Raw genomic sequence first — 55,278 nt, 5'->3', positions numbered from 1 at the left:
CGTGCTTAGCAGGCGGAAGGTTCACCTCGAACATGCCGAAACTCGTCATTCCAAGTGGCTTGGCCAAACGTTCATGAAGCAACTGCTCGAATGACTTGCCGGTCACACGCGCTAGCACCTCGGCGAGGACAATGCTGTCGCAATTGTTGTACTCGAACTTCTGCGGCGGCGAGCCGCGCGCGAGGCCAGCGCAGAAGCCGCTTGCCGAGACCTTCGGGCTCTTAGCGGCCGAGCGGTAGAAGGCCGGGATACCGTCCTTGTCCTCGGGGCTCGCGTCCGGCTGCGGCAAGCCGCTATTGTGGAGGAGCAGGTCGCGGATGCGGAGCCACTTGCCGAACGGCGCCTTCCAGTCGGTCCAATAGCGGACGACAGGTGCGTCGAGATCGAGCTTGCCGCTCGCGACCTCCTGCATGGCGATAACGGCAGTAAGCTGCTTGGTGATCGATGCCCAGCGCCAGACGGCATCGGGCGGCGGCGCCTTCGGACCGAGCGAGGATGCTTCGCTCGTGCCGTCACGTTCGCCGATCAGGATTGTGCCGTCAAATTTCGCCTGGGTCGCTCGGGCGCGGACCTTGTCGAGGACGGGAGCCGGAACGCGCGCCGACGCCGCAGTGCTGAGGAGCATCAGCGCGGTGCCGATGACGAGCGCGGCGCTGGCCTTTCTCATCAGGCGGCGCGGCTGCCCGGCTTGATGGCGGGGATTGCCGCGAGCTCGGCCGGCACCGCGTCCGCAGCATAGGTCGGGACGTCAATGCGGATGAGCGGGGTGTAAGGTACGCCAAGGTCGGCAGCGCCGCCGGAGCGGTCTACGAGAGAGGCTGCCGCGATCACCTTGCCGCCAGCCGCTTCGATGGCCGCAATCGCTTCGCGCGACGAAAGGCCGGTGGTCACGACGTCCTCTACCAGAAGCACGCGCTGGCCGGGTTCGAGGCGAAAGCCGCGGCGAAGCTCGAACACGCCCTGAGGGCGCTCGACGAACATTGCCGGTTTCCCAAGCGAGCGGCCCATTTCGTGGCCGATGATTACCCCGCCCATAGCCGGCGAGACGACCGCATCGATGTCATCGCGAATCCCAGCGGGTAGCTTGGCGGCAAGGGCGGTCGCGAGCCGCTCGGCACGGGCCGGGTCCATCAACACTCGCGCGCATTGCAGGTAGCGCGGGCTCCTCAGACCAGAGGACAGGATGAAATGCCCCTCGAGCAAGGCATCGGCGGCGCGGAACTCGTCGAGGATTTCGTCGTCGGTCATCATTGGTGAACGCAGCCATTAGGCGGGTTCATGACATGGGCCAAGTGCCGCTTGAGGCTGTAGAAAGCCGCGCCTATAGAGCGCTCCAAACTCGAAGGGCGCGTCCCCGCGTCCTTGGTCCCAACGCATGCCAACCGGGGTGAAGATGAGATTGATTGGATGGGCGATCGCCCTGGCCGCGGCCGGGCTTACACCTGCAGCGGCGCAGACGCCCACAAGTACGCCCGCCCCGGCCCAAGCCAGCGCAACGACCCCTGCTGCCGCGGCGCCCGCAGGGGGCACGGCACAGAATTCTGGCACGCCAGACGCGGCCCAGCCGGCTATCGTACCGGGAAGCGTTGGTCACATGATCCCGACGCCAGGCGTCGGCGAGCCTGACGGCCGCAAGGGCATTCAGATGCAGGTCACGCCGATCGGCGAAGAGGCATCCGCCTTCCATAACAACTGGCTGCTTCCACTCTGCGCGGTCATTAGCGTCTTCGTCCTGGCTCTGCTCGTCTGGACGATCATTCGCTATCGCCGCGGCGCCAATCCGACGCCGTCGCGCAACTCGCACAACACCGCGATCGAGGTGATCTGGACATTGCTGCCGGTGCTGATCCTGGTCGCCATCGCGATCCCGTCGATCCGCCTGCTACGCCACCAATATTCGCCGCCGCCGGCCGATGTGACGGTCAAGGTCACCGGTCACCAATGGTATTGGTCGTACGAGCTTCCGGATTACGGCGTCACCTTCGACAGCTATATGCTGAAGGAGAAGAACGATCCGACCCGCCAGGCCAATCAGCGCGCCCGCACCGACAATGACGGCCCGCCACTCCTCGCGGTCGATAACCGCCTGGTGATCCCGGCCGGCAAAGTCGTGAAGTTCATCATCACCGCCGACGACGTAATCCACAGCTTCGCGATCCCCGCTTTCTGGATCAAGCAGGACGCCAATCCCGGTCAGCTGCATGAGACCTGGGTGAAGGTCGATCGTCCGGGCGTCTATTTCGGCCAGTGCTCGGAGCTTTGCGGCGCCCGCCACGGCTTCATGCCGATCGCGGTCGAAGTCGTTCCCCAGGCGCAGTTCGCGCAGTGGGTCGGATCGCAGGGCGGCCACATGCCCGGCGCAACGCCAGCGGCCGCGCCGGCCGGTGCGGCAGCTGCTGCGCTGACGCCCGCCGCCGCTGCCGCCACTACCCCTGCTGCCCAGCAGGCAGCTCAGCAGCCCGCGACCAATCAGGCCGCGACCGCACAGAATTAAGCGAAGAGAGTTCCGTAGATGAGCACGACCGCCGACTCACTCCACCTCCGGACGCACGAAGCGCATGACGCGCACCACGATGCGGACCACAAGCCGGGCTTCTTCGTCCGTTGGTTCATGTCGACGAACCACAAGGACATCGGCACGCTCTATCTGCTCTTCGCGATCGTCGCGGGCATCATTGGCGGTGGCATTTCCGGCATCATGCGCTGGGAGTTGATGGAACCGGGCATCCAGGTCCTCAATCGCGCCTGGCCGATCGGCGCCGGCACCGCGAACTTCGACGAGTGGACGCACCACTGGAACGTGCTGATTACCGCGCACGGCCTGATCATGGTCTTCTTCATGGTCATGCCGGCGATGATCGGCGGCTTTGGCAATTGGTTCGTGCCGCTGATGATCGGCGCGCCGGACATGGCATTCCCGCGCATGAACAATATCAGCTTCTGGCTGCTGATTCCTGCCTTCCTGCTGCTGCTCGGATCGACCTTCGTCAGTGGAGGCACCGGCCTAGGTGCCGGCACCGGCTGGACCGTTTATGCGCCGCTCTCGACCTCAGGCTCGGCAGGGCCGGCGGTCGACATGGCGATCTTCTCGCTCCACCTTGCCGGTGCGAGCTCGATCCTCGGCGCGATCAACTTCATCACCACCATCTTCAACATGCGCGCGCCGGGCATGACCCTGCACAAAATGCCGCTGTTCGTATGGTCGGTGCTGGTCACGGCCTTCCTGCTGTTGCTGTCGCTTCCGGTGCTTGCCGGCGCGATCACCATGCTGCTGACGGACCGCAACTTCGGCACGACCTTCTTCGACGCGTCGGGCGGCGGCAACGTCGTTCTCTACCAGCACCTGTTCTGGTTCTTTGGCCATCCAGAGGTGTACATCATGATCCTGCCGGGCTTCGGCATGATCAGCCAGATCGTCGCGACCTTCAGCCGCAAACCGGTGTTCGGCTATCTCGGCATGGCCTACGCCATGGTCGCCATCGGCGTAATCGGTTTCGTCGTGTGGGCGCACCACATGTTCACGACCGGCATGAGCGTCGACGAGAAGATGTACTTCACCGCCGCGACGATGATCATCGCGGTTCCGACGGGCGTGAAGATTTTCAGCTGGATCGCCACCATGTGGGGCGGCTCGATCACCTTCGAGACGCCGATGCTGTGGGCGATCGGCTTCATCTTCCTGTTCACGGTCGGCGGCGTCACCGGCGTCGTCCTCGCGAACGGCGGCGTCGATAATTACATGCACGACACCTATTACGTGGTGGCCCACTTCCACTACGTGCTCAGCCTCGGCGCGGTGTTCGCGATCTTCGGCGGCTTCTACTACTGGTTCCCAAAGATGAGCGGGCGCATGTACAACGAGCTTCTCGGCAAGCTTCACTTCTTCGTGATGTTCATCGGCGTGAACGTGATCTTCTTCCCGATGCACTTCCTTGGCCTCGACGGCATGCCGCGCCGCATTCCGGACTACACGCCCGCCTTCCGTGAATGGAACCAGGTCGCGACCTACGGCTACATGATCACCGTCGCCGGCGTTGCGATCTTCTTCGTCAACATTATCTGGTCGCTGATCGCGGGCAAGAAGGCGCCCGATAATCCATGGGGCGAAGGCGCGACGACGCTGGAGTGGACGCTGTCCAGTCCGCCGCCGTTCCACCAATTCTCGACCCTTCCGCGCATCGACTAGGACGCGCTGAACGAACAACAAAAGGCCCCGGGAAACCGGGGCCTTTTTCGTTGAGTTGCCGCCCTTCTGTCGACGTGCGGACATTTGGTCCCGCAGGTGGTATGGCTCGCCGCCTGAATTGGCGCAGCGATGGGAGGTATCATGCCCCAGTTTGTCATTGAGAGGGAAATGCCCGGGGCCGGGTCATTGAGCGCCGACGACCTAAAGATGGCTTCGCAGACGTCCTGCTCGGTGCTTCGCGACCTTGGCCCGCAGATTCAATGGGTGCAGAGCTTCGTTACCGACAACAAGCTTTACTGCATCTATCGCGCGCCGAATGAAGAGATGATCCGCGAGCATGCGCAACGCGGCGGTTTTCCGGTCAACAAGGTATCGCAGGTCCGGAACGTGATCGACCCGACGACGGCGGAATGATAGTTTCTCGCGAGAGAGCCTAGCGCGGCATGTCGCACGTCTTCATCTCTTACTCACGAACGGACGAACCCAGCGCGGGCATGATCGCGCAGGAGCTTCGTAATGCGGGTTTCGAGGTGTGGCGCGACGACGAGCTGCCGGCGCATCGCCCTTATGCCCAAGTCATCGAAGAACGGATCACGGGTGCGGCAGCCGTCGTCGCCTTATGGTCGGCCGAAGCCGCGAAATCGCAGTGGGTGCGAGCCGAGGCGGATACCGCGAGGTCGTCAGACAAATTGGTGCAGGCGACGCTCGACGGCACGATCCCGCCCATGCCCTTCAATCAGATCCAGTGCGCCGACCTCCAGGGCTGGGATGGCAAGGCTGGCGTCGCCGGGTGGCGCAAGCTGCTTTCGAGCGTCGAGTCGCTCGCCGGCAAGCCGTCCGGGACGACCGAACCGAAGGCGCGCGCGTCCTCACGCGACATTTCGATTTGCGTTTTGCCGTTTCAGAACATGAGCGGTGACATCGAGCAGGAATATTTCAGCGACGGCATCAGCGAAGACATCACCACCGACCTGTCCAAGGTTTCGGCACTGGAGGTGATCGCGCGCAACACCGCCTTCACCTTCAAGGGTCAGTCGGTGAACGTCAGCGATGTTGCCAAGAAACTCGGCGTCACCCACGTGCTCGAAGGAAGCGTTCGCAAGGCGGGCGACCGGGTGCGAATCACCGCCCAGCTGATCGAGGGGCGCGGCGGCGGCCATGTCTGGGCGGATCGGTTCGACCGCGACCTCACCGACATCTTCACGATCCAGGACGAGATCTCGAAGGCGATCGTCGCCGCGTTGAAACTCAAGCTGCTGCCCGAGGAAAAGAAGGCGATCGAACAGCGCGGAACGCAGAGCGCCGAGGCTTACAACCTGTACCTCCTTGCACGGCAATACTGGGTGTCCGGAAACCATGGCGACATGCGCCGCGAAGAGCGGGTGATGCGGATTTGCAGCCGTGCGCTCGAGATCGATCACCGTTACGCCGACGCCTGGGCATTGCTGGCGATCGCTCAGTCCAACCTTCACTACGGCTTCGGTTGCGAGGTGGATGACGGCTATGCCGCCGCGCACACGGCACTCTCCATCGACCCAACCATCCCACAGGCGCGGCTGCCGCTTGCGAAGCGGCTCCAGCAGCGAGGCAAGTTCGAAGCAGCGGCTGCCGAAATGGAGAAAGCCATTCGTCTTGGCGCCGATTCCTGGGAGGTAAACAAGGAGGCAGGGCGGTTTTTCCTCACCAAACGAGATGTGCCGGCCGCGACGCGCCACTACGAACGGGCCGTCGAATTGATGGAAGGCGACTTCCACGCGTGGGCCATGCTGGCCACTTGCTATCAGGCGACTGGCGACGGGGAAAAGCTGAAGAAGGCGGCCGCGAAAATGGTGTCGGAGTCGCAGAGCGCGGTCCAACAAGACCCGAGCAATGGCGCTGCGCTGGGCATCCTCGCCGGCGGCCACGCGCTGCTAGGTGACACGGAGAAGACTAGGGAGTGGATCAACCGCGCGCTGCTCGTCGATCCCGACAATCTAAACATGCGCTATAATTTCGCATGCATCCTCGCCAGCCATCTCCACGACACAGAGGGTGCGCTGAACATGCTGCAGTCATCGCTTGCGTCAGCTGGCGCCTATCAGCTCGAACTGACTGAGACCGACCCAGACTTCGATCCAATTCGCGACGAACCGCGTTTCAAGGAAATGATCGCACAGGCCAGACAGCGCTTGGGCATCAAGGCGACTACTTCAGTCGCGACGCCTTGATGATCTTGATCGGCGGTTCAAGGAACTGACCCTTCATCACGCCCTCGCCCTTGTTGGGGTCGGTGGGGCTGTCGAAGATCTTCTTCACCACGTCCATGCCCTCGACGACCTGGCCGAACACCGCGAAGCCGTCGGCGTCGCCGCCCGGCGCCCCGGCATCGAGGCCGGTCATATCGCTTACCATGATGAAGAAGTCCGAAGTCGCGCTGCCCGGGTCAAGCCGCGCCATCGACACCGCGCCGGTCACATTGCTGAGGCCCGTCTTGCGCGTCGATTCATGCGTGATGGGCGGATATACCTTGCGGGAGTCGCTGCGCACGCCGGCCTGGATGAGGCCGCCGCCGCCCGTGTGCATCGACCGATAGAAGGTCTCGCCATCGAAGCGGTGATTGTCGACGTAGCGGAGGAAGTTGGTCGTGGTGATCGGCGCGTGGAGGCGGTCGAGCGCGATCACGATCCGTCCCATGCTCGTGTCGATGGCAACCGGAACACGATCCGCGGTGGCGACCGGGGTGCCCGTGATTTGGCCGGGTGTCAGCGGCGGAGGAGCCTGCGCGACCGCGATGGCCGGGATGGCGGCGAACAGGATGACGGCGAGAAATCGGTGCTTCATGGGAACCCCATAGCAAAGCAAAGATGAATGCTTCCAGCCGCGGGCTTTTCCTCTCTTAAGCAAGCCCTTATAGGCCCGGGCCATGCCCACCATGGAGATGACGAATCCAGCGGCGCTGCCGGCTGATTGGCGCGACTTCCTCGCGCTGACCAAGCCGCGCGTGATGAGCCTAGTCGTCTTCACCGGCCTGTGCGGGATGTTGGCTGCGCCGACCCTTCCGCCGCTGGTGCTGGGTTTCACTGCAATCCTGTGCATCGCACTTGGCGCGGGGGCCTGCGGCGCGCTCAACCAATGGTATGAGGCGGATATCGACGGCAAAATGCGCCGCACCGCCAAGCGGCCGCTTCCCGACGGACGGATGGAGCGGCAGTCGGCGCTTCACTTCGGTGTCGGCGTCGGCGCCTTTTCGGTGTTGCTGATGGGACTGGCGACCAACTGGCTTGCCGCGATCATGCTTGCGGCGTCGATCCTCTTCTATGTCCTCATCTACACCGTCTGGCTGAAGTCACGGACGCCGCAGAACATCGTCATCGGCGGTGCTGCCGGGGCCTTCCCCCCGCTGATCGGCTGGGTCGCGGCTACTGGAAATTTCGCTCCGCTACCGCTGCTGCTGTTCGCGATCATCTTCTTGTGGACGCCGCCGCATTTCTGGGCGTTGTCGCTGTTCGTGCGCTCCGATTATGCCGCAGCTGGCATCCCGATGCTGCCGGTCGTCGCGGGCTTCGAGAACACGCGGAAGCAGATCTTCATTTACAGCCTTCCGATGGCGATTGCAGCGGTCGCGCCCTGGCCGTTGGGACTGACCGGCCCGATATATGGCGGCTGCGCGGCAATCCTCAGCTTCGTATTCATGGTGCTTGCGGCCCGCGTGCTCGCCAGCCGCGCGACCGAGCCCACCGACATGGCGGCTGAGAAGCATCTGTTCGGCTATTCGGTCTTTTATCTCTTCGCGCTGTTCACGGTGCTCGTCGCAGATCGCTGGCTCGGATGGTGAACCCCGAAGATGAGGTCATCCGCAAGCGCCAGCGCAGCCGTGCGCGGGTGATGGCGGTACTGCTCGTTGCCTTCGTCGTGCTCCTTTACTTCATCACCATTGCGAAGACGGGATTGAACTGGTGAGCGCGGCGACCGTCGAACGGAGGAATGCGCGCACAGCGGCCGTCATGGCGCTCATCGTCGCGGCGATGATCGGCCTCGCCTTCGCGTCGCCCCCGCTATACCGCGCCTTCTGCTCTGCCACCGGCTTTGGCGGGACGCCGCTACGCGCCGACAAGGCGCCGGGCGCGATCGTCGGCCAGGTCGGAGTCCGCTTCGACGCCAATACGCATCCTGGCCTGCCTTGGCGGTTCGAGCCGGAGCAGACGACGGTGCACGTCGCGCCGGGCGCGCAAACAAAGATTTTCTACCGCGCGCAGAACCTGTCGGCGCGCACGATCACAGCCCAGGCGGCCTTCAACGTGAGTCCCGACCAGGTCGGCAAATACTTTAAGAAAATCCAGTGCTTCTGCTTTTCCGAGCAGACGCTGAAGCCCGGCGAAAGCGTCGACATGCCGGTGCTGTTCTTCGTCGATCCGGCAATCAAGAAAGACCCGGACACGAAGGATATCGACGAGATTACCCTGAGCTATACATTTTACCCGGTGGAAACCGTCAACGCGGCCCGCTAGAGCCGCGGCAAAGAACGAGGGAAGCTGCAACAAATGGCTGCGACGAAGAACCACGATTACCATCTGGTAGAGCCGGATCCCTGGCCGCTGATCGGTGCCCTTTCCGGCGGCACCCTTTTCAGCGGTGCAGTCATGTGGTTCCACGCCAATCGCTATGGCGTGCCGGTCATGTTGCTCGGCCTCGCGGGCGTGCTGATCACGATGTACAGCTGGTGGTCGAACACCATCAAGGAAGCGCACGCCGGTGATCATACGCCGATCGTGCAGCTCCACCTGCGCTACGGCATGATCCTGTTCATCGCCTCCGAGGTGATGTTCTTCCTTGCCTGGTTCTGGGCTTTCTTCGACAGCTCGTTGTTCCCATCCGCTGTCGACGCCGTCGGTGGCCATTGGCCGCCCAAGGGCATTGAAGTGCTGAACCCGTGGGGCTTCCCGCTTCTCAACACGCTCATCCTGCTCTGCTCCGGCACGACGGTGACGTTCGCGCACCACTCGCTGATCCATGGCGACCGTAGCGGTCTCAAGCTCGGCCTGTGGCTGACGATCCTGCTCGGCCTGACGTTCAGCTTCGTTCAGGGCTGGGAATATGCCCACGCACCGTTCGCGTTCAAAGGCAGCATCTACGGATCGACCTTTTTCATGGCGACCGGTTTCCACGGCTTCCACGTCATCGTCGGCACGATCTTCCTGACCGTCTGCCTGATCCGCTCCTACAAGGGCGACTTCACGCCGCGTCAGCATTTCGGGTTCGAAGCGGCCGCCTGGTACTGGCACTTCGTCGACGTCGTGTGGCTGTTCCTGTTCACGACCATCTACGTCTGGGGCGGCTGGGGCGCGCCGCACGCGGGGTGACCTTGTGAAAGCACCGGTGAGTGAGCCGTCGTCACTGAAGGCGGCGCTTGCCGGCGATTGCCCGCGTTGCGGGTCGCGGACCTTGTTCGCCGGCTGGGTGACCTTCGCGAAGACGTGCCGGAACTGCGGCCTCGACCTCGACAGTTTCAACGTCGGTGACGGACCCGCGGCCTTCCTGATCTTCATCGTCGGCGCCATCACGGTGGTCGGTGCCTTGGTGGTCGACGGCGCTTTCTCCCCGCCTTGGTGGGTGCACCTCGTTTGGATTCCGGTGGCCACAGCATTGACCGTAGGCGGCCTGCGCTTCTCGAAGGCGTGGCTACTGGCGCAGGAATATCGCCACCGCGCCCGCGAAGGGCGGATCGCCGAATGACCCGCCGCCTTCCCATCATTGCGACGCTGGTCGTGCTCGCGGCCGCAGCCGTCATGGTCGGCCTCGGCATCTGGCAGCTACAACGCGCCAAGTGGAAAGAGGGCATTATCGCCCGCTACGCACAGGCAGAGAAACTTCCGCCGATCATCTTCCCAATGACGCCGCTTAAGGACGAACAACTCCCGCTTTTCCGCCACGCGACGGGAGTCTGCCTGCGGCCGATAGGGCAACGCGCAGCCGCAGGCGAGAACGCGGCCGGCGAGCCGGGCTATGTGCACATCGTCGACTGCTCCACTGGGGCAGAAGGGCCAGGCATGAGCGTCGAGGTGGGTTGGTCGAAAGACCCCAATGCCAAGGTGAATTGGGCGGGCGGTGCCGCAAGCGGGATCATCGGCCCGGACCGGAAGACGCGGATGCGCCTCGTGGCTGCAAGCGCGCCGCCGGGACTAGAGCCGAGCGCACCGCCTTCCATCGATTCCATTCCGAACAACCACCGGTCCTATGCGCTGCAGTGGTTCGCCTTCGCGCTCATCGCACTGATCATTTATGGACTGGCCGTACGCAAACGACTGAAGGAACCGGCAGCTTGAGCGGGTTGATGCATGTCCTGCCGAACGGCCTGACCGTCGCCGTCGACCCGATCGCGGGGGCCGAATCCGTCGCCATCGGCCTTTACGCCAGCGTTGGCTCGCGCTCGGAACCAGACCGCGTCAGCGGCCTCGCCCATCTGGTCGAGCATATGGTGTTCAAGGGCGCCGGCGGCCGCGACACGCGCGCGCTCGCGGAAGTGATCGAGGACGTCGGAGGCAACCTCAATGCCTGGACCGCGCGTGACCAGACGGTGTTCCACGGCCGCGCGCTCGGCCGCGATTTCGCGTTGGTCACCGAGCTAATCGCCGACCTCGTGCGGGCGCCGCATTTCGAAGAGGAACACTTTCCGCGCGAGAAACAGGTGATCCTGTCCGAGCTTGGAGAGGTCACCGACGCGCCTGACGATTTGGTCCACGATCATTTGTTTGAAGCGGCCTTCGAGGGCCAAGCGATCGGCCGCTCGATCCTCGGCCGCGAGGAAACTGTGGAAGCGATCACGCGGCAATATTGCATGGACTGGATCGCCGAGCAGTTTGTGCCATCGCGACTCGTGCTCGCTGCGAGCGGCAAGGTCGATGCCGATGACTTCCTGAAGCTCGCCGAGCGGCGCTTCGGAGACATGGAGGCACGCCCGGCGCCAGCCGTCGAACCAGCACAGTTCACCGGCGGTGCGCGCGACGACCCCCGGCGGTTTGAGCAGGCACATTGGTGCCTCGCCTTTCCCGGCGCACCGGCGGGCGACGCGCGCGCCCCTGCCTTGACATTGTTCGTACAGGCGCTCGGCGGCGGCACGTCATCGCGCCTGTTCCAGGAACTGCGGGAGGAGCGCGGCCTGGCTTATTCGATCTATGCCTGGACCCAGCCGTTCACCGAGGTCGGCCTCGTCGGCATCGGCTGCGCCGCGGAGCGGGCGCGGGCAGCGGAGTCGGTACAGCTCGCGCGCCAGTTGCTCGCCGAGACGGCGGAAGGCCTCACGCAGCAGGAACTCGACCGGGCGCGTGCTCAAGTTGAGGCAAACCTGCTGATGGGGCTCGAAACGGCGCAGGGCCGCGCCGACCATATGGCTCGTTCGATCGAGGTATTCGGCCGCATCCTCGGGACTGATGAGCTCGTCGCGCAAATCCGTGGCGTATCGCTCGATCAGGCACGCGAGGCAGGCCGGGCAGTGCTTGACGGCCCGACCGCGGTCGCCTCAGTCGGTGCTTCGCTCGCGCTCGCCGCCTAAACTCACGTGAGCGACCTTTTGACCATCGTTGCGGAGCCATGGAACGACTGGGGCCTGATCGATTGCGGCGATGGGCAAAAGCTTGAGCGTTACGGGCCATACAAGGTCGTTCGTCCGGAGCCGCAGGCGATGTGGCGGCGCGCACAGAACGATTGGGACCCCGACGCGACCTTCGTGCCTGGCTCCGACGAGGAGGGGGGCGGTCGCTGGATCCAGCACCGACCGGTGCGACGGCAGTGGGAGCTCGCGCGCGGCGACGTTCGATTCAACGCGTCGCTGACGCCTTTCCGCCACTTGGGCTTCTTCCCCGACATGGCGCCGCAATGGGACTGGATGCGCGAGCGTGCAGGCGATGCCGATGTGCTCAACCTGTTCGGCTACACAGGCGTCGGCACTTTACTGCTGAGCAACGCCGGCGCGCGGCTTGTACATGTGGACGCATCGAAGAAGTCGGTTGAGCAGGGCCGCGAGAATGCGCGCCTTTCGGGGCTCGATGCCAACCCCATCCGCTGGATCGTCGACGACGCCGGCAAGTTCACGGCGCGCGAGGTCAGGCGGAGCCGTCGTTACGACGGCATCCTGCTCGATCCGCCCAAGTTTGGCCGGGGGCCGGAGGGTGAATTCTGGCGGCTGGAGGAAAACCTTGCGCCGTTACTCGCGGATTGCCGGCGCCTGCTCGATGAGAATAGCCGCTTCCTCGTCCTCACGGTTTACGCCGTGCGCATGTCCGCGCTTGCGATCGGGGAGTTGGTCCGGCAGACGCTCGGCGATCTCGGTGGCAAGGTGGAAGTCGGCGAGATGGCCGTGCGCGAGGAGACGCGCGGGCTGCTTCTTCCGACAGCGATCTTCGCTCGCTGGACTAAGTCCTAGACGCCCGAATTGCGGCGCCCGCGACGAAGGGCGCACCCGCGATCAGCAGCAACGATACTGCGGCCTCCAGGAGTAACGCCCCTGAACCGGCTGCGCTCGCCGAGGCGCCGAATATCAGCAGCGGCACGGCCAGCGGCAGAAGCAAAATGCCTGCCAAAGAGCCTGCTCGCGGCAACCCTGCGGTGACCGCAGCCACGGCTACCGCGAGTGCGGCAAGTCCTGGCGTGCCGATCGCAAGCGCAATCTCGCTGCGTTGAAGACTGGCGGCATCGAGCGCCAACAACGCCGAGGCCGGAATGGCGGCAATCATCAGTAGCGGCCCGAAGGTCAGCCAATGGGCGACGATCTTGGCCGCGGAAACGCTCTCTTCAGCCACACCATGCAGCGCGAGCTGGTCGAGCACGCCGTCCGCGCGGTCCGGCTCGATCAGCCGTTCGATGGGCAGAAGCGCGGCCGTGAGGGCGGCGATCCACAGGATGCCGGGGCCGATTCTTGCAAGAAGCCGAGCGTCCGGCCCGACTGCAAAGGGCACCAACGCCGCGACCAGAACGAAGAACGCGACAGGAAGCCACGCGGCGCCCATGAAGGCGCGACGGACGTCACGGACGATGAGCGCGCCGATCATCGACCCAGCTCCAGCGTGCTCCAATTGCCGCCTAGCGGTTGATGCGATGCGGCGAGAACGGCACCGCCGGCTGCCCGATGCTGCTCGACAAGCCGGGCCAGACGATCCGCCCCGTCGGCATCGAGCGCATTGAGCGGCTCGTCCAGAAGCCAAAGCGGCGCCCGCGACGCTCCGACCCGCGCGAGTGTCGCGCGCTTCGCCTGTCCCGACGACAAAAGCCGCACCGGCACCGTGGCAAGATGCCCGATGCCGAGTGCTTCCATCGGTCCGGTGGGATGGCCGCCCCAGAAGGCGAGCGCTCGCTCCAACGGCAGCTCGCGGTCCAACGCCAGCGCGTCGTCGGCCAGCGCTAGCTCACTGCGCTCGATGTGTCCCCGCTCCTGTCGGAGCAGACCGGCCGCCAGGCGAATCAGGCTCGACTTGCCGCTGCCGTTTGGACCGACGACTTGCAGTGCCCCGCCGGGCTCGAGCGCGAGATTGAGACCTCCGAACAGCAACCGCCCGCCGCGCCGGAGCGCCACGCCCTCGAAGCGCAGCAGGGCCCTCAAGCGACGCCTTCCTCCAGCGCATGCATGTCTTCGTCGCTAAGCCCGAAATGGTGGCCGATCTCGTGGATCAGCACATGCGCGACGAGATGCTCGAGCGAGTCGGCGCCGCCGGCCCATTCATCGAGGATCGAGCGCCGGAACAGGCGAACCCTCTCGGGCAGGCTGCCGGATTGGTCGATGCTTCGCTGGGTCAGCGGAACGCCTTCGTAAAGCCCGCTCAATTCGAAGGGATCTTCGATACCGACCGAATCGAGCGTTTCATCGTCGGCGAAATCATCTACCTGCAGCACGATGTCGCCGAGACTTTCGCGGAACGGGCTCGGCAGCGCATCAAGCGCGCGACGAGCTAACGCTTCCAACTCTTCGGCCGATGGTGATGGTCCGAAATCGCGCATGGCGTCCGCATAGGGGCTTGGGCGTGCGCGCGGCAACCTTGCCCCCTCGCGCGGCTCCCCCTAAGTGGCCGCTTTCCAGCGATATGCGGAGCGGTGGCCGAGTGGTCGAAGGCGCTCGCCTGGAAAGTGAGTATACGGCAAAACCGTATCGAGGGTTCGAATCCCTCCCGCTCCGCCACTTCCCTGAAGCGCGAACTCGTAGCCTTAGGCGACGATGCGTAGCGTTCCGCGTTTGCCTGGCGCTGCGTAGCAGACCACGCCGAGTTCCTGCTGGAGCCGTTCGAGCTCCCGCTCCTTGGCTTCCTTTTGCGCTTCGGCGTAGCGCCGCTCGATATCGGCTTCCTCCGCGGTCTGGTCGCGCAGATAGGAAATGCTGATGCGGCGTCCGAACACTTCGTCGCCGCGCAGCCTCAGCTCCGCTTCCGAACCTTCCGGCAATGCCTCGCGAACTTCGACGAGCTTTCCGATGAGGTCATCCAGCGAGGCGTGCTCGCTGATCTCGACGAACTCCTTTACGCGTCTGCTCATTGGTAACCCTCCCCGGCCCCGAAGCGTTAAATACTTCGCCCGCGAATCCGTGTGCAACGAATATTCGGGGATTATCCCCAACAGAGTTTCCCAGCTCTGGACTGAATGGCCGCCAGAAGGACGCAGGAATGAGTGCGCAAAGCATCGTCACCATCTCGGCCGGCAAGTTGAGGCTGGAGCTAAACCCCTCAATCGGCGGTAGTATTTCCGCATTCGATTGGATCGACGGTGAGTCGGCGCGGCCGATATTGCGCAAATGCCACAGCGCCGATGAAAACGTGCTGGAGGCGAGCAGCTTTCCACTCGTTCCTTACGTCAACCGCATCCGCGGCGGCGCTTTCACCTTCCGCGGGCGCGAGGTTCGCTTGCTGTCGAACATGACCGGCGACCCCAGCCCGCTGCATGGTCAGGGGTGGCTCGGCACCTGGTCGGTTGATGAGATCGGTGCGGCGAGCGCGGCGCTATCCTTTCACCATTCCGCCGGCGAGTGGCCCTGGGAATATGAAGCCCGCCAGCAGTTCGACATCGACCCGTCGGGCTTCTCCGTGCGCATCAGTTGCCGCAACCTTTCGGCCGACCCGATGCCCTGCGGCCTGGGCCAGCATCCTTATTTCCCGTGCGGCGGGCAAACTATGATCGACACGCAGGTCACCGATGTGTGGACGATCGACGCGCACGTACTGCCAGTTAAAAAGGTGCCCGCTGTCGGGCGATTCGATCTGAAAGACAGGCATGTCTGCGGCCAAGACTTGGACCACGGCTTCGGCGGCTGGAGCGGGCGGACACGCCTGACCGACCCCGACTGGCCTTATTCAGTCGAGCTATCGTCTCCGGACGCGCATTTCTTCCAGCTCTATTCGCCGGCTAGCGGCGGAATTTTCGTCGCCGAACCGGTCAGCCACGCCAACGCCGCGCTCAACGCGCCAGAAGATGAGTGGCCTGAACTCGGCATGCGGGTTCTCGAGCCCGGAGCCGAGATGAAGCTCCACATGCGCGTCGAGGTCATCGCGAAATAGCAGCGCTTGCGGTTGAAGCCTGCGGAACCCGCCTATATAGGCCGCTTTCCCCGATCGGGGGCCGCTTCCGGAGACGTGGGTGAGTGGCTGAAACCAGCGGTTTGCTAAACCGCCGTACGGGGATTTCCCGTACCGAGGGTTCGAATCCCTCCGTCTCCGCCAATCACCCCTGAAAATGCAGGATAATCATCCCAGAAACGGCATTGTTCCCAAATACGCTCCCCAAATCCGTGAGACGCTTGCGTCGTCCGGGGAGTTAGGGTTCAGTTAAGAGGGTCGAGGTAACAGTCTTCCAATACAGCCTTTCGTACGGCACTACTTTGTCGCTCGGCAGTAACTCGGGGGTTCTTGTATGCGTATCCTGGCCGGGGCCGCCTTGCTCTTAGCGCCCGTCACTTTATCCACGCTTGCGTCCGCTCATCCGGGTGGCCTGAATGCGCAGGGCTGTCACACTAATCACAAAACTGGCGACTATCACTGCCATCGCGGCCCCAACCCGTCTGAAGTGTCAGCCAGTCGGCGCACATACGGTGCGCTTTCGAGTGTCGGGGGCGCGTTTCGGAACTGTGCAGCTGCACGAGCTGCCGGTGCGGCTCCGGTTAGGCGCGGCGACCCCGGCTATGGGTCGCACTTGGATCGCGACGGTGACGGGATCGGCTGCGAATGATTTGGGCCGCGGGACTCTTAGCGCTCGCCGGCACGGCGGGTGGTCTGCCCTACGGTGATGCGATCCCCAAAGCGTTCTGGGGAGCATACGCTCGATCGGCGCGGGGTTGCGCTGACAAGAACGACTTGGCCCGCCTCGAGGTAACGGCGGATCGACTCTCTTATTATGAAGCCGACGAATATTTGATCCTGGGCGTCGCCTTCGAGGGATCGAGCGACACACTCAAAGACGTTGTGCCAATGATCAACGGTCGCTTCACGGCGCGCCAAGAGACCAACATCCTCGGCGAATTGAACCTTCGGCTCGCGATGGAGAAGCCGAACGTCCTCGTGCGCTTCATCATGAAAGATAATGGGGAACCGGACGAAACTCAGCCTGATCGCTGGGTCAGGTGCCCAAATGGGAAATTGTAACAAAGCAAAGGGGGACTCACAGAGTGTCGGGGGAAATGTCTGTAAGCGTGGATCGCGACTTCGCGCGGTTCGGGAGTAAGAGCTTCGCTATCAACAAGATCAACACCGTCGAAGTGAAGGCGCGGCATCCTCATAGCCAAAACGCTTATTTCGGTTGGGGATTGATCGGCATCATCTGCCTGTTGCTGTTCATGGGCGGCGAGAAAGGTTCAGGCGTGAGCAGCGGCACAGTGTTCGCGCTGTTGCTGTGCGCCTTCTTTGCATTCCTCGCCTATCGTGCATGGAAGCGTAGCAAGATCATCGAGTATCAGCTGTTCCTCGTGACCTCTTCGCAAGCCGTTCAGGCGATCAAGAGCGAAGATGGTTCAATGATCGAGGGTCTCCGCGACAGGATCGAGCGGGCAATGGCAGGGCGGCTCAACTGAAACGCGCAGTGATTGTTCAGAAAAGGGGAACGGTATGCTGCAAATCATCGGTTGGCTCGGGTGCCTCTATCTGTTCGTGAAGGGACTTGAGATCCTCGGGGACCAAGGCAACCGCGTGAATCGCTTTGAAAGCGACGAGACTCGGTTTGCCGTCCCGTCATTGATAGCGGCGATACTCGCGATTAGCGGGGCGCTGATCTTCCCATTGGTAATCGGCGCTCAAGCAAACCAAATCTCCCTCGCGAGGGCTCCCGTCCAAAGCTACGCGGATTGTTTGAAGTCGGCCCCATCATTGGCCGAGATGAACCACTGCGATGCGAACCGTTAGGCACTTGATCGCTGCGCTGGCGCTGATCGGCTCCGCGTCGAGCGCCGTTGCGCAAACCCTGCCGGTGTTCCAGTTCCGGGAAATTAGGGCTGATCAGCCGATCGATCCCCAATCCATCGGCTTCAAGGAATGCCAAAGTCTCGAGAACGGGTTGCGCCGCTGTATGCCGCGTTCCGGAAGCGACCGGGTTGCCAACGTGTTTGTGATACCGATGATGATCCTAAACGGTAGCAAGCTCGCGAGCTTTGAGCTGATCGGCATTCAAAGCGGCTACGGGAGCATAAAGGATGCGTTCGCCGCGAAGTATGGCACGCCGTGTCAATCCCGGACGGACAAGTGGCAAAACCGGATCGGCAACTCATTCGACAACGAGGTGACGGTTTGGTGCTTCGCCACCGGCAGGCTCGAACTGAAGGCGCTCGGCAACCAAGTCGATCAATGGCAAGCACGCTATGTGGACGCGGTGAACACGCCACCCTCAACGCCGAAGGTGGACTTCTAACGGAGGCGTATGGGCGAGACCCCACAGGCACGCGATCAGAGACTGCGTGAGAAAGCCCGCAAACGAGCTGCTGAGGCCACCGACGCCGATAGGGCCGTGGACGAAATGGTGACACGCAGCATCAAGGAGCAAGGTGCCTAAGCTTCAATTCGTTCCGGCCGAGTAATTCTGGCAACGCCCTGCCTAAGAGCGAGTCTGGGCTAACGAGCAAGCTTCTTGCCCCCCGCTCTTGCTTGCTCCCGCCTGGCGGCCCATCGGCAACGGGGGGCCGCGTCCCATTTGGAGCTCTCATGGTCTCCGAGGGTATCGTTGCGATTGGCCTCCTGACGAAGAACGACGTTCAGCTGCTGGGCCCGACGTTCCGTCGCATCTGGCCAGACGAAGAAACACCATGCTTCTCGCAATTGCTGCAGCCGATCGACGAAGCGGATCGCGATCTGTCCCGTGAGAGCGATCTCAGCCAGGCGGCAACCCCCACGGATCGTTAGCTCGTCCCGGAGGGCGCCGCTTAGGCGGTTCGTGTCCCATGCACTGAGCGCCGAACCAGCCACCGTGATCGCCGAGCACGCGCCGGCACTTCACGCACCATTGAAGCTCAGCAGGCGGATCGGTGAGGCGGCGCTTCGACATGGCTTGCCTTCTAAGGCGAGCAGAACGATTCGCGAACGCTGTCATTTCGCGAGGCAGCTTCCCACCCATTCCTACCATGAGTTCGTACCGGAAACGCCTGCATTATAGTCGGCGCTTCGTAGACCGCGCCGGCAGCGCCTCCGTCAATGTCACTAAGATCTTCCAGCGACTGCGCTTCCCGACGCGAGACAGCGGCGTGGTCGCTTACAAACGAGTTGGTTGATTCATTTTGCATTATCGGCAGGATGATGTGCGCCAAGTTTCTGCGTTGGGGGGCCAGTATGCGTCCGAGTTCAGCGGCGCTTCCGAGTGTATCGCCGCACTTTAACGTTGATGTCAGCGCGCCAGTCGCCGTCAGTCACTATCGAGCTGACATTGATGGCCTGCGAGCAATAGCCGTAATTCCCGTAGTGCTATTCCACGCAGGATTCTCCCTCTTGCCCGGCGGGTTCGTCGGGGTGGACGTATTCTTCGTTATCTCTGGCTTCCTAATTACCGGCATCATCTCTCGTCAGATGGCCGAAGGCCGATACTCGATCCTCGACTTTTATCGCCGGCGAGCCCTGCGCATCTTCCCCGCATTAGCTGCCATGACGCTCGGCACCCTTGCCGTGGCGTACGTCGTCCTACCTCCGCAGGAGTTTGTCCAGACAGCCAAGAGCGCCGCCGCTCTCAGTGTTTTTTCCTCGAATTTCTATTTCTGGAAAGCGGTTTCTTACTTCGACATTGGGCAGTCGGTTCAGCCACTCCTTCACAGTTGGTCGCTGTCCGTCGAAGAACAATATTACGTTTTCTTCCCGCTCCTCCTGCGATTGTTCAACCTAAGGCGCAGACGGTTGATCGCCGCCCTGTGGTTTGTGCTGCTAGGCTCGCTCACGCTAGCGATTGCTCTTGTGCCTATTAAGCCTGGCGCGTCCTTCTATCTGCTTCCGACAAGAGCGTGGGAGTTGATGCTGGGCGGATTGCTGGCAGTCGGTCACCTGCCAGCACCCGCCAATGACTGGCAAGCGGCGAAAGGATCTGCAATTGGATTGCTGCTGATAGCAGTCCCGATGCTCGCCTATGGTCCGAGCACGCCGTTCCCTGGGCTCGCGGCCATGCCACCCTGTGTCGGTACGGCATTCATAATTTGGGCCGCAGGAAAGGGCTCCGTAGGCAACTTACTGTCAGCTCGGCCGGTCGTTGCGATCGGGGAGGCATCCTTTTCAATCTACCTCTGGCATCTGCCGATATTGGTCTTTGCAACCTATCTCGCAGGAGGGTCGCTGCCCCGCGGCACAGCGTTTGCGCTCAGCGTGTTGTCAGTGGGCGTCGGATTCATAAGCCTCATTACAATTGAGCGGCCGTTTCGGCAGCCGGTCCCGCACTGGGATCGCAGGGCTCTAACTGCTGTAGCGTCGTCCGGGATGTTGTTCGTAGGTGCTTCAGCATTCACGGTCATTGCGTTGGATGGGATTCCTTCCCGATTTTCACCCCAAGTGTCTGCCATCATTAACACCGCGGGTGACGCCAAGCGCCATCACTCGGAATGCATGACGGTGGACGCAAACATTGTGCGCCCGGATCACGCGTGTGTGCTGGGGGCACACGGCGCGATGCCAACTGCGCTACTGTGGGGCGACTCCCACTCAATGGTCACTGCGACAGCCCTTGAGCACGCTGCCAAACGGCACCACGCGGCATTTTTGTTTGCAGCAGACGCGGATTGCCCGCCAGGTCTCGGATTTGAGATCGACCCGCGAGTGAGCCCTGCGCTGACCTCGCAGCTCAGCTATCGATACTGCGCGGAATACAATCGACAAATGCTCGCGAAAGCTTTGAGTTCTCCGCATGTCTCAACGGTCGTATTGTCAGCCCGGTGGACAAACTGGCGGATCGGCGAACCCGCTAACCCCAGTGAACCGTATGCCGATATTCGACTGCGCGACGCAACGGGCAGGGCCGCAACCATGGAAGCCAACCGTGCGCTCTGGGAGCGCGGTTTCTTAAAGTTGCTTGATCGCCTGCTTTCAGCGGGGAAGAGTGTAGTTATCGTCGGCCCACTGCCAGAACCTAGCTTCAACGTACCTCGCCGCCTTTACGTAGAGAGATTCGGCATTGCCACGGCATCGCAGCCCATCGCTTTTACCGCGTATCAAAAACGTCATGCGAGGATCATACGCTTCTTCGAAACATTGAAGAACAAACCGGGCGTGAGTTTCGTGTGGCCTGCGAAGGCGCTCTGCGCCCTGGATAAATGTCCGATTACGCAGCAGGGGCTGCCGATCTACTTTGACCAGGACCATTTGTCCTTGTTCGGCGCGCGCAAGACATCACGTCTATACGAAGCAGTGTTCGACCGCTCTACGCAGCGCGTACGGCGATCTGGGATTGTCGCGCAACCATCCCGGACTGACACTGTTGTCGCAACTTCCCTTACGACGGATCGGACCCGTCGCTAATTCGATTGTATCTTAACCTGCTGGAAGGCCCTGTGATGGGTTTTTTGCGTAAATGGCGTGAGGCTGTCGAGCCTGTTCCTGTGAAGCAGGAGCGCGAACGAACGGTAACTGAAATGGACGGGGCAAAGTTCGAGCGACCTCAGACGATCTGGAGCGCGATGGAAGTAGTTTCGCGTCTGAAGCGGGAAAGCGATGCCCGAAGCGCGTCAACAGAGAGTGTTGCATCCGCGCGACGTGCGCCACTAACTGGAGTTGGGTCTGCGTCGGTCGCGTCGCTAAGGCAGTTCGTTGCTCGCAAGACACGCCGCCGATGCCGCTTTTCACCCAAACCTGCCGTTAGGCGGCTGGTGGCAGGTTTCGACCCATTGCAGACAGGAGCTGGTTACTCTCGGACAGTCGTCGGCGTCCCGCTCCAGCCGTCGTGCGACGGCCTCAGACGGCACAACTGAATTACTTGATCAACGCCTCAGTTCAATCGGGCTCTTCGTCACAAGTTGGCAAGCTCCGCCCACTTCGCGTTAGCCTGTCTAACGCGCAGCGTTCCAAGAGATGATCACAAGTTACTCACTCGCGGTGCCGGTCATACTGGGAGAGGCTAGAGAGGGTCATTTCTAATCTCCGGTAACTGTTTGCCGTCGATGCTCGCGCTAACTGTGTTCGCCTTGTCGCACCATTCGAGCGCGATCTCATGCTTCCCATTCGCGGTCACGGCGAACTTGCCCTGAAGGAGGCGCTTTCGGCCGTTCTGCACCGTCGCGAAACTGACCGTTCTTTCAGTCGAATCCACTGCGATGACTCTGTTTGACCCCATCACCGCGCCTGCAAAAGCTACGCCGTCTTGGACTTCGTGAAAACCGAAGCCAGTGTGATGGCAGGGCTTCTTAAAGTCCTGCTTGAGCTTGGCGGAGTCGCTTTTGAAGTACTCCATCCCGTCAGCGGTCGCGACCTTCGAAACGGGTATGGGGGCGCTAGGCTGTTCAGGCACCGAGAATTGGTAGGTTGTCGTCCGAACCTTGCCAGTAGCGACATCGCGGTAAGCCAAGTTCAGTGTCACGCCGTGGCTTCTCAATAGGGCGTTGTACGAGTCTGCCGGAAGGTTGAGCTGGCGAGTATCGCCCGCATCTAGCCTCCCACTGCCACCAGACTGATCGTCCAGCCCGTACCCATCAGCAGTGTCCACTCCGTAGCGCACAAACTCAACTTCGCCCGGCCCTTTGTTCGTTGCGTTGAAATGAAACCCGAGCCTTGCGCCGGACACCACATCCGGAACCAGAACGGTCTCAATCGTCGGCGGGGGCTGGAACCACAGGCCCGCGAACAGGGCGGCAAGGGCTCCCAACAGGGCCGCGATAGACCATCCCCTTGGCCACTGCTCGCCCCACACCAACGAGACGAGGACTCCCGCAACGAGAATGCCAGCTGCGACAAAGTGCCCAACGTTAAATATCAGCGCGCCCACCGACGCGAGAGCGCTAAGGCAGCTTCCCGCAAATGCGCGTCCGTGCTTCTGCCGAGTAATATCCATGATCCACATCCTGCCTTTATTCTCTGTTTGCGCAAAGAGAGGCAGAGAGGCGCTGACTACTTAGAAGCGCGTGCTTCGAGGCTCGCGAGACGCCGCTCTATATCCGCGACCTCGATGAGCGAGCGGTGTGCAAGCAGCAACGACGTCACACGGGCTGCCTCGTCAGCCGTAAGCTCGCCTGCACCAACAGCTGCGATCAGCGCCGAGGAGGCGGCCAAGGCATCTTGAGCGGACGTCACGGAGGGTAGCGGAACCGCAATCGGCGAATGACTCCGAACGGGGGAAATTCTGTCGAGGCAGAGCTTCAGCGCAATCATATTGCCACCTAAGGCGAGGTCTATCGCTTTGCGCGTAAGTGCCTCGTGCTCACCTTCAAGCAGCTCTTCGATCGCACGCGTAACCCTGTGTCGGGCGCCGGGCGGGCGCCCGGGATTGCCGGGTTTGAAGCGAGTATCCGCCGTTTTCGGCCCGTTATTTCGGACGCTGCTCATTCAGGAACGCTCTTGAGCCATAGGTGCAAGTCCTTCTGCAGATCAGGATTGCGTTCAGCCAACCACCGCATGTGTTCGTTGAATCTGAGGTCGTCCTCCGCTGTGCGAGGCGGTCGTGGCCCGTCCCGTTCTTCAAATGCTGCCAGTGTGTCGCGTAGCCATTGCATGCCGCTAGCGTGGCTCGCGTCCTCATCGGCGGAGCGGCCCTCCAGCTTCGACAAGCGACTAGCGAGGCTCTTCAGTGTCACTGGCATATCTCCGGTCCGATCGTGGCGCTCTTTGGCGTCTCGATGACTTGAAGTAGCATGCGTTCTCGCGCCGCAGCACCGATGTTCTCTGAAGTGCTGCAGCGCCTCCCGAGGATACGGCCGCTCGGCTGTATTTGATCCAGCGCGCAACGCGACGCCGCTGCCTCGTCCGCGCCTTTAAGCAAGTATGAGAGCGCTTTATCCAGGTTGATGGCGTGGAGCGGCGGGTTGCTCACCTCAACGCCCAGCCGAGCGCCGACAGGTTTGCTGAGGATTACTTTAGCTCGATATGGCTGGTGAGTGATGCGCCTGAGCCAGCGTTTCTGTAGCCCGCTAACCAGTCGAACCAGCGCCGCAGGAATATGCGCGAGCAGGTGGCAGTGGCCACCCTTCCGGTCGCCGTTCTCGTGCACCCAGACCCAGGCAGTAGCACTTCCGTGCCGAGCCAGCGCCTTCGTTAGCAGATCGACAAACCGGCCGGTTGCCTTAGCCATGTCTTCTAATGGCACCCCGGCCGACATCCAGTGGATTGTGATCATTCGTGTGAGCGGCAGGCCTATGGCTTGCGCATGGGCAGCAGCCGCCTGAAGGTTTCTCACCTGTCGAGCAGTGAGTGCATGGCTTTCCCGGCCAGCACTGTTGCGAGCGCCACCTCTGCCCGTGCTGCGAGCCAAATGCGTTGCAACACCTATTCTAAGGTAATTAACTGCAACTGGCGTGCCATTCGCCACCATTGCCGGATTTGCCTCGGTGCTACTGCTTGGCAGCGCAATCGAAACTTCACCGAAAGTCGCCCTTCGGTGAAGTTTCAAAACGCTGCCATGACGCGAGCATTTTTCTGCTTGAGCCATGGCAGGGAACATCAGTTTACAACCCAAACAATGGCGCTCTTGCCGGTAGCGTTATACCGACGCTGCCCACTGTCTCGGATGAGGCCTTTGCGGCGTAGCTCGCTTGTACGCGGCTGGATTGACCACCGATCCATGTCTAACCGTGCTGCAAGTTCGTCCGCAGTCAGGCCGGTAACACCAGCTTCTGCGATGGCTGTTTTTGCCAGCCGCTGAAGCCGTCCCAGCTTCGTTCCGAGCGCCTCGGCTGCTGCAACAGAGGTCTCAACGTGCCTATGTCCGGGCGCATCAGGATAGGCGCTCATTGCCCACCTCCCTTGGCCAATGCGGGCAAGCCTGCGCGTTCCAGTAGCTTCGCGAGCCAATTAGACTGCGGGTCGCTTATGGGCGTAGGGTCAACTGCAAGCTGGCCGAGGAATTGCCCAGCCTTGCGGCTCAGCGGATGGTGGCCGTTAAGGAGGGCTAGCGCTGCTTTTCCGTGATCGGGAAAGGGCGTATCAGTCATTGCGACGGCCCTCCCCAAAGCAGAGCCGCGCAATATCGCGAGACATCCACGCTGATAGGCAGAACCGGGAGGCAAGTATTTGCGCCTGCCGGTCCGACGCGGTAAGGGATGAGTGCAACCAGCCGCCATGTTGATTGCGTGAGACGCCGGGCTGCAACCCGGCGTTTCGCATATGTACTGCCATCGCTCACGCTCCCGCCTGATAAGTTGGGAGGCTGGCAAGATAGGCTTCGAGATCGGCAAACGAGATCAACGTGCGCCGTCCCGCTTTCCGGGCTGTGAGATCGCCGCGTTTCATCGCCTCATAAATCGAGGTGCGCGACATACCGGTTGCCTTCACGGCGTCCGGGATGGTGACTGCGATAGGTGCCTGCATTCGGAAGTTTCCCACAAGGTCCGTGCAAGATTGCCCGAACGTTGCGCGGCAAGCAGTTGTCCGAGATTCAGCGCTCTGGCAAAAGAAAGGCGCGTCACGACTTCTGTACAAAAGCCGTGGACGCGACTGATTTTACTGATGATTATCGAGCGCCTTAATTGCCCAGATCAATTGTTGCAGGACAATTTCCGGTGCGTCCGTCCAGTAAAGTGACCAGCCGATACGGGGTGCAAACTCGGGAATCTCGCGAATCGCTTTTCGGTATTTTTCAATTGTCGAGTGCGCGGTTTCGGATTGCGTCAGTTCTGCCCGATATTCGGCATCCTTGATGCATCTCCGCTTCAACTCATCGGCGGCTTCAACAGCATATGCCATCAAGCGCAAACGCTCGGTGTTCGACTTCCCGCCTTGCATATTGCCATCGGGCAACAAGGCGCTGGCTGGCACGCCCCGGCCTAGCTCCATCAGTGCAATGGACAGGCTATTCAAATCGGGCAACGCTAAGCATCCATTGAGAAACCGTAGCTTACCGATCCATGATTTTCGGATTGCAGCTGCGTCGTGCAAATCCGCCGCTTCCAACAACGGCGCCAGTGCAGGCTGAAGGGCTTTCATTGTTTCTCTGACGCTCAGGAAGATCGCCTCTTGGGCATTTCCGATTGCGGCTTTACTGCCCGGCGGGGCTTCCAACGCGGCTTCAATGCGCTGGGCGATTATTGTTTCTATCGATGCGAGTTGCTCTGGTATCTGATCCTTGCGGCGACGGCGACTTGCGCTCATGCTGCCGCTCCCCGGATTGGCGAAACCTTGGCACCCGCCGCGCCGTCCCGGGCGCAATAGTTTGCCCAGTCGACCATGAGCCGCCGCCGCTTCTCGAACATGTCGCCGCGCCGGTAAGCCGCCTCCGCCTTGTTCTCGATCACGTGGGCTAGCGCCATCTCGCAAACCTCGTGCGCATAGCCGGTGCACTCCGCTGCCCAATCGCGAAAGCTTGAGCGGAAGCCGTGCACTGTCACATCGATCTTCATGCGGCGAAGCAGCATCGACATGGCCATGCTCGAAAGCTTCCCACCCTTGTCGCTCGGAAAAACCCAGCTCTTTTTCAACGGCTCCAATGTCTCGAGAATTTCAACAGCGCGGGGTGAAAGCGGGATGCGATGCTCCCTCCCTGCTTTCATCCGATCCGCCGGAACGGTCCAAAGCCGCTTCTCGAGATCAACCTCGGACCATTTGGCTCCGAGCACTTCGCTCGTGCGAGCGGCAGTCAGGATTGCGAACTCAAGCGCATGCGCTGCAGTAGCGTTGCGCTGACGCAAGCTACCCGTGAAGGCAGGCACCTCGGAGTATGGAAGCGCTTTGTGATGCCCCCGCGTGAGCCGGGAGCGGGCAGGTAGGATCTGTGCGATGTGCCCGCGCCAGCGGGCAGGGTTCTCGCCAGAGCGGTAGCCGCGTGCCTTCGCCGCATCGAGGATTGTCTCTAAGCGGCCGCGCACTCTGCTGGCCGTCTCGGGCTTGGCCTTCCAGATCGGCTCCAGGATCTGCAGGACGTGCGACGTGTCCACATCCGCGACGGGCAGCAAGCCTATCACCGGGTAGACATACGTGCTGAGCGTATTGCGCCACTGCTGCCGGTGCTTGCCGTTGCGCCAGCTGTCCTCGTTCGCGCTGATATAAGCCTCTGCAACGGCCTTGAAGGTTATACCGGCAATCTGCGCCGCCTGAGCGGCTGCGAGCGCGTCAATAGCCTGCTGCTGCCGTTCCTGAAGGGGATCAATGCCCGCCTTCACCTTCATGCGCAGAGCGTCGGCCGCATCGCGAGCTGCCGATAGGGTAACGGCGCCGGGTCCCGCCGCAGCACCCAGGCCAACGTCGCGCGATTTGCCCTTCAGCATGAAGCGATACACCCAAGATCGCGCCCCGCTCTCTTTCACGAGCAGGTGGAGACCGCCACCGTCCGCGTGCCGGCCAGGCTTGGCATTCTTCACTGCCAGGGGAGTGAGGGCGTTGCTGAGTTTGCGAGGCATGTCCGGCTCCCTGTAAGGGAATCCAACCATTCGGATCACGGCGTTAGGCCGGTTGCCAACTGATCGTTCCCATATCCGCTCCCTGATTCTACGCTGGTTTTAGGGGAACGCAATGGGACGCCCTCGGACGGTTTGTTGCTCCCTTGCGGAGTACGTGGCTGTTTTTCAGGTTCTTTTAGGTCAAACGCGAACGTGGCCGGATGGTAGTTCGGCGGACTCCGTCTCCGCCAGCGGCCATTTGTCGAACTCCCTTCGCCCGCAGCCTCCAAACGCCAATTCATGCGCGCCGGCATGTGTAATTAATCTAGAGGAGCCTACGGCCGTTCGCCGAAAGGGCCCTGAGCCTTGGACAAACAAACGGCGACATCAGACCTGCGAGCGAAGGCCCGCCGTTGTCGCGAGCTGGCGGATGCCGCCAGCGACCCGGAAGTGGCAACCGCACTTCGAGAGGTCGCTGTTGAAATGGAAGCAGCGCTGGACATTTTCGAGAAAAGTTAAAGCAGCGACTCCGTCTCTTAAGCGTGTCAAATCGCCGGTGTTAGTCCCTGCGGCACATGATTTCGTCGGTCGTAGATAGTGTAGGTATTTACCCCGATTTCATATGTGCCTGAGTGAGCAAATCATTCCCCTTCAGACGAAGGGGGGCGTCCATGGCATTTCGTCTATTTCTAGCGTCGACGCTGATCGGCGTTTCTTTGGGGATCGCTGCGGAGGCACAAGCAGCGCCGGTCGCTGCGGGACAGACAAAAGCAGACACCGGAGATGCGGCCGCAAGCGGTTCGTCGTCGAACAGCGCCGCTCAAACGGAGATGTCGCCGCAAGAACAGCAGCAATTGCTGCAGGAAGTGCGCTCTTTGCGAGAGCGGGTTGCGGCGTTGGAGAACAGGGCCACCGCGGTTCAGACCACGCCCCCGATGGCCAGAGAGCATAAGCCCGGCGATCACAACCTCGAGCTTTATGGATTCATCCAGCTCGATGCGATCCAGGACTTCAAGCGCGTCAATCCAAACTGGGACGCCACTTTGCGGCCGTCACGTATTCCTACGGTCGGAGGCCAATTCGGTAGCGACGGACAATCGATATTCAGCGTTCGCCAATCGCGGTTGGGGGCCAAGGCGACCGGAATGCTGGCCGGCAAACCTTACGAGGCGAAGTTCGAATTCGACCTCTTCGGCGTCGGCAAGGATGAAGGCCAGACGACGATACGCATCCGGCACGCATATGTCAGCTGGGGACCGTTACTAGCGGGTCAAACCAACAGCTTGTTCATGGACGGGGACCTGTTCCCGAACACGATCGATTACTGGGGACCGGCGGGCATGGTCTTCCTGCGTAACCCGCAGCTGCGCTGGACCTTCGTAAACCGCAATGGCTGGAAAGCCGCCGTCGCGCTGGAGCACCCGGGCAATGATATCGACACCGGCAACCTCCGCACGATCGATCCCGACCTGGCCTCGAGCATTCAGAATGACGAGAAGGTGCCCGACGCAACCGCCCAGGTCCGATACGAAGGAAAATGGGGCCATGTGCAGCTTTCCGGGATTCTCCGGAGAGTGGGCTATGACAGCGCTGGCACGGACAACAACGAGCCCAAGGGACACAAGACCGGCTGGGGCGTGAACCTCGGCTCTTCGTTCAACGTGTCACTTGCAACCCTGCGGCTCGGGGCTGTCTACGGACGCGGCATCGCCAGCTACATGAACGACGGCGGCATGGACCTCGCGCCAAACGTCGCGGTGATTCCGGTGCCCCCGTCGCTCATCCTCGTGCCAAGCGCCGAGGCCGTGAAGCTGTTCGGCATGACGTCCTACATCGACTTCAACTGGTCCAAGCAGTGGACTTCGTCGATCGGCTACAGCTTCGACAAAGTCGACAACACCAACTTCCAGAACGCCTCGGCATTTCACAAGGGCCAATACGCTTCTGTGAACCTGCTTTGGCACCCAGCCGAGGGCGTGTTCACCGGCGGCGAGTTCCTGTGGGGCAAGCGGACCGACAATGACGGCAACGTCGGTACCGACGCGCGCTTCCAATACAGTGTCCACTGGGACTTCTCGAGCAAGAACATCTGGAGCCTTTTCGACTGACACGATCGGTGTGGAGATTTGTCATGGAAGACCTGAAGCTCACTCGGCGCGGGATCATGGGAGCACTTGTCGCAGGCGCCGCCGCCAGCACAATCGACCTAGGCATTCCCCAAACTGCATTCGCGCAGGGCCGCGGCCAGGCGGGTTGGATGGGGAGCATCAATAGCGCCCTGCAAAGCGCATATAATCAGTACAAGTCGCTGAACGAGGGAAAGAACGCCGACTACATTCCCGCGCTCGCGCAAGTCCCGTCGACGTACTTCGGCATCGCTTTGTGCACGGGCGACGGAAAGGTGTACGAGGCCGGCGACACGAAGCAGCTTTTCTCGATCCAGTCGATCTCCAAAGTTTTCACCGCCGCGCTCGTGATGCAGGAATCAGGCGACCAGAAAATCGAGGATACGGTTGGCGTCGATGCAACCGGCCAGGTTTTCAACTCCATCAACGCTGTCGAGCAGTTCAAAGGCAAGGAGATGAACCCGTTCGTCAATCCGGGCGCGATCGCCACGGTTGGTAATGTGAAGGGATCGTCGCCCGACGAGGTGTGGGCCAAAATCCTCAAGATTCACTCGGATTTCGCAGGGCGCCAGCTCGACGTCAACCAGCCGGTCTACAAATCCGAAAGCGACACCAACCAGCGTAACCGCGCAATCAGCTCGCTGATGTCCGCTTACGAGCGGTTCCCGATGGACCCGGCTGTCGCCGTGGATCTTTACACTCGACAGTGCTCGATCAACGTGTCGGCACACGATCTTGCCGTGATGGGCGCGACGCTCGCATTCGGCGGCCGCAATCCGGTCACGGGCAAGCAAGTCATCGATTCCAGCCACGTCCCTGGACTTCTCGCCATCATGTCGACGGCAGGCATGTACGACGACAGTGGCAAGTGGCTGTTCCATACAGGTCTGCCGACGAAGAGTGGTGTCGGAGGCGGACTAGTCGGTGTTTCCCCGGGCAAATTCGGCATTGGCACCTTTGCTCCACCGCTTGACGCCGCCGGCAACAGCGTTCGCGGTCAACGCGCGATTACGGACATCGTGCGTCAACTGGGCGCTAACCCCTATGCGCAATTCCGCTGATCGCTGGTCGTGGGGCGGATTGCGTACCTCGCTGCGTTCGGCGTCTGCGTTCTGGTGTCCCCTGCCGGATCTGCAGGCGCCGCGCGTGGCGAGAGCTACCTATTTGACGACGCTCATTTCCATCTGACGAACTATGTGCAGAAAGGGCTCACCGCCCGAGAATATGTGAGGATGATGGCCTCGACCGTGAAGCGGTCGACTCTTTTCGGAATCCCGCTGCAGCAGACCTGGTCCTACTTCAATTCGGGTAACGTCGCGCCGACCTATTACCTGCAGACCGACGCACCCCTTTATTACTACTCCTTTACGGATGCGATGATCGCGCACGAGTATCTCTCGTTGCCGCCGCAGGACCGCGCGCGGCTCGATCCGATGATCACCGGTTTCAACCCGACCGACATGTACGCCGTGGACCACATCCGCCGGGTGCTTGAAATGTATCCCGGGGTGTTCAGCGGCATTGGCGAATTCAGCATCCACAAGGAATTCGTGTCGGGAAAGGTTGCGGGCGATACGGCGACTCTTTTCAATCCTGCCCTCGACCGCATCTTCGACTTCGCCGGCGAAGTCGGGATGCCGGTCATCTTCCACTGCGATATCGATGTTCCCTTCACGAAGCGCACCGGACCTCCGCTTTTCTATGACCAGATGCGCGACGTACTCGCGCGCCACCCGAAAACGACAATCATCTGGGCGCATACCGGCCTTGGTCGAGTGGTCATGCCGATGCCTGCGTCAGCAAGCACGGGACAAACCGACGAAAGGCCGCCAGCGCATGTCGAACTGATCGAAAACATCTTGTCCGATCCGCGATTCAACAACGTCTATTTCGACATCAGCTGGGACGAACTGGCGAAATATGCGGTGGTGAACCCCGACGTGATCGCGCGCGTCGCAGCCATGTTCGACAAGTTCCCCGACCGGTTCCTGTTCGGTACGGACAATGTCGCGCCGCCGAACATCGACGCAAACGTTCGCGTGTTCCGCATGTGGGATCCGATATTCGCGAAAGTCAGGCCAGCTACGAAGCAGGCGATCCTGTTCGGCAATTACGAACGCATTTTCGATGGGGCGCGCGCACGCGTGCGTGGGTGGGAGCGTGCGCATGTGCAGCATTAAGCAACTGCTCCTCGCGTCGGTGTCATGCGCGCTTGTGCTGGCGGCGCCGGCGCGCGCGCAGGATGCTGGAAACTTGCCAATGCCCGACCAACAAAAAGGCGAGGCTGCCGACCAAGCGAAACAGTCCGACGCGAATCTCTCGCCGGCCGATCAGCTCAAACTTCTGCAGTTACAACGTCGCGACATGCAGAACCGAATGAGCGACTTCGACGCGAGGATTCAGGCGCTCGAATCGAAGCTTGGAGTGCCGCATTCTGAGCCCGCCTCCACTGCCACAACTAGCGTACAAGTGACTCCGCCTTTGCGCCCGCTAACGCCTGAGCAGCAGCAAGCTGCAGCGGAGCCTGCGAAGAATCCGGTAGACGCATTCATGAAGCGTCAGGAGCTCGCCGGCACGTTCAAACGCGACACTGGCTGGGTGCTCGTCGATGAGCCCATCGCCACCGAATATCTCGGCCTGATGACCTATGCACGCTACCTCAATCAGAACGCGGTCGACTCAACATACACTGACAGTTTCGGCAGGGTGATCCCGGTCGAAAAGCGCAACGAAGTGCAGCTTTATAAAGTCAGCCTACAATTCAAAGGCTGGTTGTTTACCCCGCGTTTCTCGCATCTCATTTTCGTCTGGACCAACAATGCGAATCAGGGCGAAGGCGGCCAGGTCGCGATCGCGGGCTTCCTCAGATACAAATTTGCCAATTGGTTGTCAGTCAGCGCCGGCATCATGCCGCTGCCGACCACGCGCAGCACGAATTACAGCTTCCCCAAGTGGCTGCGTCACGACAATCGCGTCATGGCCGACGAATTCTACCGCGGCTCATACACCAGCGGAATCGATGCCTTCGGGCAGATTGCGAAGGGACTTAACTATCGGGTCATGGTCGGCAACAACCTGTCGACCCTCGGCGTCAGCTCCAAGGAACTCGACAACAAGTTCAACACCGTGTCCGGCGCCCTCTGGTGGATGCCGACGACCGGCGAGTTTGGCTTGGCTGACGGCTTCGGGGATTACGATTACCACCAGAAAGTCGCGACCTACATCGGCCTCAACGTTTCGCGCAGCACTGAGACCGCGCAAGGGCAGCCGAAAGAGGACGATTTCGAGAACTCTCAGATACGCCTGACAGACGGGACATTGCTCTTCAGTCCCGATCCTTTCGGTACGGGCGGCAAGATTGAGCGAGCCAAGTGGGCGATGGCGAGCATCGACCTTGGCGTGAAATACAAAGGCATGTCGCTTGAAGGTCAGTGGTATTGGCGCAGGGTCAATCACTTCCAAACGATTGGGTTCGTTCCTATCGACCACGTGAAAGACAATGGGTTCGCGCTTCAGCTTTCGGCGATGCCGATCAAGGATTTGGTCCAGACCTACGTGACGGCTTCGAAAATTTGGGGCGCGAATGGCAATCCGACGGAATTTGCGGCCGGCGTCAATGTCTACCCGTTCCGGAGGCGCGAGATGCACGTCAATCTCGAAGCGATAAGAACCGATAGGTCGCCAGTTGGAGGTTTCCACATGCCTGTCGCAGTCGGCGACAAGGGCTGGGTATTCCTGAGCGACTGGGTGTTGATGTTCTAGTGCAGTCGGCTCCGACGCTTGCGCAAACCGTCATTTTCTAGCCCGTCCATGCCGCGGTCCTAGTGAAAGCTGAAGCCACATGAACCTGCTCCCGAAACTCCCTCTGTGGTTGGATGGCATCATCCTCGTCCTCTGTTGTCTCCTGAGCTCCGAGGTTGGCCAATGGCTTCATCGCAAGGTTTCGGCCTGGCGACCCGATAAGCGCGAGGAGCAGGGGCGGCTCGACATGGAAGGCTTCATCATCGGATCCGTGTTCGGGTTATTCGCGTTCATCGTCGGCTTCACATTCACGATTGCGCTCGACCGCTTCGATACGCGACGCGTGATCGTTTCGGAGGAGGCAAATGCCATCGAGACGAGCTTCGATCGCGCCGAGATCCTCGACGACGCACAACGCTTCCCGCTCCAAATCGCTATTCGAAACTACGCGCACACCCGCATCTCGCCCCTGGGTACGTGGGATGCCGAAAAGCAGGCTCAGCTCGAACGCAGCCAACACCTGCGCGAGCAACTATGGAACGTCACGCGAAACAGTGTCCTACCTTATCGCGGCACTGACCTCGGCGTATCCGTCGCGGAAAGTGTCGCAGATGTGCTGAACGTGGGACGGCGCAGGGAGCTCGCTGGAACTGCGCATATTCCTGATCGAGTGATGGACGCGCTGATCCTTTACTTGATCACATCCAGTGCCCTGCTCGGCTATCTCACCGCCTCGCAGCCATATCGGCTTCGCGCGGCTTCATCGCTTCTGTTCGTCCTGATGGCATTGGCAATAGTGCTAATCCTCGATCTTGATCGGCCCCGTGGAGGATCAATTCTCGTTCCGCAGACCGCTCTGGAGAACACAATTGCAGACCTCGACAAGGCGGTCTTGCCGGCACGCCCTGCGCAGCCGCTACGCTAGAGCGCTCATGCTCAAATGTCGGGGAAAACCGCATAGCTTGCTGCACTACGGCTCCGGAATAGCCGAGCTTAATCTAGGGTTTCTCCCGATAGAACCCTCCGCGCACCTCGGTACCCTGTTCGGCTGCAGCGCAGCGGCGCGTGCATCGAGCATGGAGACGGCCAATGACGAGCTTCGGCCCGCGGTATCTCACAATTGTCCTGTCCCTGTTTCTGGTCGCGGGGTGCAAAGGAAGTGAAGCTTCGAAGAACGAAGCGGCGAGCAATAAGGCGGGTTCGCAGGCTGCTTCCGCGACAGCCAAGGATGACGATAAGTCAACCGTCCCTGGAACCGTCGACCCCGACGCAGTAGCCGCACTAGCGCGGATGAGCGCTTATCTGACGTCGCTCAAGACGGCACAGATCAAGTCCAACGGCAGTCTCGATGTCGTCACGCAGGACGGCCAGCGCATCCAAATGGATGGCGTGACCAATTACAAGCTTCGCAAGCCGGCTGGGTTCGTGATCGATTACGACAGCGATCTGAAGAAACGGCGCTTCTATTATGACGGCAAGCAGTTCACGGTCTATGCGCCGTCAACGGGGTTCTACTCAACCGTTCCAGCACCGGCGACCAATAAGGACACGCTGAAGGAAATCTACGAAAAGCGCGGTATCAAACTTCCGCTCGAGGATCTTTTCCGCTGGTCCGATCCTAACGGGAAACGCGACGATGCGTTGAAATCCGCCTACCAGGTCGGAACCGCAACCATCGATGGCGTTCCTACCGATCATTACGCGTTTCGCGAGGCGAATACTGACTGGGAGGTTTGGATCCAGCAGGGCGCGCAACCACTCCCGCGCAAGCTGGTCATCGTCGACCAAACCGACGCGGCTCACCCCACCTACATCGCGAGACTGGATTGGAAAGTGAATCCTGCGCTCGCGGCGAGTGATTTTACCTTCGCTCCGAACGCTGACGCCAAGCGCATCCCGATGGCCACTTACATTGCTTCAGGAGAGTCGAAATGATCACGGCACTTCATCGCTTCGCGACCGCCGCGGCATTCGTTGGCCTGATCGCATTCTCCATCCAAGAAGTTGACGCACGCGGTGGTCGTGGTGGCGGTGGCGGCGGTCGTGGCGGCGGCGGCGGTTTCAGCCGCGGCGGCGGTGGCGGGTTTGGCGGCGGCGGTGGCGGATTCAGCCGCGGTGGCGGCGGCGGCGGCGCACGCTATGGCGGTTCCTCAAGCATCAGCCGTGGCGGCGGATTTGGCGGCGGCGGCTACGGCGGCTCAGGCTTCAGCCGCGGCGGCAGCTATAGCAGGCCTGGCGGTGCAAGTTACAGCCGACCGAGCCAACTTCCAGCGGGTGGCGCTGGACGACCCGGCGGGGCAGGTGGCGTCGGACGACCCGGCGGTGTCGGTGGAGCAGGCGGCGTCGGCGGCGCTGGGCGTCCCGGCGGTGTTGGGGGAGTAGGTGGCGTTGGCGGTGCTGGACGGCCCGGTGGCGTCGGCGGCGTCGGTGGCGTTGGCGGTGCTGGGCGGCCCGGCGGTGTCGGTGGAGCAGGAGGCGTCGGTGGTGCAAGGCCCGGCCAATTGCCCGCCGGGGGCAGGAACAACGTCGGCAGCGGAAATCGTGTCAACAACGGCAACATCAACACCGGCAACATCAACATCGACAACAATTACGGCAATTGGGGCGGTGGCTGGGGCGGGTGGTACGATCACCCGATTGCAGCAGGCGTTGCGATTGGTGCGATCGCTGGCGTGACCGCTGCGGCCTACGGCACGGCTTATTACGGTTTGCCGGGTGGTTGCTCGCCGTACCCATATGCGAGCTACACTTATTACCACTGCGGGTCGGCGTGGTACCAACCGCAATATGAAGGCGATACGGTTGTGTATGTAACTGTGCCGCAGCCGGACGCCGCCGCGCAGTAGAGGCCGTCACGTAAGCATCGCGCCTGGGGTACGAGTGACCGGACGGTCCTGACCGGACGCCTGGCAACTGAGAAGACGATCGCCGTAGCGATCGATCAGTGGAACTGCTGTGCCCGGCTCAAGACCAGGTCGCAGGCCCGGGACTGGAGGTAGCTTGGCGCTTCCTCGATTGAAAAAGCCTTGCCGCCCGCGGGCAGAATACGCCCTTGCTGGCCTGACGAGTAGTCCGGCGAATTCAAAACGCTCCGCTTCGTGGTGAGCGTTTGAAGCACCAGATCGGCACTTGTGCTGCTGACTAGTTGCTTGGACACGCAATATCGCAAGACCCCGGCGGCGTTCGCGGCGGAGATGGAATTTATGTCGGGTAGAGCCGACGGGATCGGTGCGGCGGACATTTGCGCGCGAGCGGGCTGCGCGACGCAAAACGCCGCCGCTAGCGAGCCAGTGATTATACGGGAAATCGTCATAGTCTCTTCCTCTCAAAAGGCAGCTACTTACTCTCCTGGATGGGCGCCATCGGGATGACTCCGGACTTCGGCGACGCGCCGCTAATGCGGCTCAAAGATGTAAACGACACTAGCTCTGCTGTAGGTGTCCAGCTTCTTTCGATCGGCCGGCGGTTGGGTCTCATATTCGGCGACGAATGAAAGGCGGAGCGCGAAGCCGCCGTAGATGTCCGACGTCACAGAGGTGGTCGAAAGATAGGAATCGTCGCCTTTGCCGAGGTCCGCGCTGAGGCTTTCTGCGAACTTCAGCGTGTCGGTTATCTGCCATGCGAAGGTCGTCCGTGCGTGCAGCCCGAACTGACTTTCGGAAGGCGCATCGATGAAGCGGGTGCGGCGGAATCCGGGACCCGCCGTGACGTCCCATTTCAGGCGGTTGCCATTGCTGATCTGGTAGCCTGGGCCGACGAATTGCCCCAACCGCTGCGTGAAGCCGACGAAGCTGTCCCGTTCGTAGCTAAGTCCCCCCGCGACGAACCAGTTAGAACCGACGAAGTTACGGCGCAGCCTGTAGGTTGCAGCCAGCCGATCCGTAACCTTCTGGTGGTCCTCATTCTTCACATCGGCGAGCAAGTCGAGTGAGTTTACCCAACGCTTGCCTTCGCGCCGGATTGTGGCCGTACCGCTAACGCCCCACTCGTTCGTATTGCCGGTCGAATAGAAACCTCCGACAGCAACTTCGCCGCGAAGCCCTTCGATCAGGCCCATCCGCTCGACCTTTTCCTTCTTCTGCTGATCAATCTCCCTGACGAGCTTGTCGATCTCCTCCGTCGCCTCAGGGTGCAGTCGCTTCAGGACATTGACGATGGATTGGCGCTCTTTCGGGTAAGCCTCGCGGATCAGTTCGCGTGCGTCCGGCCCCAACTCAGTGGCGTTTGCGCTAACCGGCATGGCCAGAAGCGTCAGCGTCACAACCGCAATGCAAAGCTCGCCGCTTCTGAGCATTGGCTGCTCCTAGAAATGAGAGATAACCTGACTAGCTGCGGCCGGGAGACCATCGGGGTTACTCCCGATACGCGGAGCAGTCGGCCAGCTCGCCTTCTCTAGAGGGGTCCTGCCTCCGCAACCGCCCCGCTGGCTCATAAGGCCAGCTTATCGTCCTGAATTCGGTTTCGGTTGGCGCACGATATGCCGCCAGGAGTAGCGGACGCGCCGTGATGGGACGGCAGAAGGATACTTTGAATGATCACAACCGATCAATGGCAGGCCGAGCTTGGCGTGCTTGGAACTGGACGCATGGGTTCGCGGCTGGCGGCAATGTTCGCCCGTGCGGGCCGGCGCGTCGTGCTCGGGTCGCGCGATTCTGATCGCGCGTCTGCGATCGTTGAAGAACTTGGAATCCCCACGCTTCGGGCAGGTTGCTATTCCGACGCGCTGGCCGCGCCCGCAGTTCTGCCGGCGGTGTTCGTCAGCGATGGGCTTTTCGATCTGCTCGATCGGCACTGCCGTGCGCTATCGGGCAAGCTGCTGATCGACATCAGCAACCCATTCAACGCCGACTACAGCGATTTCGTGACGCCGTGGGACACCAGCGCCGCCGAACAGCTGCAGCACCGCTTTCCGCAGGCGCGGGTCGTCGGCGCGTTCAAAAATGTATTCTGGGAAGTGTTCGACCATCCCGACTTCGGTGAAACGCTAAGCGACGTTTTGGTCACCGGCGACGATGAAAAAGCAAAGGCGCAGTTCTTCGCGCTGACCGAAGGCACGCCGTTCCGTTACCTAGATGCCGGTCCGCTGATCCACAGCCGAACGGTCGAGCGGCTGACCTTCATCACCAGCAGCCTGGGCCGGCAGCTGAACTCCTATCCGCGAATGAACTGGCGGCTGCTAACCCAGCCGGAGCAGGTCGCGACCTAGCCGGCCATCCTCTTGGCCCCGAGGCCGCGCACCATTTGGTTGGCACGCTCATAGGCGAGCGGACGGCCGAACAGATAACCCTGGATCGTGTCGCAGCCGAGGTCGCGCATGCGCTCAAAGTCCTCGGCGCTCTCGACACCTTCCGCGGTGATCGACATGCGGAAGCTCTTCGCGAGCTGAACGATTGACTGGATGATCGCGACATTCTCCGGCCGCGAGCCGGCTTCGCGAACGAAGCTGCCGTCAATCTTCAGCTTATGGAAGACGGCCTTGTTCAGATAGCCGATCGACGAGTAGCCGGTCCCGAAGTCATCGAGCGCAATGCCGACGCCAAGCTGGCGCAAGCGCTTCAAGACGTCGAGGGTCGAGCCGTTGTCGCCGAGGAACACGCCTTCGGTAACCTCGAGTTCGATCCGGTTGCCCGGAAGCTTGTGACGGGCGAGCGCCTCACTGACGATATTCGGCAATGCCGGGAGGATGATCTGCTTCGGGCTGATGTTCAGCGCGACGGTGATCGGCTCAGGCCAGGTTGCCGCCGAGCGGCATGCCTCGTCGATGACCCAGGCTCCGATGGCACCCATCAGGCCGGTTTCTTCGGCCACGGGAATGAAAACGTTCGGCGGGACGTTTCCGCGCTGCGGGTGGTTCCAGCGGATGAGGGCTTCGAACCCGACCAGCTTCTGCGTCTTGGCGTTGATCAGCGGCTGATAGACGAGGTGGAACTGGTTCGAAGCGATCGCGGAGCGCAGATCGCTTTCGAGGCGGACGCGGTCTTCCTGCTCCGATTGAAGTTCCGACGAGAAATAGCGCGCGACGCCGCGGCCGGCGTCCTTCGCCTGGTACAGAGCAAGGTCGGCCTTTAGGATGAGATCGTCGACCGTGGCGCCGTCGATCGGACCGAAGGCGCAGCCGATGGAAACACCGATGCGGATTTCCATCTGTTCGATGACATAAGGCTCCTTGATGGCCGCGATGATCTTTTCGGCCATTTGCTCGACCATCTTGCGGCTCTGCGCGTCACCGATGACGATCGCAAATTCGTCGCCGCCCATGCGGCCAACGTGGCCGACGTTCCCGAGCTGATCGACCAGCCGCTTGGCGACGGCGCGGAGCACCGCATCGCCCTTCGGGTGGCCGAAGGTGTCGTTGACCGGCTTGAAGCCATCGAGGTCGAGAAACATGATCGCGCAGGGCACATTGGTGACCGTCGCCTGACGCAGCGCCTCGCCCAGAAGCTGGCGCACGCGGCCACGGTTGGGCAGGCCCGAAAGCACGTCAACATTGGCGAGGTGGGTCAGGCGTTCCTGCGTCTGGCGGATTTCGGTGATGTCGGAGCCGACGCCGCGGAAGCCTTCGAAGCGGCCGGCCGTATCGATAATTGGGTCGCCAGCGATGGAGATCCAGCGCGTTCCGCGTGGCGTCGCGAGCTCCATTTCGAGCGCGTTGAACGGCTGTTTGTCGAGCAGCACACGGCCAAGCTCGGCATGGCCGCCGAGAAGCGCGGGCATCGAATAGCCAAGGAGCTGCTGCGCGGGCCGCCCGAGAAGGGCGCTCATGCGCGAGCTGATGTAGGTGACGCGATTCTCCGCGTCGACCTGCCACAGCCAGCCCACGCCGCGCTGCTCGTACTCCTGCAGGAGAAGGCTGGCGCCCTCGCTGCGGCTGCCGACATCGGCGTTGGTCTTGAGCTGGTGAAACGACCAGCGCGCCACGGTAAGGACTCCGAAGCTGGCGACGCCGAGCGTGAACAGGATCGACAGCATGTGCTGGAAGGGCACGCTATGACGCTCAAGGACCAGCACGCCGCCAATACCGACGGTGAAGCACACCATCCAGGAAGTGACGCAAGGCGGAACGACGACGAGACCAAGTGCGGCGATTCCAAGACCTGCCATCACCGACGCTGCAATGACCTGCGTACCCGGGTCCATGGTATGAAACAGAGTGATTGGCAGGCTGAGCCAGACGAGGGCGCGAAACGTGACTTCCGCGACCATCTGCCACATCGGCACACGCTTACCCGAACGACCGACGCACTTGATCGACTGAATCCGTGCGAGGTGCATGGCGCCCACGTTGACGACGCCAACGGCGCCGATCCACGGGAACAGCCACTCCTTGGGTACGACGCCCCACAGGTTGGGAAGCATCATCAAGGCAGCGGCAATATTGGCGATGGCGAAGAAAGGCGCGAGCTGGGCGCGCGAAATGAGCTGCACGTCCCGCAGGGGCGAGCTTTCGTCGTCGGGCGCGCCGGCCGCGAGGCCTGCTGATTCACCGCCCGGAAGCCGGGCCGAAATCAAACGCTTATATCGATCTGGAGCCTCGTACATCCGCCCGCCGTTCCACTACCGGCAATGCTGTTAGCCAAAGAGAGTTGAGGCGCGGTTAAGCTCTGCGATTATTTCGGTGTCGGTTTCCCGACAGTTTGCAGGCCCAATTTGTCGAGATCGCGCCCAACCAGCGGATGATAGAGCGGCCGCGCCTTCGGATAGATTCGCGCGGCGATCGGCCTGCCCCACTGCACGTCCTTGGCCAGCGCCTTGAACAGCGGGCGCACGAATTTGCCGCGACCTTGCGAAGTCAGGAACTGCTCCAGCGAGGGAACCGCTGGATCGTACCGGCTGCCGACGGCCAGATCGAGCCAGGCGAAGCGCACTTCCAAGTTTTGCGTCCCGTTGAGATCGTAGGCAGCCTGAAGCGCGTCCAGCCGCGGCTTGGGAAGCTTACGCGGCAAACGGTTGAGGAAGCGCAGGCGCTCGTCGGTCGTCCAGTTCGCCCAGGCCTGCGGCGCCGTACCACCGCCAGCGAGGGCAGTGGACGCCTTGTCCTGTTCGGCGAAGACGGCGGCCGCCGGCCGAACCAAGTTCGACGGGACGCCCGGCTTGTAGACCCAGTCGTCGAGCATCAGCTTCTGTTCGAGCGCCTTGTCGCCCTTGATCAGGTTCTGGCGGAGGTCGGCGAGGAAAATGGCCGAGGTGACCGGCTGGAATGCGTGGCGATCGAACCAGCCCTTGAGCCAGGCGTCGAATCGTTCGCGCCCGACGTTCGCCTCGATCGTCCGCAGGAACGCAGCGCCCTTTTCATAGGCGATGTCGCTCGTTCCGTCGTCCGCACTGCGGCCTTTGAGGTCGAGGTGGAGACGGGTATCGCCGCCGCCTGGGCCACCATTGCTGGCAACCGCCTTGTCGAGCGCGTCCACGCCAAGCGCCACCTGCTCGTCGGCGACCTTCTTGCCGTACAGTTCCTCGACGATGCGACGCTCGGCGTAGGTCGTCATGCCCTCGTTGAGCCAGAAGTCGTTCCACGTCGCATTGGTCGCGAGATTGCCCGACCAGCTGTGCGCAAGCTCATGCGCGACGAGGCTGACGAGGCTCTTGTCGCCGGCGATGAAGGTCGGCGTCAGGAAGGTCATGTTCGGGTTTTCCATACCGCCGAACGGGAAGGACGGCGGGAGGACGATCACGTCGTAGCGGCCCCAGCGATAGGGCCCGTAAAGCTTCTCCGCGGCCGCCACCATCTTCTCGGTGTCGACGAGTTCGTTCGCAGCGGCATTGATCGTCGCTGGCTCCGCCCAGACGCCAGTGCGATTTCCGAGCGACTTGAAGGCGAGATCACCGGCCGCGATTGCGATCATGTAGGGCGCAACGCTGTGATCCATGCGGAAGTTGAACACGCTTTCGCCGCCCTGGGTGATCGGCTGCTCGATACGCGGCGCGCTCATCACAACGGTCGTGCCCGCGGGAACGTGGATCGCCGCTTCCCAGCTCTGGCGGATGGCCGGGGAATCCTGGGTCGGTATCCAGCTGCGGTTGTTGATCGATTCGCCCTGGCTGAACATGAAGGGCGCCTTCTTCCCGGCGGTCTGCTCTGGGCTGAGCCACAGCAAGGCGCTGGCGTCGGGCGCACTCTTGTAGGTGATCACGATCCGCTTGGTGTCGGGCTTCAGCGCGATGGTCAGCGGAGAGCCGCGGTACTGGTCGTTTGCGCCGACCTTGTAGGGGAGCGGCTGCTTTGAGGCGTCGACAACGCTCTGGATCTCCAGCCCGTTGTCATCGAGAACGATTTCTTTCGCGTCGGCCTTGCGATCGATGTCCAGCGTGGCGGTGCCCCCGAGACGTTTCGTCTCGAAATCCAAGCTGAGATCGAGCGCCACGTGAGTCACCCGCGCCTCTCGCGGCCGCGCGTAGCTGTGCAGGTCCTGCGCGTCAGGCGTCGTAAGGATCGGTGCAACGGTCGCTTCCGCCGTCTTCGGCCCCTCGGAATTGTTGGTATTGTCTGAGACACGGCAAGCACCGAGAGTGAGTGCAGCGAGGAGCGAGACGCGAACCAGCTTCATCATGGACCTTCCGGGCAAAGTTTCGCTGTCCGCTAGAACCAGTTCCGCCCCGTCGGCAAGCCTGACGCTCGCAATGACGGCAGACCGCCTCTATATCGCCCGCGATGGCGACCGACAGCGCGACCTTTGACCGGCGTCAAACGGCGCGACGGCGCTCGCCGCCACCTGACGCGCCCGAAATTTCATCACCGGCGGCGCCGATCGCCCGGGGCATGGGGCTCGACCAGCCTTTTTTCGATGACAAGAACCGCGCCTTCTGGATCCTTCAGACGATCGGATGGAGCGGCTATTTCTTCCTCCGCACGATCTCCGGCTTCGCGGGTGGTCTGGGCTGGATGCTCCTGGTCCATACGCTGCTGCTCACGGCGACCGGCTATTCCCTGACTTTGCTCATGGCCTCGCTGTTCCGGCGGCTGATCAAGGTGAAGCCGGTGTGGACGCTCCTGCTGTCCCTTGCCTGCGTGATCATCGCCTCCGGCACCTTCTCGATCATCGAGACGTGGAGCGTTGCGACGTTCCTGAAGCCGGGATTCAAGCCGGAAGGGATCGCGTATCTAAGCGCCTTGTTCGTCGACTTCGCGCTGCTCGCGGCGTGGACGGCGCTCTACTACGGGATCAATTACTTCCTGCTTCTTGAAGAGCAGATCGACCAGCGCGAGCGCCTCGAGCATGCAGCATCCAGCGCTCAGCTGGCGATGCTTCGTTATCAGCTCAACCCGCATTTCCTGTTCAACACGCTGAACTCGATCTCGACGCTGGTGCTGCTCAAACAGACCGAGCGGGCCAACGCAATGCTCGCGCGCCTGTCGTCATTCCTTCGTTACACGCTTGTTAATGAGCCGACCGCGAAGGTGACGCTGGCCCAGGAAGTGGAAACGCTGAAACTTTATCTTGAGATCGAGAAGATGCGCTTCGAGGACCGCTTGCGGCCGCACTTCAAGATCGAGTCCGAAACGATCGGCGCGCGCCTGCCCTCGCTGCTGCTTCAGCCCCTGATCGAAAACGCCATCAAATATGCTGTGACTCCAAGTGAGGACGGCGCCGACATCTGGCTGACCGCTGCCCGCGAGGGGCAGGCCGTACGCATCGAGGTCGCCGACAATGGCACCAGCGAGGGAACCGATATCGCCGCTAGTCCGTCTACTGGAGTCGGACTGGCGAACATTCGCGACCGACTGTCGCAGGCCTATGGCGCGGCACATCGGTTCGAGACCAGACAGAACGACCGGGGGGGATTCAGCGTTATCATCGAAATTCCATACGAAACCGGAGAGACTGCCTGATGACCATCCGGACCATTTTGGTCGACGACGAGCCCCTCGCGACGCAGGGCCTTCAGCTACGGCTGCAGGCGCATGAAGACGTCGAAGTGGTAGCCACCGCCGCCAACGGCCGCGAGGCGATCCGGCAGATCAAGACCCACAAGCCGGACCTCGTCTTCCTCGACATCCAGATGCCGGGGTTTGACGGTTTCTCCGTTATCCAGGGCCTGATGGACGTCGAGCCGCCCCTGTTCGTCTTCGTCACCGCCTATGGCGAGCATGCGCTCCGCGCGTTCGACGCTCAGGCGGTCGATTATCTGATGAAGCCGGTGGACGAAGACCGCCTTGCTGCGACCATGGACCGCGTTCGGCAGCGCCTCGCCGAGCGGCGCGGCGCCGAGGAAACCGAGCGGCTCAAGGAGGCTCTGGCCGAGCACGCGCCGGAGGCAGCCGAGGAACTGGCCGACGCCGCGCCCGAAGGTCCTGCGGCCAATCGCTACGAGAAGATGATCAACATCAAGGACCAGGGACAGATCTTCCGCGTCGACGTCGATACCATCGAGCGGATCGATGCCGCCGGTGACTACATGTGCATTCAGACCGGCGATAATACGCTCATCCTCCGCGAGACGATGAAGGACCTCGAGAAGCGCCTCGACCCGCGCCGTTTCCAGCGCGTACACCGCTCGACCATCGTCAACTTGGACCTGGTCCGGCAGGTGAAGCCGCACACCAACGGCGAATGCTTCCTGGTGCTGGATTCAGGTGCGCAGGTGAAGGTGTCGCGGAGCTATCGGGACGTGGTCGCCCGCTTCGTTCACTAGGCCTCGACGGGGATTTTCACCGTCACCGTCGTACCGACGCCGACGGTGCTTTTGATCTCAAGCGAGCCGCGGTGGCGTTCGACGATGTGCTTGACGATGGCGAGTCCCAACCCCGTTCCGCCAGACTCTCGGCTGCGGGCAGCGTCGACGCGATAAAAGCGCTCGGTGACGCGCGGCAAATGCTCGCGCGGGATGCCGGCGCCATGATCGGTCACGGCGACTGTCACCCAGCGCCCATGTCGCGCGGTCGAAACTTCGACCTTCGCGTCCGCCCGATCGCAGCCGTAGCGGACCGCGTTGCTGAGCAAATTGTCGAAGACCTGGGTCAGTAGCCCTGGATCGCCGCGAACCATCGGAAGGTCGGGTGCAATTTTGACGGCGAACTCACACTTCCGGCCGTTGCGAACAACCGAAGCGTTGGACACGCAGGTGGCGACGACCTGGCCCAAGTCGACCGTCTCGCTCGGCGCGACAAAGCGATCCGCCTCGATCCGCGACAAGCTCATCAAATCCTCGATGATCCGAAGCATGCGCCCCGCTTCATCGCGTATCGTGCCGCCGAACTTCAGCCGAAGCTCCGAAGGCAGGTCGGATTCGTCTGCGAGTGTTTCCGCATAACCAAGCACAGTCGACAGCGGTGTCCGCAGTTCGTGGCTGGCGTTAGCGACGAAATCGACCCGCATCTTCTCAGCCGAAACGGCGTCGGAGCGGTCGATCATGCGGACTAGAGCCCGGCCGCGACCGAGTTGGCGAATTAGGAGCCGCCACGAACGGCCCGGTTCCGCAATGCCGACAGCGTCGATGGCGCCGCTGTCTCGACCCAGGATCAGCTCCAGCGCTTGCGGGTGGCGAATGGCGAGACGAACGTCCCGGCCCTCGATACCGCGACCGAGCAGCTTCTGCGCCGGAGGATTGGCAAGCCGAACGATGCTGCCCTCCACGACGAGCGCGGGCTCATCGAGGGCATCGACCAAAGCACGGTCATCGGGGCTGCTTTCCGCCATCTTTTGCTGTTTAGCCTATTGGTCAGGCCCAGCCACCTCCGAAGCGGCGATCGCCCCCTCGCCAACTGGACGAGGGGGCTGCCTTTCGAGCCTGAGGGGAGAGAGGGGCCGAAAGGCGTCGACCGCCTTCACCTTTTAGAAGTCGACCTGAGCGCGCACGCCCCACGTGTCGACGCCGTACTTGCGCCGGTTGGCAGGTGTAGTCGTTCCGAACGGGAACATGCCCAGCTGTGCCTGTGTCGGGTTTGCCGCCGTCGAGACCGAAGCGCGCGGACCGCCCGTCACGTCGATATGCCCGTACTGAGCCATGAAGCGGACGTAATCGATCGGGATCCAGATCAGGCTTCCTTGGTATGCAATCTGCTTGCCGCCATTAACATAGTAAGGCGCGGCGACGCTGCTGGAGCTGCCGTCGACCCGATCGCTAAGCTGGACATAGTCGACTCGACCGTTGAGCTGCAGGGCGCCCCAGCCGCCCTCGTTGAACGGATGCAGCACCTTGGTGCGGTCCCACCGGCCGCCCTTGTACCCCCGGCTCTCACCCGTGAAGTAGTAGCCGACCTCGGCATAGCCGCCCCAGAAGCTCGGGTTGCCGTTGTAGCCGGTGCCGAGCGGCGTATCGTTGGTGTCGAGATCGGCATTGAGATTTGCAATCTGCGCCGCGGTGAAGGTCTTGTGAAGCCACACCTTCTGGCCTTCCGCCGCGAAGTGGAAGCTCTTGTAGATGGCGCCCAATTCTACGCCGGCGACGTCGTCACCCTTAGCCGCAATGTTGCCGGTGCTGACGAAGCGCTGATCGGTGAGCTGCGAGAGCGGACGCGTCTGGTAGTTCGCGCCAAGTGCTTCACGCGTGTTCTCACGGTGCTCAAAATTGGCGCCGAGGTGCAGACGCGCTGCACCCAGTGTGGGTGAGAAGACGCCGCGGGCGGAGGCCTGCCAGCCGGTGCGCGTGAAGCTGCCGTTGTTCAAAGGCTCGCTGAACAAACCCGCCTGGAAGGTCCAGCGGTCGGTCTTCTTGTCGTTCGCGAGGAAAGCGATGCCAAGGCGGCGGTTGTAGCTGAACGCGTCGTGGATCGACGCGCGCTCCAGGAACGACGTAAATTTGGAGCTCGTCATCGTTTCGAGGCTCGAGAACGGATAGAAATACCCAGCCTGCAGAGTCACCGGCGAATTGTGGACGTCGTAGGCGAGGAAGATGTCCTCATAGTCGACAGCACCCTGCGCAAAATTGAACTCTGCGCTGTAGCGGAAGCCGCCCGGCAGCGTGCCGTCGGCGCCGATCGTCAGTCGGCGGGCACGGGTGTCCCAGCCGAGATTGGCGTAGTTGAGGCCGCCAATGATGGTGCCGCGGAGCTGGTTGCCGCGCGGAAAGCCGGTGTAACCCGCATCCCATTGGATGAGGCCTTTCGGCTTAAAGCTGAAGCCGGCTTCCTTGTCGTCCCACTGCGGCCCGCCCTTCCAGGACGGAGTCGCCTTGACCATCGATGCCTTAACTTGCTCGACCGAAGCCTGAAGCGCCTCGATCTGGGCCTGCAGTAGCTCAATCTTGGCCTGCGCCTCATCGACTGCCTTCGCGTTTGCGATAACAGCGTCGGCGGCGGCGTCTGACGGATCCGGCTCTGTCGGCACCGGCTGGTTCTGCGCGGGGGCAGGATCCTGTGCCCATGCGGGCGCGGCAACGAAAATAGCGCTTCCCGCAAGGAGCGCGGCAATGGACTTGAACTTCATCTTTATTCCCTTTCCCCCGCCTCGTCAGAGGCCCGCGGCACCCGCCGGGGCGGGTGCCGACATAACTGTGTGTGTAGCGCCTACTTGAGGCTTGCAAGGTTAAGCGGCTGGAGACCGCGAGCGGCCACCTGGCTGCGGGCACGGACATTGTTCGGCGCGGCGATCATCCCGCCCTGCCGGCGTAGATAACCGTTCGGGCCAAATGTGCTCTCCTTGGTGAACTCAGCCGCATAGGCCCGAACCGCCGGAATGGCGCCCGCATGCGCATTCTTGATGTAGATGTAGAGCGGACGCGCGCCCGGGTACTTGAAAGTGCTGATCGTGTCGTAGCTCGGCGACACGCCGTTGATGGCGATGCCCTTCAGCTTGTTCATATTCTCCTCGAGATAGGAGAAACCGAAGATGCCGACCGTGCCCGGATTGGCCTCGATCTTCTGAACGATGAGATTGTCGTTCTCGCCGGCCTGGATGTAGGCCCCGTCCTCACGGACCGCGGTGCAGATCGCCTTGAACTTGTTTTCGTCGCTCTTCTTGAGCGCAGCCATGCTGGCGTTCGCCTCGCACGGCGGGGTGAGGATCAGTTCCCCAAGCGCATCGCGCGTGCCCGAGGTCGGCGGCGGACCGTAGACGCGGATCGGAATCGCCGGAAGGCTGCCGTTTACGTCCTTCCAGGTCTTCGCCCGATTGGGCTTGCCATAGGGTGTCTTGGCGAGCGCCAGGTAGATGTCGCGCTGGCTGACGTTCTGAAGCGGGCTGCCCTTGGCGGTGGCGAATGTCACGCCATCGAGGCCGACCTGAATCTCGGTGATGGCGCTCACGCCGTTCTGCTGGCAGAGCTTGGCTTCCGAAGCCTTCATCCGGCGCGACGCATTCTCGACATCCGGGAAGCGTTCGCCGACACCGGCGCAAAACAGCTTCATGCCGGCGCCCGTGCCAGTCGACTCGATGATCGGCGTGCCGAGCCTAGGATTGGCGCGAGCAATGCGCTCAGCGACGATCTTGGCGAACGGATAGACGGTCGACGACCCGACCGCGCGCATTTGCGTGCGTGCCTCGACCTGACCGGAAATGGAGATAGCCATCACCGCCGTAGCGGCGAGGCCGAATGATCTGAGAAGCATGTTCGACACCCCGATTTGACAGGCCGTCACTCGGCCCGCTGAGTCGGGTGCTAAGCGGTCCCGGCGACCGTTGTTTGACGGTATCGTTTCACTTCTGTGACGGTCACTTCGATGCCCTAATGTTCGGCGTCGAGCGAATAGCCAGCGGACCGAACGGTGCGGATCAGGTCCGGCCGATCATCGCCATTGAGCGCCTGACGAAGGCGTCGAACGTGCACGTCGACGGTGCGCGCATCGATGTCCGGGTCGTGCGACCATACGGCGTCGAGCAGCCGCTCACGCGAAAAGACACGTCCGGGATGCTCGAGGAAATGCTTGAGAAGCCGGAACTCGGTCGGGCCGAGCGGCACCTGATGCCCTGCGCGCCGCACACGATGGGCGGCAACGTCCATTTCCAGATCGGCATAGCTCAACGCCTCGCCCGCGAGCGCCGGGCGAACGCGGCGAAGCACGGCGCCGACGCGCGCGACGAGTTCGCGCGGGCTGAATGGCTTGGTGACATAATCGTCGGCGCCGGTCTCGAAACCGCGAATGCGATCACTTTCCTCGCCGCGCGCCGTCAGCATCATGATCGGCACGTGCGCGGTCGAAGGGCGGCGGCGCAGGCGACGGCAAACCTCGATCCCGCTAATGCCTTCGATCATCCAGTCGAGCAAAATGACGTCGGGCTTCACTTCCTCGACCAGTATCAGGGCTTCTTCGCCGTCGCCGGTGCGCGTCACGTCGTAGCCCGAGCGCTCGAAGTGGTAGGTGACGAGGTCGGCGAGCGCGCGATCGTCCTCGACCAACAGCAAGCGCATATTCGTCATGGGGCCGTCGCCGACTTGCCGGGCCGATCGGCCATGTGCTGGCCGGTCGCGGCGTAATAGACCATCTCGGCGATGTTGGTCGCGTGATCGCCGACCCGCTCGAGGTTCTTGGCAACGAACAGAAGGTGCGCCGACTGGCCGATATTATGCGGATTTTCCATCATGTGCGTAAGCAGCGTGCGGAAGATGGAATCGTAGAAATCGTCGACCGCCTGGTCGCGCTCGCAGACCCGGACCGCCGCCTGGGCGTCGCGCTCGATGAAAGCGTCGAGCACGTCGTGCACCATCTCGGTCGCGATTCGCGCCATCTCCGGAAGCAGGGAGATCGGCTCGATCTTCGCGGCATTCTCGAGCAGCGGAACGCGCTTGGCGATGTTCTTGGCATAATCGCCGATGCGTTCGACAACACCAGAGATTTTGAGCGCGGCAACGACGTCGCGAAGGTCGCCGGCCATCGGCGCGCGAAGAGCGATGAGCTGGACTGCACGGCGCTCGGTCTCGATCTCCAACGCGTCGAGCTTCTTGTCGTCGAGCACGATCCGGGCCGCGCCCTCGGTGTCGCGCTGGATGAGGCAACGCATCGCTTCGCCGATCGCATGTTCGGCAAGGCCTCCCATCTGGCTGATAAGCGCGCGCAGTCGTTCGATGTCCTCATCGAATGCCTTGAGCGTATGTCCGCTGGCTTGCTGCATCATCCTGCTCCGATCAGCCGTAGCGGCCGGTGATATAGTCTTGGGTGCGCTGTTCGCGCGGGTTCGTGAAGATCTCGGACGTCTTGCCGTATTCCACCATCTCGCCGAGATGGAAGAAGGCCGTCCGCTGCGACACGCGCGCGGCCTGCTGCATGTTGTGCGTGACGATGGCGATTGCATAGCGGCCGCGAAGCTCGTGGATCAGCTCCTCGATTTTCGCCGTGGCGATGGGGTCGAGCGCCGAGCAGGGCTCGTCCATCAGAATGACCTCGGGATCGACGGCGATGGCGCGCGCGATACAAAGCCGCTGCTGTTGGCCACCAGAGAGCGCGGTACCGCTTTCCGCAAGGCGGTCCTTCACTTCGTCCCATAGGCCCGCGCGCTTCAGCGACTTCTCAACGATCTCATCAAGCTCCGTCTTGGATTTCGACAGGCCGTGAATGCGCGGCCCGTAGGCGACGTTTTCATAGATCGACTTCGGGAACGGGTTGGGCTTCTGGAACACCATGCCGACGCGGGCGCGAAGTTGAACTACGTCCATGCTCGCGCTCATGATGTCCTCGCCGTCGAGCTCGATCCGGCCGGTGACGCGCGCCGACGGAATCGTGTCGTTCATCCGGTTGAGGCAGCGCAGGAAGGTCGACTTGCCGCACCCTGACGGACCGATGAAAGCGGTGACCAGGTCTTCGTAGATGCGGATCGACACGTCCTTGAGCGCGCGCTTGTCGCCGTAGAAGACGCTGACGTCGTCCGCGCTCATCTTCGGCTGGCGGCCGGTGTCGAGCTCCGGAGCGGCGCTCGCCTGGGACGAGACGTCGATCCGGGGCGCGGGCTCGGGCGGCGTCCCTTCGGACAGGGTTTGCTCCTTGGCCGCGGCGGCGGTGGCGGCCGACTCCGTCGGGACCGGCGTCACGGGCGTGATCGGCATCTTTTCTTTCATATACATCACCAGCGGCGCTCGAAACGGTTGCGAAGATAGATGGCTAGGCCGTTCATGAGCAGCATGAACAGGAGGAGGACGATGATCGCCGCGCTCGTCTTCTCGACGAAGCCGCGGTCGACTTCGTCCGACCAAAGGAAGATTTGAACCGGCAGCACGGTCGCTGGATCGGTGATTCCGCCCGGCGGCGCAGCGACAAACGCGCGCATGCCGATCATCAGCAGAGGCGCGGTTTCGCCCAGCGCCCGGGCAACGCCGATGATGGTGCCGGTAAGAATACCCGGGAGCGCCAGTGGCAGCACATGGTGAAACGTCACCTGCATACGCGAGGCGCCCACACCCAGCGCGGCATCGCGGATCGACGGCGGCACCGACTTGATGGCGTTGCGGCCGGCGATCACGATCACCGGGAAGGTCATCAGTGCCAGCGTCAGGCCGCCGACGAGCGGCGCGGAACGCGGAAGGTTCATGAAGTCGAGGAAGACGGCGAGGCCGAGAAGGCCGAAGATGATGGATGGCACCGCAGCAAGGTTGTTGATCGACACCTCGATCAAATCGGTCCAGCGGTTCTTGGACGCGAACTCCTCGAGATAGACTGCCGCCAGCATGCCGACCGGAAAGGCGAGCGCGATGGTCACGAGGATGGTGAAGAAGCTGCCCTTCAGCGCGCCCCACACGCCGACCGAAGACGGATCGGTAGCGTCCGATTCCGTCAGGAAATCCATGTTGACGGTACGCCGCAACGCGTGGCGCTGTTCCAGGGCCGACACGAGCTTCTCGCTCGCGGCATCCGCGTCGCCTTTGGCGGCAACGTCAACCTTGCTCGAGACCGGCAGCCATAAGGTCGTGCGGCCGTTCAGAACCGACGGATTGGCAAGGATAGTTTTGGTCAGGCGGTGCATTGCCGCATCGCCGAACATGTCTGCTGCGGCTTGGCCGTAGGCGGCCGTCGCCGCGCTCGACAGCGTGTCCGTGAGGTCCGCCGACGCAACCGTCTGTTCCGCGTCCGGACCATTGAGCGCCGCGGGGTCGATGAACAGCGAACTCTTCGCGAAGTCGATCGGCAGGGCGGCTTCATAGTGCGTGAAGCCACCGAGCCCTTTCGACGCCATATTGAAGAGCAGGAAAGCGAGGAATGCGACCGACAGGGCGACGGCCGCAAGGCCAACGGCGCGAAAGCGCCGCTCCGCGGCATAACGCCTGCGCACGCGCTTCAGGCTCGCTGCGTCGTTCCACCGGCTGGGCACACCCGAGCTCATTCGTATTGCTCCCGGTAGCGCCGCACGATGTGCAGGGCGATGAGGTTCAAGAGAAGGGTGATGAGGAACAGCGACAGTCCCAGCGCGAAGGCGGCTAGTGTCTTCGGGCTGTCGAATTCCTGCTCACCCGTCAGCAGGAACACGATCTGCGTCGTCACGGTAGTCACGCTGGCAAACGGGTTCGCGGTGAGGTTCGCGGCGAGACCAGCCGCCATCACGACGATCATCGTCTCGCCAATCGCGCGGCTGACCGCGAGAAGGATGCCGCCCATCACTCCCGGAAGGGCGGCTGGCAGGAGGACCTTGCGAATGGTCTCCGACTTCGTCGCGCCCATTGCCAGGCTGCCATCGCGCATCGCTTGAGGCACCGCGGCAATCGAATCGTCGGCCATCGAGCTGACGAATGGGATGATCATGACGCCCATGACGGAGCCGGCCGCGAGCGCGCTTTCGCTGCTCGCGGATCCGATACCGAGCGACAGGCCGAAGTCGCGGACGACGGGCGCGACCGTAAGCGCGGCGAAATATCCGTAAACCACGGTCGGAACGCCAGCGAGGATTTCCAGGATCGGCTTCAGCCAGGAGCGCACGCGCGGATGCGCATATTGGGTGAGGTAGATCGCGCTCATGAGCCCAAGCGGCACCGCGACGACCATTGCGATGATCGCGCCGATGAAGAACGTGCCCCACAGCAGCGGAAGCGAGCCGAAGGCACCGGAGGATCCTGCCTGATCGGCGCGGATCGCCGTTTGCGGGCTCCATTCGAGGCCGAAGGCGAATGACTGCACGGGATAGAGCCTGAAGAAGCGCAGGCTTTCGAACATCAGCGACAGGAAGATGCCGAGCGTGGTCAGGATCGCGATCAGGGAGGCCGCGAACAGCACGATCATCACCCAGCGCTCGACGCCGGTGCGAGCGCGAAACTGCGGGGCGGTGCGACGGAGTGCAAAGCCCGCGGCAACCAGCGCGGCCATGATCGCAGCGACTCCGCCGAACAGCGAAAAGCGCGATTCCTCCGCGCGAATACGGGGGGCGAGCGTCGAGGATTGCGGGTTGAAGCCTTGTTCACGCTCGCCGTTCGCGATCTCGCGCCCTTCGGACAGGATCGACTCGCGCTGCATTTCGAACTGCGGCAGCGCGCGCCCTTCAGGGCTGGACAATACGGCCTGGTCGACCAGCCGCGACTGAACCGGTGCCCACAAGGCAAGGATGAGCAGCGCTGGGATTGCCGCCCACAGGGTCGCATAGGCGCCGTGATAGAAGGGCAGAGAGTGCAACCGGCTGGTGGTACGCAGCCGGCTGGCACGGACATAACCGAACCAGCCGGCGGCAAGCGCGACGATCAGGGTTGCGACGAGCGCAAGGCCGAGGCTCATGACGCCCGCGTTTCCGCTTTACTTGAGGCCGGCCGGGTCGAGCGGCTTCAGCTCGGTAGCCTGCTGGGTTGCGGCGGTCGCGTCGGCACCGCCGAACGGTACCAGCCCGCGACGCTCGAGCGGACCGCCCTTGCCCCACATCTTGGCATAGGCCGCAACGAAATCGCGTAGCTTCGGCTTTGCCTGAAGATGCTCGCCCTTCACGTAAATGTAGAGCTTGCGAGCGCCTGGATAGGACAGGTCGGCGATGGTCGCCTCGCTCGGCGCAACGCCGGCGATCGTCACCGGGCGGACCTTGTCGGCATTCTGCTCGAGGTAGGAGAAACCGAGGACGCCGAGCGTGCCCGGATCCGCCGAAACCTTCTGGACGAGCAGGTTGTCGTTCTCGCCGGCTTCGACATAGGCGCCGTCTTCGCGGATCTTGGTGCAGAACTGCTTGTGCTGATCCTCGTTGTTCTTCGCGAGCGCTTTCATCGCCGGGTCGGTGTCACAGCCCTTGGTCAGGTAAAGGTCGGCCAGACTGTCGCGCGTGCCGGACGTCGGCGGCGGGCCGAGGACGCGGATCTTAATGGCAGGAAGCGACGGGTTCACGTCCTTCCACGTCTGCGCCTTGTTCGGGCCCTTGCCGAACGGATTGGCCGCGAGCGCCTTGTAGATGTCGGCCTGGGTCAGGTTCATGCCCGGACCGTCCTTGCCCTCGATGATCGTTAGGCCGTCGATGCCCACTGGCACTTCGATGATCGTCTTCGCGCCCTTTTGGACGCAGCCGTCATATTCGCTTTTCTTGATCTGGCGCGAAGCATCCTCGATGTCCGGATATTGGCTGCCGACGCCGTCGCAGAACAGCTTCATGCCAGCGCCCGTGCCCGTCGATTCGACGGTGACGCGGATGCCTGGATTGGTCCGCATGAAGTCCTCCGCCACGGCCGTGGTGAACGGATAGACGGTCGAAGAGCCAACGACTCGGATGTCGCTGCTGGAACCGCCGGTGCCGCCACCGGTCTTCGAGCCGCATGCGACGAGGAGCGCTGCGAGCGGCAGCACCATGATCATCTTGTTCACTTGATGGACTCCATTTCGGAAAAGCTTTCCCCGGACTTCGCCCTAGCGGTGGTTCGAAGAAGCGTCTGTGACAGAAATATTGCACTTTTATGACAGCCGCAGCCTGTCGAACGCAGCCAGCCGTCTGCGCCTGCCGATTTGCCGCTTCTCGACAGCCGCTGCTAAACGCGCCGCCATGCGCATGAACCGCTGGCTTGGAGCCGCCGCCGCCTTGTCCTTCATCGCCGTTTCTGCCTGCAAGGTCAGTTCAACGGAAAACGGGAGCGAGGCGTCGCCGCAATCGAACGCCGCCGCCGCGGAGCCCGGCGCTGCCGACAAGCTGGCCGCGATCGATATGCGCGCCGACACCAGCTATTTGAGCAACGAGGAAAAGCAGGTCGCCAACCTCCTCATCCAGGCCGCCGATCTCCTCAACCCGATCTACCTGCGCCAGGTGTCGGCCGACAATCCGCGGCTTCGTGAGGAAATCGAGAAGAGCGGGGATAAGTCGCTTCTCGCCCGCTTCGACACGTTCATGGGACCGTGGGACGAGGTCGACGAGGACAAGGCGTTCTACGGCAATTCGAAGCGGCCTGTTGGCGGCGGTTTCTATCCGGCGGATCTGACCAAGGAGCAGTTCGACGACTATCTCGCCAAGCATCCCGCCGAAGCCGACTCGCTGAAGAGCCCGTACACGGTCGTGAAGCGGCAA

At 62.1% G+C, this 55,278-nt stretch carries 59 protein-coding genes and 2 tRNA genes (2 of these 61 only partly in view); 34 read left to right on the top strand and 27 right to left on the bottom strand.

The genetic code is table 11. From position 1 onward, the window contains the following. Both ABD704_RS10130 and pyrE read right to left on the bottom strand, forming a co-directional pair. A protein-coding gene (locus ABD704_RS10130) for a serine hydrolase domain-containing protein (protein ID WP_344699560.1) crosses the window boundary here: on the bottom strand, positions 1-667 show its 5' portion. It extends 416 nt beyond the left edge of the window; the window shows 667 of its 1,083 coding nt (coding positions 1-667); its start codon is at positions 665-667; its stop codon lies off the left edge, out of view. Then, complete coding sequence (gene pyrE, locus ABD704_RS10125) at positions 667-1,248, bottom strand: orotate phosphoribosyltransferase (RefSeq protein WP_344699559.1); 582 nt, start codon at positions 1,246-1,248, stop codon at positions 667-669. The genes ABD704_RS10130 and pyrE overlap by 1 nt, the downstream gene beginning before the upstream one ends. Positions 1,249-1,594: 346 nt before the next feature. On the opposite strand from pyrE, the gene coxB reads away from it, so the two are divergent. The 4 genes from coxB (at position 1,595) to ABD704_RS10105 (ending at position 6,393) form a co-directional block, all read left to right on the top strand. Beyond that, positions 1,595-2,494 (top strand): cytochrome c oxidase subunit II, encoded by a 900-nt coding sequence (gene coxB, locus ABD704_RS10120; protein WP_344699558.1) that lies wholly within the window; start codon positions 1,595-1,597, stop codon positions 2,492-2,494. A gap of 18 nt (positions 2,495-2,512) precedes the next feature. Beyond that, the gene (ctaD, locus tag ABD704_RS10115) at positions 2,513-4,186 is read left to right on the top strand and encodes a cytochrome c oxidase subunit I (protein ID WP_344699557.1); all 1,674 of its coding nucleotides are present in this window, start codon (positions 2,513-2,515) and stop codon (positions 4,184-4,186) included. Between the two features lie 141 nt (positions 4,187-4,327). Then, complete coding sequence (locus ABD704_RS10110) at positions 4,328-4,600, top strand: DUF4242 domain-containing protein (RefSeq protein ID WP_344699556.1); 273 nt, start codon at positions 4,328-4,330, stop codon at positions 4,598-4,600. A 29-nt stretch (positions 4,601-4,629) separates the two neighbouring features. Next, complete coding sequence (locus tag ABD704_RS10105) at positions 4,630-6,393, top strand: TIR domain-containing protein (protein ID WP_344699555.1); 1,764 nt, start codon at positions 4,630-4,632, stop codon at positions 6,391-6,393. Here ABD704_RS10105 and ABD704_RS10100 read toward each other — a convergent pair. Continuing rightward, positions 6,371-7,006, bottom strand: coding sequence for a peptidylprolyl isomerase (locus tag ABD704_RS10100; protein ID WP_344699554.1), 636 nt, complete (start codon positions 7,004-7,006; stop codon positions 6,371-6,373). The genes ABD704_RS10105 and ABD704_RS10100 overlap by 23 nt on opposite strands. A gap of 91 nt (positions 7,007-7,097) precedes the next feature. Here ABD704_RS10100 and ABD704_RS10095 point away from each other — a divergent pair, with 91 nt between their 5' ends. The 8 genes from ABD704_RS10095 to ABD704_RS10060 are packed head-to-tail and all read left to right on the top strand — an operon-like array spanning position 7,098 to position 12,584. Further along, a complete protein-coding gene (locus ABD704_RS10095; RefSeq protein WP_425565458.1) occupies positions 7,098-8,000 on the top strand; it encodes a heme o synthase in 903 nt (300 codons plus the stop codon). Then, positions 7,994-8,125, top strand: a complete 132-nt coding sequence (locus ABD704_RS10090) for a hypothetical protein (protein ID WP_344699552.1) — start codon at positions 7,994-7,996, stop codon at positions 8,123-8,125. The genes ABD704_RS10095 and ABD704_RS10090 overlap by 7 nt, the downstream gene beginning before the upstream one ends. After that, positions 8,122-8,673, top strand: coding sequence for a cytochrome c oxidase assembly protein (locus ABD704_RS10085; RefSeq protein WP_344699551.1), 552 nt, complete (start codon positions 8,122-8,124; stop codon positions 8,671-8,673). The genes ABD704_RS10090 and ABD704_RS10085 overlap by 4 nt, the downstream gene beginning before the upstream one ends. A gap of 33 nt (positions 8,674-8,706) precedes the next feature. Continuing rightward, positions 8,707-9,525: a cytochrome c oxidase subunit 3 gene (locus ABD704_RS10080; protein WP_344699550.1), complete on the top strand. Its 819-nt coding sequence runs from the start codon at positions 8,707-8,709 to the stop codon at positions 9,523-9,525. Between the two features lie 4 nt (positions 9,526-9,529). After that, positions 9,530-9,898 carry a DUF983 domain-containing protein gene (locus ABD704_RS10075; RefSeq protein WP_344699549.1) on the top strand — a complete coding sequence of 123 codons (369 nt, stop codon included), beginning with the start codon at positions 9,530-9,532 and terminating at the stop codon, positions 9,896-9,898. Further along, a complete protein-coding gene (locus tag ABD704_RS10070; RefSeq protein ID WP_344699548.1) occupies positions 9,895-10,488 on the top strand; it encodes an SURF1 family protein in 594 nt (197 codons plus the stop codon). Before ABD704_RS10075 ends, ABD704_RS10070 begins: the two co-directional genes overlap by 4 nt. After that, positions 10,485-11,714, top strand: coding sequence for a M16 family metallopeptidase (locus ABD704_RS10065; protein ID WP_344699547.1), 1,230 nt, complete (start codon positions 10,485-10,487; stop codon positions 11,712-11,714). Before ABD704_RS10070 ends, ABD704_RS10065 begins: the two co-directional genes overlap by 4 nt. 6 nt (positions 11,715-11,720) lie before the next feature. Next, entirely contained in the window at positions 11,721-12,584 is an 864-nt protein-coding gene (locus ABD704_RS10060; RefSeq protein WP_344699546.1) for a class I SAM-dependent methyltransferase, read from the top strand. Here ABD704_RS10060 and ABD704_RS10055 read toward each other — a convergent pair. The 3 genes from ABD704_RS10055 to ABD704_RS10045 are packed head-to-tail and all read right to left on the bottom strand — an operon-like array spanning position 12,574 to position 14,152. Next, positions 12,574-13,209, bottom strand: a complete 636-nt coding sequence (locus ABD704_RS10055) for a heme exporter protein CcmB (RefSeq protein ID WP_344699545.1) — start codon at positions 13,207-13,209, stop codon at positions 12,574-12,576. The two genes, ABD704_RS10060 and ABD704_RS10055, sit on opposite strands and share 11 nt — an antisense overlap. Beyond that, positions 13,206-13,757 (bottom strand): ABC transporter ATP-binding protein, encoded by a 552-nt coding sequence (locus ABD704_RS10050; RefSeq protein WP_344699544.1) that lies wholly within the window; start codon positions 13,755-13,757, stop codon positions 13,206-13,208. The genes ABD704_RS10055 and ABD704_RS10050 overlap by 4 nt, the downstream gene beginning before the upstream one ends. Next, positions 13,754-14,152, bottom strand: coding sequence for a metallopeptidase family protein (locus ABD704_RS10045; protein ID WP_344699543.1), 399 nt, complete (start codon positions 14,150-14,152; stop codon positions 13,754-13,756). The genes ABD704_RS10050 and ABD704_RS10045 overlap by 4 nt, the downstream gene beginning before the upstream one ends. Positions 14,153-14,239: 87 nt before the next feature. On the opposite strand from ABD704_RS10045, the gene ABD704_RS10040 reads away from it, so the two are divergent. After that, positions 14,240-14,330: transfer RNA gene (locus tag ABD704_RS10040), tRNA-Ser, on the top strand. Between the two features lie 26 nt (positions 14,331-14,356). Here ABD704_RS10040 and ABD704_RS10035 read toward each other — a convergent pair. Beyond that, on the bottom strand, positions 14,357-14,680 hold the full coding sequence (locus ABD704_RS10035) for a hypothetical protein (RefSeq protein WP_344699542.1): 324 nt from the start codon (positions 14,678-14,680) through the stop codon (positions 14,357-14,359). 128 nt (positions 14,681-14,808) lie between these two features. On the opposite strand from ABD704_RS10035, the gene ABD704_RS10030 reads away from it, so the two are divergent. The 9 genes from ABD704_RS10030 (at position 14,809) to ABD704_RS09990 (ending at position 21,102) form a co-directional block, all read left to right on the top strand. Next, complete coding sequence (locus ABD704_RS10030; protein WP_344699541.1) at positions 14,809-15,696, top strand: aldose 1-epimerase; 888 nt, start codon at positions 14,809-14,811, stop codon at positions 15,694-15,696. Between the two features lie 69 nt (positions 15,697-15,765). Beyond that, positions 15,766-15,858: transfer RNA gene (locus ABD704_RS10025), tRNA-Ser, on the top strand. Between the two features lie 190 nt (positions 15,859-16,048). After that, positions 16,049-16,363 carry an excalibur calcium-binding domain-containing protein gene (locus ABD704_RS10020; protein ID WP_344699540.1) on the top strand — a complete coding sequence of 105 codons (315 nt, stop codon included), beginning with the start codon at positions 16,049-16,051 and terminating at the stop codon, positions 16,361-16,363. Next, positions 16,360-16,776, top strand: a complete 417-nt coding sequence (locus tag ABD704_RS10015; protein WP_344699539.1) for a hypothetical protein — start codon at positions 16,360-16,362, stop codon at positions 16,774-16,776. The genes ABD704_RS10020 and ABD704_RS10015 overlap by 4 nt, the downstream gene beginning before the upstream one ends. A 35-nt stretch (positions 16,777-16,811) precedes the next feature. Next, complete coding sequence (locus ABD704_RS10010) at positions 16,812-17,201, top strand: DUF6232 family protein (RefSeq protein ID WP_344699538.1); 390 nt, start codon at positions 16,812-16,814, stop codon at positions 17,199-17,201. A gap of 34 nt (positions 17,202-17,235) precedes the next feature. After that, entirely contained in the window at positions 17,236-17,529 is a 294-nt protein-coding gene (locus tag ABD704_RS10005; protein ID WP_344699537.1) for a hypothetical protein, read from the top strand. A 4-nt stretch (positions 17,530-17,533) separates the two neighbouring features. Continuing rightward, on the top strand, positions 17,534-18,031 hold the full coding sequence (locus tag ABD704_RS10000) for a hypothetical protein (protein ID WP_344699536.1): 498 nt from the start codon (positions 17,534-17,536) through the stop codon (positions 18,029-18,031). Between the two features lie 290 nt (positions 18,032-18,321). After that, positions 18,322-18,519: a hypothetical protein gene (locus ABD704_RS09995; protein WP_344699535.1), complete on the top strand. Its 198-nt coding sequence runs from the start codon at positions 18,322-18,324 to the stop codon at positions 18,517-18,519. A 288-nt stretch (positions 18,520-18,807) separates the two neighbouring features. After that, positions 18,808-21,102 (top strand): acyltransferase family protein, encoded by a 2,295-nt coding sequence (locus ABD704_RS09990; RefSeq protein ID WP_344699534.1) that lies wholly within the window; start codon positions 18,808-18,810, stop codon positions 21,100-21,102. A 595-nt stretch (positions 21,103-21,697) separates the two neighbouring features. Here ABD704_RS09990 and ABD704_RS09985 read toward each other — a convergent pair. The 7 genes from ABD704_RS09985 to ABD704_RS09955 all read right to left on the bottom strand — a co-directional run bounded on the left by ABD704_RS09985 (position 21,698) and on the right by ABD704_RS09955 (position 27,119). Continuing rightward, a complete protein-coding gene (locus tag ABD704_RS09985) occupies positions 21,698-22,561 on the bottom strand; it encodes a hypothetical protein (RefSeq protein ID WP_344699533.1) in 864 nt (287 codons plus the stop codon). 122 nt (positions 22,562-22,683) lie between these two features. Next, positions 22,684-22,866: a hypothetical protein gene (locus tag ABD704_RS09980; protein ID WP_344699532.1), complete on the bottom strand. Its 183-nt coding sequence runs from the start codon at positions 22,864-22,866 to the stop codon at positions 22,684-22,686. A gap of 496 nt (positions 22,867-23,362) precedes the next feature. Next, positions 23,363-23,905 carry a hypothetical protein gene (locus ABD704_RS09975; RefSeq protein WP_344699531.1) on the bottom strand — a complete coding sequence of 181 codons (543 nt, stop codon included), beginning with the start codon at positions 23,903-23,905 and terminating at the stop codon, positions 23,363-23,365. 323 nt (positions 23,906-24,228) lie between these two features. After that, a complete protein-coding gene (locus ABD704_RS09970; protein ID WP_344699530.1) occupies positions 24,229-24,519 on the bottom strand; it encodes a hypothetical protein in 291 nt (96 codons plus the stop codon). 387 nt (positions 24,520-24,906) lie between these two features. Then, the gene (locus tag ABD704_RS09965) at positions 24,907-25,095 is read right to left on the bottom strand and encodes a helix-turn-helix domain-containing protein (protein ID WP_344699529.1); all 189 of its coding nucleotides are present in this window, start codon (positions 25,093-25,095) and stop codon (positions 24,907-24,909) included. A gap of 132 nt (positions 25,096-25,227) precedes the next feature. Next, the gene (locus tag ABD704_RS09960) at positions 25,228-25,875 is read right to left on the bottom strand and encodes a hypothetical protein (RefSeq protein ID WP_344699528.1); all 648 of its coding nucleotides are present in this window, start codon (positions 25,873-25,875) and stop codon (positions 25,228-25,230) included. Next, positions 25,872-27,119 carry a tyrosine-type recombinase/integrase gene (locus ABD704_RS09955; RefSeq protein WP_344699527.1) on the bottom strand — a complete coding sequence of 416 codons (1,248 nt, stop codon included), beginning with the start codon at positions 27,117-27,119 and terminating at the stop codon, positions 25,872-25,874. The genes ABD704_RS09960 and ABD704_RS09955 overlap by 4 nt, the downstream gene beginning before the upstream one ends. Positions 27,120-27,464: 345 nt before the next feature. Between ABD704_RS09955 and ABD704_RS09950 the strand changes: the two genes are divergently transcribed. From ABD704_RS09950 to ABD704_RS09915, 8 genes are all read left to right on the top strand, one after another. Further along, complete coding sequence (locus ABD704_RS09950) at positions 27,465-27,617, top strand: hypothetical protein (protein WP_344699526.1); 153 nt, start codon at positions 27,465-27,467, stop codon at positions 27,615-27,617. Between the two features lie 152 nt (positions 27,618-27,769). After that, complete coding sequence (locus ABD704_RS09945) at positions 27,770-29,206, top strand: DcaP family trimeric outer membrane transporter (RefSeq protein WP_344699525.1); 1,437 nt, start codon at positions 27,770-27,772, stop codon at positions 29,204-29,206. 23 nt (positions 29,207-29,229) lie between these two features. Then, positions 29,230-30,285, top strand: coding sequence for a glutaminase A (gene glsA / locus ABD704_RS09940; RefSeq protein ID WP_344699524.1), 1,056 nt, complete (start codon positions 29,230-29,232; stop codon positions 30,283-30,285). A gap of 54 nt (positions 30,286-30,339) precedes the next feature. Further along, positions 30,340-31,404 carry an amidohydrolase family protein gene (locus ABD704_RS09935; RefSeq protein ID WP_344699523.1) on the top strand — a complete coding sequence of 355 codons (1,065 nt, stop codon included), beginning with the start codon at positions 30,340-30,342 and terminating at the stop codon, positions 31,402-31,404. Positions 31,405-31,774: 370 nt separating this feature from the next. Continuing rightward, positions 31,775-32,986, top strand: a complete 1,212-nt coding sequence (locus ABD704_RS09930; RefSeq protein WP_344699522.1) for a hypothetical protein — start codon at positions 31,775-31,777, stop codon at positions 32,984-32,986. Positions 32,987-33,065: 79 nt separating this feature from the next. Continuing rightward, complete coding sequence (locus tag ABD704_RS09925; RefSeq protein WP_344699521.1) at positions 33,066-33,890, top strand: bestrophin-like domain; 825 nt, start codon at positions 33,066-33,068, stop codon at positions 33,888-33,890. Between the two features lie 164 nt (positions 33,891-34,054). Continuing rightward, a complete protein-coding gene (locus tag ABD704_RS09920) occupies positions 34,055-34,900 on the top strand; it encodes a DUF2092 domain-containing protein (RefSeq protein WP_344699520.1) in 846 nt (281 codons plus the stop codon). Further along, on the top strand, positions 34,897-35,811 hold the full coding sequence (locus tag ABD704_RS09915) for a hypothetical protein (RefSeq protein WP_344699519.1): 915 nt from the start codon (positions 34,897-34,899) through the stop codon (positions 35,809-35,811). The genes ABD704_RS09920 and ABD704_RS09915 overlap by 4 nt, the downstream gene beginning before the upstream one ends. A gap of 95 nt (positions 35,812-35,906) precedes the next feature. Here the strand turns inward: ABD704_RS09915 and ABD704_RS09910 are convergent, their stop codons facing one another. After that, positions 35,907-36,206, bottom strand: coding sequence for a DUF2501 domain-containing protein (locus ABD704_RS09910; protein WP_344699518.1), 300 nt, complete (start codon positions 36,204-36,206; stop codon positions 35,907-35,909). A 153-nt stretch (positions 36,207-36,359) separates the two neighbouring features. Further along, positions 36,360-37,259, bottom strand: coding sequence for a DUF481 domain-containing protein (locus ABD704_RS09905; protein WP_344699517.1), 900 nt, complete (start codon positions 37,257-37,259; stop codon positions 36,360-36,362). A 237-nt stretch (positions 37,260-37,496) separates the two neighbouring features. On the opposite strand from ABD704_RS09905, the gene ABD704_RS09900 reads away from it, so the two are divergent. Beyond that, complete coding sequence (locus ABD704_RS09900; RefSeq protein WP_344699516.1) at positions 37,497-38,171, top strand: NADPH-dependent F420 reductase; 675 nt, start codon at positions 37,497-37,499, stop codon at positions 38,169-38,171. On the opposite strand, the gene ABD704_RS09895 is transcribed toward ABD704_RS09900, so the two are convergent. Together ABD704_RS09895 and ABD704_RS09890 are read right to left on the bottom strand one after the other, a co-directional pair. Continuing rightward, positions 38,168-40,504: a putative bifunctional diguanylate cyclase/phosphodiesterase gene (locus ABD704_RS09895; RefSeq protein ID WP_344699515.1), complete on the bottom strand. Its 2,337-nt coding sequence runs from the start codon at positions 40,502-40,504 to the stop codon at positions 38,168-38,170. The genes ABD704_RS09900 and ABD704_RS09895 overlap by 4 nt on opposite strands. Positions 40,505-40,572: 68 nt before the next feature. Beyond that, a complete protein-coding gene (locus ABD704_RS09890) occupies positions 40,573-42,513 on the bottom strand; it encodes a M1 family metallopeptidase (RefSeq protein ID WP_344699514.1) in 1,941 nt (646 codons plus the stop codon). 209 nt (positions 42,514-42,722) lie between these two features. Here ABD704_RS09890 and ABD704_RS09885 point away from each other — a divergent pair, with 209 nt between their 5' ends. Both ABD704_RS09885 and ABD704_RS09880 read left to right on the top strand, forming a co-directional pair. After that, positions 42,723-43,793: a sensor histidine kinase gene (locus ABD704_RS09885; protein WP_344700532.1), complete on the top strand. Its 1,071-nt coding sequence runs from the start codon at positions 42,723-42,725 to the stop codon at positions 43,791-43,793. Beyond that, on the top strand, positions 43,793-44,596 hold the full coding sequence (locus ABD704_RS09880) for a LytR/AlgR family response regulator transcription factor (RefSeq protein WP_344699513.1): 804 nt from the start codon (positions 43,793-43,795) through the stop codon (positions 44,594-44,596). The genes ABD704_RS09885 and ABD704_RS09880 overlap by 1 nt, the downstream gene beginning before the upstream one ends. Here the strand turns inward: ABD704_RS09880 and ABD704_RS09875 are convergent. The 9 genes from ABD704_RS09875 to ABD704_RS09835 all read right to left on the bottom strand — a co-directional run bounded on the left by ABD704_RS09875 (position 44,593) and on the right by ABD704_RS09835 (position 54,578). Then, a complete protein-coding gene (locus ABD704_RS09875; protein WP_344699512.1) occupies positions 44,593-45,600 on the bottom strand; it encodes a sensor histidine kinase in 1,008 nt (335 codons plus the stop codon). The two genes, ABD704_RS09880 and ABD704_RS09875, sit on opposite strands and share 4 nt — an antisense overlap. Before the next feature lie 135 nt (positions 45,601-45,735). Continuing rightward, positions 45,736-47,328, bottom strand: a complete 1,593-nt coding sequence (locus ABD704_RS09870) for an OprO/OprP family phosphate-selective porin (protein ID WP_344699511.1) — start codon at positions 47,326-47,328, stop codon at positions 45,736-45,738. A gap of 80 nt (positions 47,329-47,408) precedes the next feature. Next, positions 47,409-48,449, bottom strand: a complete 1,041-nt coding sequence (locus tag ABD704_RS09865) for a substrate-binding domain-containing protein (RefSeq protein WP_425565457.1) — start codon at positions 48,447-48,449, stop codon at positions 47,409-47,411. Between the two features lie 116 nt (positions 48,450-48,565). Further along, positions 48,566-49,258: a phosphate regulon transcriptional regulator PhoB gene (gene phoB, locus ABD704_RS09860; RefSeq protein WP_344699510.1), complete on the bottom strand. Its 693-nt coding sequence runs from the start codon at positions 49,256-49,258 to the stop codon at positions 48,566-48,568. Then, positions 49,255-49,950, bottom strand: coding sequence for a phosphate signaling complex protein PhoU (gene phoU, locus ABD704_RS09855; RefSeq protein ID WP_344699509.1), 696 nt, complete (start codon positions 49,948-49,950; stop codon positions 49,255-49,257). Before phoU ends, phoB begins: the two co-directional genes overlap by 4 nt. Positions 49,951-49,963: 13 nt before the next feature. After that, positions 49,964-50,710, bottom strand: coding sequence for a phosphate ABC transporter ATP-binding protein PstB (gene pstB, locus ABD704_RS09850; RefSeq protein ID WP_344700530.1), 747 nt, complete (start codon positions 50,708-50,710; stop codon positions 49,964-49,966). 185 nt (positions 50,711-50,895) lie between these two features. After that, positions 50,896-52,149 carry a phosphate ABC transporter permease PstA gene (pstA, locus tag ABD704_RS09845; RefSeq protein ID WP_344699508.1) on the bottom strand — a complete coding sequence of 418 codons (1,254 nt, stop codon included), beginning with the start codon at positions 52,147-52,149 and terminating at the stop codon, positions 50,896-50,898. Further along, positions 52,146-53,525 (bottom strand): phosphate ABC transporter permease subunit PstC, encoded by a 1,380-nt coding sequence (gene pstC, locus ABD704_RS09840; RefSeq protein ID WP_344699507.1) that lies wholly within the window; start codon positions 53,523-53,525, stop codon positions 52,146-52,148. The genes pstA and pstC overlap by 4 nt, the downstream gene beginning before the upstream one ends. Positions 53,526-53,543: 18 nt before the next feature. Next, complete coding sequence (locus tag ABD704_RS09835) at positions 53,544-54,578, bottom strand: substrate-binding domain-containing protein (protein ID WP_344700529.1); 1,035 nt, start codon at positions 54,576-54,578, stop codon at positions 53,544-53,546. Positions 54,579-54,768: 190 nt separating this feature from the next. On the opposite strand from ABD704_RS09835, the gene ABD704_RS09830 reads away from it, so the two are divergent. Continuing rightward, positions 54,769-55,278: the start of a dipeptidyl-peptidase 3 family protein gene (locus ABD704_RS09830; protein ID WP_344699506.1), read on the top strand. The gene runs 1,164 nt beyond the window's last position; the window shows 510 of its 1,674 coding nt (coding positions 1-510); its start codon is at positions 54,769-54,771; its stop codon lies off the right edge, out of view.

Origin of the sequence: Sphingomonas limnosediminicola (assembly GCF_039537965.1) — a bacterium.
Classification (GTDB): domain Bacteria; phylum Pseudomonadota; class Alphaproteobacteria; order Sphingomonadales; family Sphingomonadaceae; genus Sphingomicrobium; species Sphingomicrobium limnosediminicola.
This window is presented reverse-complemented; position numbering and strand designations above follow the sequence as displayed.

Bases quoted from the DNA above. Each gene is read 5' to 3' on its own strand.
- pstA (WP_344699508.1), bottom strand. From the start codon at position 52,149: ATGAGCTCGGGTGTGCCCAGCCGGTGGAACGACGCAGCGAGCCTGAAG.
- ABD704_RS09895 (WP_344699515.1), bottom strand. From the start codon at position 40,504: ATGTACGAGGCTCCAGATCGATATAAGCGTTTGATTTCGGCCCGGCTT.
- ABD704_RS09920 (WP_344699520.1), top strand. From the start codon at position 34,055: ATGACGAGCTTCGGCCCGCGGTATCTCACAATTGTCCTGTCCCTGTTT.
- ABD704_RS09885 (WP_344700532.1), top strand. From the start codon at position 42,723: ATGGGGCTCGACCAGCCTTTTTTCGATGACAAGAACCGCGCCTTCTGG.
- ABD704_RS09970 (WP_344699530.1), bottom strand. From the start codon at position 24,519: ATGAGCGCCTATCCTGATGCGCCCGGACATAGGCACGTTGAGACCTCT.
- ABD704_RS09955 (WP_344699527.1), bottom strand. From the start codon at position 27,119: ATGCCTCGCAAACTCAGCAACGCCCTCACTCCCCTGGCAGTGAAGAAT.
- ABD704_RS10100 (WP_344699554.1), bottom strand. From the start codon at position 7,006: ATGAAGCACCGATTTCTCGCCGTCATCCTGTTCGCCGCCATCCCGGCC.
- ABD704_RS10110 (WP_344699556.1), top strand. From the start codon at position 4,328: ATGCCCCAGTTTGTCATTGAGAGGGAAATGCCCGGGGCCGGGTCATTG.
- ABD704_RS10030 (WP_344699541.1), top strand. From the start codon at position 14,809: ATGAGTGCGCAAAGCATCGTCACCATCTCGGCCGGCAAGTTGAGGCTG.
- ABD704_RS09880 (WP_344699513.1), top strand. From the start codon at position 43,793: ATGACCATCCGGACCATTTTGGTCGACGACGAGCCCCTCGCGACGCAG.
- pyrE (WP_344699559.1), bottom strand. From the start codon at position 1,248: ATGACCGACGACGAAATCCTCGACGAGTTCCGCGCCGCCGATGCCTTG.
- ABD704_RS10005 (WP_344699537.1), top strand. From the start codon at position 17,236: ATGCTGCAAATCATCGGTTGGCTCGGGTGCCTCTATCTGTTCGTGAAG.
- ABD704_RS09975 (WP_344699531.1), bottom strand. From the start codon at position 23,905: ATGATCACAATCCACTGGATGTCGGCCGGGGTGCCATTAGAAGACATG.
- ABD704_RS09890 (WP_344699514.1), bottom strand. From the start codon at position 42,513: ATGATGAAGCTGGTTCGCGTCTCGCTCCTCGCTGCACTCACTCTCGGT.
- ABD704_RS09865 (WP_425565457.1), bottom strand. From the start codon at position 48,449: ATGCTTCTCAGATCATTCGGCCTCGCCGCTACGGCGGTGATGGCTATC.
- ABD704_RS09960 (WP_344699528.1), bottom strand. From the start codon at position 25,875: ATGAGCGCAAGTCGCCGTCGCCGCAAGGATCAGATACCAGAGCAACTC.
- ABD704_RS09870 (WP_344699511.1), bottom strand. From the start codon at position 47,328: ATGAAGTTCAAGTCCATTGCCGCGCTCCTTGCGGGAAGCGCTATTTTC.
- ABD704_RS09905 (WP_344699517.1), bottom strand. From the start codon at position 37,259: ATGCTCAGAAGCGGCGAGCTTTGCATTGCGGTTGTGACGCTGACGCTT.
- ABD704_RS10045 (WP_344699543.1), bottom strand. From the start codon at position 14,152: ATGCGCGATTTCGGACCATCACCATCGGCCGAAGAGTTGGAAGCGTTA.
- ABD704_RS10020 (WP_344699540.1), top strand. From the start codon at position 16,049: ATGCGTATCCTGGCCGGGGCCGCCTTGCTCTTAGCGCCCGTCACTTTA.
- ctaD (WP_344699557.1), top strand. From the start codon at position 2,513: ATGAGCACGACCGCCGACTCACTCCACCTCCGGACGCACGAAGCGCAT.
- pstB (WP_344700530.1), bottom strand. From the start codon at position 50,710: ATGAGCGCGGACGACGTCAGCGTCTTCTACGGCGACAAGCGCGCGCTC.
- ABD704_RS10070 (WP_344699548.1), top strand. From the start codon at position 9,895: ATGACCCGCCGCCTTCCCATCATTGCGACGCTGGTCGTGCTCGCGGCC.
- ABD704_RS09930 (WP_344699522.1), top strand. From the start codon at position 31,775: ATGAAGCGTCAGGAGCTCGCCGGCACGTTCAAACGCGACACTGGCTGG.
- ABD704_RS10105 (WP_344699555.1), top strand. From the start codon at position 4,630: ATGTCGCACGTCTTCATCTCTTACTCACGAACGGACGAACCCAGCGCG.
- ABD704_RS09965 (WP_344699529.1), bottom strand. From the start codon at position 25,095: ATGCAGGCACCTATCGCAGTCACCATCCCGGACGCCGTGAAGGCAACC.
- ABD704_RS09995 (WP_344699535.1), top strand. From the start codon at position 18,322: ATGGTCTCCGAGGGTATCGTTGCGATTGGCCTCCTGACGAAGAACGAC.
- phoB (WP_344699510.1), bottom strand. From the start codon at position 49,258: ATGACGAATATGCGCTTGCTGTTGGTCGAGGACGATCGCGCGCTCGCC.
- coxB (WP_344699558.1), top strand. From the start codon at position 1,595: ATGATCCCGACGCCAGGCGTCGGCGAGCCTGACGGCCGCAAGGGCATT.
- glsA (WP_344699524.1), top strand. From the start codon at position 29,230: ATGGAAGACCTGAAGCTCACTCGGCGCGGGATCATGGGAGCACTTGTC.
- ABD704_RS09925 (WP_344699521.1), top strand. From the start codon at position 33,066: ATGAACCTGCTCCCGAAACTCCCTCTGTGGTTGGATGGCATCATCCTC.
- ABD704_RS10090 (WP_344699552.1), top strand. From the start codon at position 7,994: ATGGTGAACCCCGAAGATGAGGTCATCCGCAAGCGCCAGCGCAGCCGT.
- ABD704_RS10035 (WP_344699542.1), bottom strand. From the start codon at position 14,680: ATGAGCAGACGCGTAAAGGAGTTCGTCGAGATCAGCGAGCACGCCTCG.
- ABD704_RS09990 (WP_344699534.1), top strand. From the start codon at position 18,808: ATGTCACTAAGATCTTCCAGCGACTGCGCTTCCCGACGCGAGACAGCG.
- ABD704_RS09900 (WP_344699516.1), top strand. From the start codon at position 37,497: ATGATCACAACCGATCAATGGCAGGCCGAGCTTGGCGTGCTTGGAACT.
- ABD704_RS09875 (WP_344699512.1), bottom strand. From the start codon at position 45,600: ATGGCGGAAAGCAGCCCCGATGACCGTGCTTTGGTCGATGCCCTCGAT.
- ABD704_RS10080 (WP_344699550.1), top strand. From the start codon at position 8,707: ATGGCTGCGACGAAGAACCACGATTACCATCTGGTAGAGCCGGATCCC.
- ABD704_RS10015 (WP_344699539.1), top strand. From the start codon at position 16,360: ATGATTTGGGCCGCGGGACTCTTAGCGCTCGCCGGCACGGCGGGTGGT.
- ABD704_RS09945 (WP_344699525.1), top strand. From the start codon at position 27,770: ATGGCATTTCGTCTATTTCTAGCGTCGACGCTGATCGGCGTTTCTTTG.
- ABD704_RS10095 (WP_425565458.1), top strand. From the start codon at position 7,098: ATGGAGATGACGAATCCAGCGGCGCTGCCGGCTGATTGGCGCGACTTC.
- ABD704_RS10055 (WP_344699545.1), bottom strand. From the start codon at position 13,209: ATGATCGGCGCGCTCATCGTCCGTGACGTCCGTCGCGCCTTCATGGGC.
- pstC (WP_344699507.1), bottom strand. From the start codon at position 53,525: ATGAGCCTCGGCCTTGCGCTCGTCGCAACCCTGATCGTCGCGCTTGCC.
- ABD704_RS09835 (WP_344700529.1), bottom strand. From the start codon at position 54,578: ATGATCATGGTGCTGCCGCTCGCAGCGCTCCTCGTCGCATGCGGCTCG.
- phoU (WP_344699509.1), bottom strand. From the start codon at position 49,950: ATGCAGCAAGCCAGCGGACATACGCTCAAGGCATTCGATGAGGACATC.
- ABD704_RS09915 (WP_344699519.1), top strand. From the start codon at position 34,897: ATGATCACGGCACTTCATCGCTTCGCGACCGCCGCGGCATTCGTTGGC.
- ABD704_RS09910 (WP_344699518.1), bottom strand. From the start codon at position 36,206: ATGTCCGCCGCACCGATCCCGTCGGCTCTACCCGACATAAATTCCATC.
- ABD704_RS10010 (WP_344699538.1), top strand. From the start codon at position 16,812: ATGTCTGTAAGCGTGGATCGCGACTTCGCGCGGTTCGGGAGTAAGAGC.